The organism is Burkholderia sp. PU8-34, assembly GCF_053427725.1.
Genome location: NZ_JBSAXC010000001.1, coordinates 679,498 through 735,839, shown reverse-complemented (window position 1 = coordinate 735,839; position 56,342 = coordinate 679,498). Strand labels below are relative to the sequence as shown.

47 protein-coding genes and 4 pseudogenes (1 of these 51 running past the window's edge) are annotated in these 56,342 nt (G+C 66.7%); 30 read left to right on the top strand and 21 right to left on the bottom strand.

Annotated features, from left to right (window positions below; all coding sequences use genetic code 11):
- Positions 1 to 645: 645 nt before the first annotated feature.
- From ACV22Z_RS03350 to ACV22Z_RS03340, 3 genes are all read right to left on the bottom strand, one after another.
- Positions 646 to 1,140: an SRPBCC family protein gene (locus tag ACV22Z_RS03350; protein WP_448074878.1), complete on the bottom strand. Its 495-nt coding sequence runs from the start codon at positions 1,138 to 1,140 to the stop codon at positions 646 to 648.
- 111 nt (positions 1,141 to 1,251) lie between these two features.
- A complete protein-coding gene (locus ACV22Z_RS03345) occupies positions 1,252 to 1,551 on the bottom strand; it encodes a 2Fe-2S iron-sulfur cluster-binding protein (protein WP_448074877.1) in 300 nt (99 codons plus the stop codon).
- Positions 1,552 to 1,644: 93 nt separating this feature from the next.
- Positions 1,645 to 3,537 (bottom strand): sigma-54-dependent Fis family transcriptional regulator, encoded by a 1,893-nt coding sequence (locus ACV22Z_RS03340; RefSeq protein ID WP_448074876.1) that lies wholly within the window; start codon positions 3,535 to 3,537, stop codon positions 1,645 to 1,647.
- 203 nt (positions 3,538 to 3,740) lie between these two features.
- Here ACV22Z_RS03340 and ACV22Z_RS03335 point away from each other — a divergent pair.
- Positions 3,741 to 4,015: pseudogene (locus ACV22Z_RS03335) on the top strand (DUF2964 domain-containing protein).
- 242 nt (positions 4,016 to 4,257) lie between these two features.
- Positions 4,258 to 4,545, top strand: a complete 288-nt coding sequence (locus ACV22Z_RS03330; protein ID WP_448075158.1) for a DUF1488 domain-containing protein — start codon at positions 4,258 to 4,260, stop codon at positions 4,543 to 4,545.
- Positions 4,546 to 4,752: 207 nt separating this feature from the next.
- Here ACV22Z_RS03330 and ACV22Z_RS03325 read toward each other — a convergent pair whose 3' ends face one another.
- The 3 genes from ACV22Z_RS03325 to ACV22Z_RS03315 are packed head-to-tail and all read right to left on the bottom strand — an operon-like array spanning position 4,753 to position 6,515.
- On the bottom strand, positions 4,753 to 5,592 hold the full coding sequence (locus ACV22Z_RS03325) for an MBL fold metallo-hydrolase (protein ID WP_448074875.1): 840 nt from the start codon (positions 5,590 to 5,592) through the stop codon (positions 4,753 to 4,755).
- Positions 5,593 to 5,608: 16 nt separating this feature from the next.
- A complete protein-coding gene (locus tag ACV22Z_RS03320; RefSeq protein ID WP_448074874.1) occupies positions 5,609 to 5,935 on the bottom strand; it encodes a hypothetical protein in 327 nt (108 codons plus the stop codon).
- A gap of 13 nt (positions 5,936 to 5,948) precedes the next feature.
- Positions 5,949 to 6,515, bottom strand: a complete 567-nt coding sequence (locus ACV22Z_RS03315) for a sugar ABC transporter (protein ID WP_448075157.1) — start codon at positions 6,513 to 6,515, stop codon at positions 5,949 to 5,951.
- 165 nt (positions 6,516 to 6,680) lie between these two features.
- Between ACV22Z_RS03315 and ACV22Z_RS03310 the strand changes: the two genes are divergently transcribed.
- Positions 6,681 to 7,565, top strand: a complete 885-nt coding sequence (locus ACV22Z_RS03310; protein WP_448074873.1) for a LysR substrate-binding domain-containing protein — start codon at positions 6,681 to 6,683, stop codon at positions 7,563 to 7,565.
- Positions 7,566 to 7,701: 136 nt separating this feature from the next.
- Here the strand turns inward: ACV22Z_RS03310 and ACV22Z_RS03305 are convergent, their stop codons facing one another.
- Entirely contained in the window at positions 7,702 to 9,003 is a 1,302-nt protein-coding gene (locus tag ACV22Z_RS03305) for an NCS2 family permease (RefSeq protein WP_448074872.1), read from the bottom strand.
- A gap of 334 nt (positions 9,004 to 9,337) precedes the next feature.
- Here ACV22Z_RS03305 and ACV22Z_RS03300 point away from each other — a divergent pair, with 334 nt between their 5' ends.
- Positions 9,338 to 9,532, top strand: a complete 195-nt coding sequence (locus ACV22Z_RS03300; protein WP_448074871.1) for a hypothetical protein — start codon at positions 9,338 to 9,340, stop codon at positions 9,530 to 9,532.
- 213 nt (positions 9,533 to 9,745) lie between these two features.
- Positions 9,746 to 10,024, top strand: coding sequence for a hypothetical protein (locus ACV22Z_RS03295; protein WP_448074870.1), 279 nt, complete (start codon positions 9,746 to 9,748; stop codon positions 10,022 to 10,024).
- A gap of 164 nt (positions 10,025 to 10,188) precedes the next feature.
- Here the strand turns inward: ACV22Z_RS03295 and ACV22Z_RS03290 are convergent, their stop codons facing one another.
- From ACV22Z_RS03290 to ACV22Z_RS03270, 5 genes are all read right to left on the bottom strand, one after another.
- On the bottom strand, positions 10,189 to 10,563 hold the full coding sequence (locus tag ACV22Z_RS03290) for a DUF2917 domain-containing protein (RefSeq protein ID WP_448074869.1): 375 nt from the start codon (positions 10,561 to 10,563) through the stop codon (positions 10,189 to 10,191).
- 251 nt (positions 10,564 to 10,814) lie between these two features.
- Positions 10,815 to 11,102 (bottom strand): hypothetical protein, encoded by a 288-nt coding sequence (locus ACV22Z_RS03285; protein ID WP_448074868.1) that lies wholly within the window; start codon positions 11,100 to 11,102, stop codon positions 10,815 to 10,817.
- Positions 11,103 to 11,183: 81 nt separating this feature from the next.
- Complete coding sequence (locus ACV22Z_RS03280) at positions 11,184 to 12,089, bottom strand: metal-dependent hydrolase (protein ID WP_448074867.1); 906 nt, start codon at positions 12,087 to 12,089, stop codon at positions 11,184 to 11,186.
- Positions 12,090 to 12,170: 81 nt separating this feature from the next.
- Positions 12,171 to 13,958 (bottom strand): SDR family oxidoreductase, encoded by a 1,788-nt coding sequence (locus ACV22Z_RS03275; protein WP_448074866.1) that lies wholly within the window; start codon positions 13,956 to 13,958, stop codon positions 12,171 to 12,173.
- Positions 13,959 to 13,989: 31 nt separating this feature from the next.
- Positions 13,990 to 14,898 (bottom strand): M24 family metallopeptidase, encoded by a 909-nt coding sequence (locus ACV22Z_RS03270; protein WP_448074865.1) that lies wholly within the window; start codon positions 14,896 to 14,898, stop codon positions 13,990 to 13,992.
- Between the two features lie 489 nt (positions 14,899 to 15,387).
- Here ACV22Z_RS03270 and ACV22Z_RS03265 point away from each other — a divergent pair, with 489 nt between their 5' ends.
- A complete protein-coding gene (locus ACV22Z_RS03265) occupies positions 15,388 to 16,665 on the top strand; it encodes a haloacid dehalogenase-like hydrolase (protein WP_448074864.1) in 1,278 nt (425 codons plus the stop codon).
- Positions 16,666 to 16,803: 138 nt separating this feature from the next.
- Here the strand turns inward: ACV22Z_RS03265 and ACV22Z_RS03260 are convergent, their stop codons facing one another.
- The 3 genes from ACV22Z_RS03260 to ACV22Z_RS03250 form a co-directional block, all read right to left on the bottom strand.
- The gene (locus ACV22Z_RS03260; RefSeq protein ID WP_059996945.1) at positions 16,804 to 17,577 is read right to left on the bottom strand and encodes a slipin family protein; all 774 of its coding nucleotides are present in this window, start codon (positions 17,575 to 17,577) and stop codon (positions 16,804 to 16,806) included.
- Positions 17,574 to 19,214 (bottom strand): NfeD family protein, encoded by a 1,641-nt coding sequence (locus ACV22Z_RS03255; protein WP_448074863.1) that lies wholly within the window; start codon positions 19,212 to 19,214, stop codon positions 17,574 to 17,576. Before ACV22Z_RS03255 ends, ACV22Z_RS03260 begins: the two co-directional genes overlap by 4 nt.
- A gap of 204 nt (positions 19,215 to 19,418) precedes the next feature.
- Positions 19,419 to 20,453, bottom strand: coding sequence for an AraC family transcriptional regulator ligand-binding domain-containing protein (locus ACV22Z_RS03250; RefSeq protein WP_448074862.1), 1,035 nt, complete (start codon positions 20,451 to 20,453; stop codon positions 19,419 to 19,421).
- Positions 20,454 to 20,592: 139 nt separating this feature from the next.
- On the opposite strand from ACV22Z_RS03250, the gene ACV22Z_RS03245 reads away from it, so the two are divergent.
- The 7 genes and pseudogenes from ACV22Z_RS03245 to ACV22Z_RS03215 all read left to right on the top strand — a co-directional run.
- Positions 20,593 to 21,726 carry an acyl-CoA dehydrogenase family protein gene (locus ACV22Z_RS03245; RefSeq protein ID WP_448074861.1) on the top strand — a complete coding sequence of 378 codons (1,134 nt, stop codon included), beginning with the start codon at positions 20,593 to 20,595 and terminating at the stop codon, positions 21,724 to 21,726.
- A 308-nt stretch (positions 21,727 to 22,034) separates the two neighbouring features.
- A complete protein-coding gene (locus tag ACV22Z_RS03240; protein ID WP_448074860.1) occupies positions 22,035 to 23,741 on the top strand; it encodes an AMP-binding protein in 1,707 nt (568 codons plus the stop codon).
- A gap of 154 nt (positions 23,742 to 23,895) precedes the next feature.
- Entirely contained in the window at positions 23,896 to 25,425 is a 1,530-nt protein-coding gene (locus ACV22Z_RS03235) for a CoA-acylating methylmalonate-semialdehyde dehydrogenase (RefSeq protein WP_448074859.1), read from the top strand.
- A gap of 19 nt (positions 25,426 to 25,444) precedes the next feature.
- A complete protein-coding gene (gene mmsB / locus ACV22Z_RS03230) occupies positions 25,445 to 26,344 on the top strand; it encodes a 3-hydroxyisobutyrate dehydrogenase (protein WP_448074858.1) in 900 nt (299 codons plus the stop codon).
- Entirely contained in the window at positions 26,344 to 27,135 is a 792-nt protein-coding gene (locus ACV22Z_RS03225; protein WP_448075156.1) for an enoyl-CoA hydratase, read from the top strand. The genes mmsB and ACV22Z_RS03225 overlap by 1 nt, the downstream gene beginning before the upstream one ends.
- Positions 27,132 to 28,271: an enoyl-CoA hydratase/isomerase family protein gene (locus tag ACV22Z_RS03220; protein ID WP_448074857.1), complete on the top strand. Its 1,140-nt coding sequence runs from the start codon at positions 27,132 to 27,134 to the stop codon at positions 28,269 to 28,271. The genes ACV22Z_RS03225 and ACV22Z_RS03220 overlap by 4 nt, the downstream gene beginning before the upstream one ends.
- 256 nt (positions 28,272 to 28,527) lie before the next feature.
- Positions 28,528 to 28,662, top strand: a pseudogene (locus tag ACV22Z_RS03215) (ribonuclease T2); the annotation flags it as partial.
- Between the two features lie 37 nt (positions 28,663 to 28,699).
- On the opposite strand, the gene ACV22Z_RS03210 reads toward ACV22Z_RS03215, so the two are convergent.
- Positions 28,700 to 29,389, bottom strand: a complete 690-nt coding sequence (locus ACV22Z_RS03210) for a TetR/AcrR family transcriptional regulator (protein WP_448074856.1) — start codon at positions 29,387 to 29,389, stop codon at positions 28,700 to 28,702.
- Between the two features lie 62 nt (positions 29,390 to 29,451).
- On the opposite strand from ACV22Z_RS03210, the gene ACV22Z_RS03205 reads away from it, so the two are divergent.
- The 6 genes from ACV22Z_RS03205 (at position 29,452) to ACV22Z_RS03180 (ending at position 36,760) form a co-directional block, all read left to right on the top strand.
- Positions 29,452 to 31,596 carry an alpha/beta hydrolase fold domain-containing protein gene (locus ACV22Z_RS03205; RefSeq protein ID WP_448074855.1) on the top strand — a complete coding sequence of 715 codons (2,145 nt, stop codon included), beginning with the start codon at positions 29,452 to 29,454 and terminating at the stop codon, positions 31,594 to 31,596.
- Between the two features lie 163 nt (positions 31,597 to 31,759).
- Positions 31,760 to 33,436: a long-chain-fatty-acid--CoA ligase gene (locus ACV22Z_RS03200; RefSeq protein ID WP_448074854.1), complete on the top strand. Its 1,677-nt coding sequence runs from the start codon at positions 31,760 to 31,762 to the stop codon at positions 33,434 to 33,436.
- A gap of 383 nt (positions 33,437 to 33,819) precedes the next feature.
- Positions 33,820 to 34,950 carry a porin gene (locus ACV22Z_RS03195; protein WP_448075155.1) on the top strand — a complete coding sequence of 377 codons (1,131 nt, stop codon included), beginning with the start codon at positions 33,820 to 33,822 and terminating at the stop codon, positions 34,948 to 34,950.
- Between the two features lie 84 nt (positions 34,951 to 35,034).
- Positions 35,035 to 35,406 (top strand): hypothetical protein, encoded by a 372-nt coding sequence (locus ACV22Z_RS03190; RefSeq protein WP_448074853.1) that lies wholly within the window; start codon positions 35,035 to 35,037, stop codon positions 35,404 to 35,406.
- 7 nt (positions 35,407 to 35,413) lie between these two features.
- Positions 35,414 to 36,055 carry an alpha/beta fold hydrolase gene (locus ACV22Z_RS03185; protein ID WP_448074852.1) on the top strand — a complete coding sequence of 214 codons (642 nt, stop codon included), beginning with the start codon at positions 35,414 to 35,416 and terminating at the stop codon, positions 36,053 to 36,055.
- 222 nt (positions 36,056 to 36,277) lie between these two features.
- Positions 36,278 to 36,760: an NUDIX domain-containing protein gene (locus ACV22Z_RS03180; RefSeq protein WP_448074851.1), complete on the top strand. Its 483-nt coding sequence runs from the start codon at positions 36,278 to 36,280 to the stop codon at positions 36,758 to 36,760.
- A gap of 375 nt (positions 36,761 to 37,135) precedes the next feature.
- Here the strand turns inward: ACV22Z_RS03180 and ACV22Z_RS03175 are convergent, their stop codons facing one another.
- Positions 37,136 to 37,318, bottom strand: coding sequence for a hypothetical protein (locus ACV22Z_RS03175; RefSeq protein WP_448074850.1), 183 nt, complete (start codon positions 37,316 to 37,318; stop codon positions 37,136 to 37,138).
- On the opposite strand from ACV22Z_RS03175, the pseudogene ACV22Z_RS03170 reads away from it, so the two are divergent.
- Together ACV22Z_RS03170 and ACV22Z_RS03165 are read left to right on the top strand one after the other, a co-directional pair.
- Positions 37,299 to 37,409: pseudogene (locus tag ACV22Z_RS03170) on the top strand (ATP-binding protein); the annotation flags it as partial. The gene ACV22Z_RS03175 and the pseudogene ACV22Z_RS03170 overlap by 20 nt on opposite strands.
- 184 nt (positions 37,410 to 37,593) lie before the next feature.
- Positions 37,594 to 38,232, top strand: coding sequence for an SGNH/GDSL hydrolase family protein (locus tag ACV22Z_RS03165; protein ID WP_076885764.1), 639 nt, complete (start codon positions 37,594 to 37,596; stop codon positions 38,230 to 38,232).
- Positions 38,233 to 38,702: 470 nt separating this feature from the next.
- On the opposite strand, the gene ACV22Z_RS03160 is transcribed toward ACV22Z_RS03165, so the two are convergent.
- The 3 genes from ACV22Z_RS03160 to ACV22Z_RS03150 all read right to left on the bottom strand — a co-directional run bounded on the left by ACV22Z_RS03160 (position 38,703) and on the right by ACV22Z_RS03150 (position 41,840).
- Positions 38,703 to 39,626: a glutaminase gene (locus tag ACV22Z_RS03160; protein WP_448074849.1), complete on the bottom strand. Its 924-nt coding sequence runs from the start codon at positions 39,624 to 39,626 to the stop codon at positions 38,703 to 38,705.
- A gap of 257 nt (positions 39,627 to 39,883) precedes the next feature.
- Positions 39,884 to 40,672, bottom strand: a complete 789-nt coding sequence (locus ACV22Z_RS03155; protein ID WP_448074848.1) for an enoyl-CoA hydratase/isomerase family protein — start codon at positions 40,670 to 40,672, stop codon at positions 39,884 to 39,886.
- Between the two features lie 262 nt (positions 40,673 to 40,934).
- The gene (locus ACV22Z_RS03150; protein WP_448074847.1) at positions 40,935 to 41,840 is read right to left on the bottom strand and encodes a LysR family transcriptional regulator; all 906 of its coding nucleotides are present in this window, start codon (positions 41,838 to 41,840) and stop codon (positions 40,935 to 40,937) included.
- Positions 41,841 to 42,056: 216 nt separating this feature from the next.
- On the opposite strand from ACV22Z_RS03150, the gene ACV22Z_RS03145 reads away from it, so the two are divergent.
- The 7 genes from ACV22Z_RS03145 (at position 42,057) to ACV22Z_RS03115 (ending at position 48,273) form a co-directional block, all read left to right on the top strand.
- Positions 42,057 to 42,371 (top strand): hypothetical protein, encoded by a 315-nt coding sequence (locus tag ACV22Z_RS03145; protein ID WP_448074846.1) that lies wholly within the window; start codon positions 42,057 to 42,059, stop codon positions 42,369 to 42,371.
- Between the two features lie 24 nt (positions 42,372 to 42,395).
- Positions 42,396 to 42,734, top strand: coding sequence for a P-II family nitrogen regulator (locus ACV22Z_RS03140; protein WP_448074845.1), 339 nt, complete (start codon positions 42,396 to 42,398; stop codon positions 42,732 to 42,734).
- Positions 42,735 to 42,766: 32 nt separating this feature from the next.
- Positions 42,767 to 44,293 carry an ammonium transporter gene (locus ACV22Z_RS03135; protein ID WP_448074844.1) on the top strand — a complete coding sequence of 509 codons (1,527 nt, stop codon included), beginning with the start codon at positions 42,767 to 42,769 and terminating at the stop codon, positions 44,291 to 44,293.
- A gap of 418 nt (positions 44,294 to 44,711) precedes the next feature.
- Positions 44,712 to 45,011 (top strand): hypothetical protein, encoded by a 300-nt coding sequence (locus ACV22Z_RS03130; protein WP_448074843.1) that lies wholly within the window; start codon positions 44,712 to 44,714, stop codon positions 45,009 to 45,011.
- 104 nt (positions 45,012 to 45,115) lie between these two features.
- Positions 45,116 to 46,282: a porin gene (locus ACV22Z_RS03125; RefSeq protein ID WP_448074842.1), complete on the top strand. Its 1,167-nt coding sequence runs from the start codon at positions 45,116 to 45,118 to the stop codon at positions 46,280 to 46,282.
- Between the two features lie 178 nt (positions 46,283 to 46,460).
- Positions 46,461 to 47,171: a response regulator gene (locus ACV22Z_RS03120; RefSeq protein ID WP_448074841.1), complete on the top strand. Its 711-nt coding sequence runs from the start codon at positions 46,461 to 46,463 to the stop codon at positions 47,169 to 47,171.
- Positions 47,158 to 48,273, top strand: coding sequence for an ATP-binding protein (locus ACV22Z_RS03115; RefSeq protein WP_448074840.1), 1,116 nt, complete (start codon positions 47,158 to 47,160; stop codon positions 48,271 to 48,273). The genes ACV22Z_RS03120 and ACV22Z_RS03115 overlap by 14 nt, the downstream gene beginning before the upstream one ends.
- A 78-nt stretch (positions 48,274 to 48,351) precedes the next feature.
- Here ACV22Z_RS03115 and ACV22Z_RS03110 read toward each other — a convergent pair whose 3' ends face one another.
- On the bottom strand, positions 48,352 to 50,646 hold the full coding sequence (locus ACV22Z_RS03110; RefSeq protein ID WP_448075154.1) for a patatin-like phospholipase family protein: 2,295 nt from the start codon (positions 50,644 to 50,646) through the stop codon (positions 48,352 to 48,354).
- Positions 50,647 to 51,003: 357 nt separating this feature from the next.
- Between ACV22Z_RS03110 and mreB the strand changes: the two genes are divergently transcribed.
- Together mreB and ACV22Z_RS03100 are read left to right on the top strand one after the other, a co-directional pair.
- Entirely contained in the window at positions 51,004 to 52,038 is a 1,035-nt protein-coding gene (gene mreB / locus ACV22Z_RS03105) for a rod shape-determining protein MreB (protein WP_448074839.1), read from the top strand.
- 769 nt (positions 52,039 to 52,807) lie between these two features.
- Positions 52,808 to 56,342, top strand: a pseudogene (locus ACV22Z_RS03100) (autotransporter domain-containing protein); it runs 2,730 nt beyond the window's last position.

Sequence of the window (56,342 nt, the reverse complement as noted above, 5' to 3'; positions counted from 1 at the left end):
GACAGGAACCACTCGGCGAGCCCGCTACGGCGCGCCGGGTCCTGATGGGTTGCATGTAGTCGAAACGATACTCAGTACGAGTTCAACCGCTTGATCAAGTTCGCACGACGTGCGGACTTGCAGTGTCGGATGGCTGGCCATCCAGGTATCCGGCATGCGTTGATATGCAGAATGAAACATCGCCCAACTGCCGGATGCCGCCGGACGACCTGCAAAATTTACGGCAGGTGGCCTCGACGAATCAACCCGACTTGTTACGAAATGCAAAGAGGGTTACGAGCGAGAAATGGGGGCGGCGAAGGGACCGACCCGGACGGGGTTCCCGCGATCAGGAGTGCGGCGTAGTGTCGCCATTTCGATTGGGGCGCAGATCGACGAGCCGCTCCTTTTACATTTCCACGGAAAATGCTGAAGGGGTCGCAGGCGACAATGCACGTCGCGAAATTATCATATGTGGAATGGAGCAATTTCGGCTGATCAAAGGAGCATCGATTTTTCAGACGGAATGCCAACCGTATCTCGATGCGACGCGCGAACACCAACTCGGCCGGCTGCCAACGAAGCGAGCCTTGCCGTACGCGTCGCGATTTTGGATCGATATTTCCACGTCGGCGGGCGGCATGATGCCACGCCGCCGTCCGGATCTCACGCGTGCTTCGCCAGATACTTCCGGATCAGCATCATCTGCGCGGTCCACCCCTGGTCGTTCATTTCGTAAGCCTTCGCGCGGCGCTCGGCGAACAGCGCGTCGAAACCGGATTCGGTCAGCGTCAGCCGCGTTCCGTCCGGCTGTTCGTCGAGCGCGAACGTGACCAGCGTCATCGGCTCGCTCGAATAGTCGATGGATGGATTGATCGCGAACGGATGCCAGCGGAACGAGAACAGTCGTTTCGGCTCGACGCGGTCGATGACGATTTCGAATACCGCGCCGGCATACGGCTCTTGCGCCTTCGCGATGTCCGCATCGACGGTCGTCGGCGTGATCCGGCCGAACAGCCGCTGGCCGGCGACGAACGGCCCGTCGAACGTCACGCCGAACCACTTGCCGAACTCGCCGGCATTGCTGACGGCCTCCCAGACGCGGTCCAGCGGCGCGGGCAACAGGGTCTGCTTTTCGATGCGATCGGATTGCTGTGTCATGACGCCCTCCATGGGTGCGTTTATCCACTGCGATTGTGCGACGCGCGGCACAGCGGCGCGTTACCCTTCATGCCCGACAGGCCGATGCGGGACGGACAGGCGCGGCGCACATCAGAGCATGACCGCGTCCGGCACGTCGATCACGACGTCCGACGTCGCGACCGCGACGCACGGCAGCGTATAGCCGTCGGCCTTTTCCTCGCGGCTCAGCCCCGGCCATTCGATCGTATAGCGTACGCTGCCGCTGACGATCCGGCACAGGCACGTGCGGCACGTGCCGTTGCGGCACGAACGCGGCAGCGACACGTGTGCGAACGCGGCCGCTTCGAGCAGCGTCAGCGAGTCGGGCGCGTCGAAGCTCACGCCGAGCGGCTCGATGCGCACGAGAGGGGGGCGTTCGGAATCGGTCATGTGGGAAAAAACGGCGGATCGGTCACGGCAAGCCGCCAAGCATACCCGAACCGGTCCGCCGCGGCCCGCCGGCCGCGGCGGGCCCGAGGTCCGTCAGTGCCGGCGCAGATGCCGGTACACGGTGTTGCGCGCGAGCCCCAGCTCCCGCGCGGCCGCCGACACGTTGCCGCCGTGCCGCTCGAGCGCCGCGCCGATCACCGCCGCCTGATGATCGAGCAGCGTCGTTGCTTCGGCCGCCGCGTCGCTCGCGTGCGGCTCCGCGCTCGGCACGTCGCAATCGAGCCAGAAATCGTCGGGCAGGTGCGCGAGCGCGATCTCCGTCTCGTCCTCGGCCAGCATGCCCGCGGTGCGCAGCACGTTGGTCATCTGCCGCAAGTTGCCGGGCCAGCGGTGGCGCGCGAACGCGTCGAGTACGTCGGGCGCGACCCGGCGCGGCATCGGCTCGCTGCGCGCGAGCCGCTCGAGAATGCGTTCGACGAGCACCGGCAGGTCGGCGCGCGTCGCGAGCGGCGGCAGCGTCACCGCGAGCCCGTTGATCCGGTAGAACAGGTCCTCGCGGAACGTGCCGGCCGCGATCATCGCGCGCAGGTCGCGGTGCGTCGCGCAGACGACGCGCACGTCGACCGGCACCGCACGCGCTCCGCCGAGCGGCATCACCGCGCGCTCCTGCAGCACGCGCATCAGCCGCACCTGCTGCGCGAGCGGCATGTCGCCGATCTCGTCGAGAAACAGCGTGCCGCCGTCGGCCTGCGCAATCTTGCCGGGGCTGCCGCGCTTGCGCGCGCCGGTGAACGCGCCGTCCTCATAGCCGAACAGCTCGGCCTCGATCAGCGAATCGGGCAGCGCCGCGCAGTTGACCGCGACGAACGGGCCGTCCGCGCGCGGCGACGCGTGATGTAGCGCGCGGGCGAGCCATTCCTTGCCGGTGCCGGTCTGGCCGAGGATCAGCAACGGCAGGTCGCGCCCGCGGATCTTCGCGACCCGCTCGAGCACCGCGGCCATCCTCGCGTCGCCGGTGTCGAGCGTCTCGAACGTGATCGCGTCGGGATCGGCCGGGCGCGCGCGCGTGGCCGGCGCGGCGGGCGGCGTGACCGCGACCGCCGTTTTCTGCGCATCCGCGAATTCGCAGCGCGCGAGCACGCGCACGCCGCTCGACAGCGTGAGCCGGAACAGCGCACCGGGCGCGCGGGCGGCCTGCTGCGCGAGCATCGCGAAGCGCATCCCGAACAGCGCGTCGCAGCCTTGATGTTGCAGCGCGTCGAATGGCGCGCCGAGCTGGAATTGCGCGCTGCGGTTCGCGGCGATCAGCCCGCCGTCGGGCCCGAATGCCACCAGCCCCGCGAACAGCGAATCGACGCATTCCTCGTGCGCGTGAAAGCGCACGCGCAGCGCCTCCGCGCACTGGTTCGCGAACAGGTGGTTCTCGATCAGCTGCGCCGACATCCGCACGAGCGCGAGCGTATGCGGGCTGAAGCCGCGCGGATCGCCGCTCACGTCGAGCGTGCCGAGCGTGCGTCCGAACGGATCGACGATCGGTGCGCACGAGCAGGTCAGGATGTGGTTGGCGCGCAGGAAGTGTTCCGACGCATGCACGGCGAGGGCCTGGCCCGACGCGAGCGCGGTGCCGATCGCGTTGGTGCCGCGTGCGCCTTCGGCCCACGACACGCCCGGACACAGCGCGACGCGGTTGGCTTTCTCGATGAAATCCGCGTCGCCGATGCTGTGCAGGATTACGCCGTCCGAGTCGGTCAGCAACACGAGGCTTTGCGTGTCGGCGATCTGCGCGTGGAGGTCTTCCATCACCGGGCGCGCGTGTGCGAACAGCGCGTGATGGGTGTCGATCAGCTCGCGCAGCGCAACACGCGACAGCGGCGAGAAATCGGGCAGCTCGTCAGTGCGCAGCCCGACCGCTGTCGAACGGGCATGCGCCTGCGCGAGCAGGTCGATGCGGCCCGCGGTGGCGGGCAGCACGGAAGATTGAGGCATCACGTGTCTCCAGTCGGCCCGGGTTGGCGCTTCAGCGCTTGCTCGGGTCCCATGCAAATCCGAAGCCGTCGGCGGGGTGCGTTCCCCGCTCGCAACGCGCATCCGGTGCGCATCCGGCTGCGCAGGTACGCCTCATCATACAAGCGCGGCACGCGATGTGCGACCGGGGACAAATTCCGCTTGCTTTTGGGCAGGCGCCTGCAATGATGGAAATGGAGCACGCACGCGCCGTGTTCCGCATCGCAACACGCATGCGACGCGACATGCATCCGTTCGGAGACGGATCATGGTTCGTACGGAACTGAGGGTCGTACTGGCGGCAATCGCCACCTTCGTCATGTTGGGCGGCATCGCGGTCGCGATCCACGGCCTCCTCTTCGATCTGGACGACGCGCTGCGATACGGCGCTGCAGCGATCGCGCTGGGCATCACGACAACCGCGATCGCCCTCAACGTGTGGCCGCATGACCCGCATTGACGCCGGCCCGGCTCCGGTGCCGGATCACGCATTGTGCTGACCAAACCCGCGTCGGAATGACGCGCGCCGCAAAATTTGCCTCCTGCGCGAAACCGTCTAAAGTGAATGCAACCGGTGTGCATTGTCCGCGCCATATTTCCGCGGGCGTGCAAGGCCGGTCAGCCCGCGAACACAATCGTCCGGCCGGTGGCGGACGACGGACGCGGTCATTCATTTTCTACCGGACGGTTGAGGCGGCTCCCATGCAGATCAATTTCCCGAACGAGGCGCCCGAGTATTCGGGGCGTGAACTGACGCTCGCGTTTCCGGCGTTGGTCAATGGCGAGCGCGTTCAATGCCACATCACCGCCGAGGCGATGGAAGACCATTTCGGCGCGGCGTCGCCGCGCTTCGAGGATATGGTCGGCGCGTTCGACATGCACCGCGACCGCATCGAGGCAGCGGCGCGGCGCCTGCTGTCGGAAACACGCGCGCAATGCGTGACGCTGCGCAGCGGCTACGTGCGCTTTTACGAGGCGAACTGGCGTTGACCCGACTAGCCGGGCAGTGATCGAGCGGGCGCCATTGCAGTGCATGGCGCCCTCGTCGTATTGACGGTATCGATGGTATCGGCGGTATCGGCGCGGCCAGGGCATATGCGTGCGCGGAGAGCGATTGCCCCGCGGCCGCGACCGTGCGCCATGGCCGGCTGCGAGGCTGCGCCTGTTTTTCTGCTTGTTCCCTTGCCGGTTTCCCCTTCAAGGCGCGGCGACGATCGCGTAGGCGTCGTGCGTGCGCGTGATGCGTGCAAAGCCGGATGCGGCGAGGTGCATGCCCGCAATCAGCAGATTCCCGGCACTGGCTTCGGCGAACAGCGTCGCGCGCGTCGCCGACGCGCGCGACGGATCGTGGTCGAACGCGATCGATACGTGCGGCCGGGCCACCTGGATCGGCGCGAAGTGGACGACATCGCCCCAGATCAGCAGACGCTCTCCGCGCGACTCGACGAGATAACCCGTATGCCCGGGCGTATGTCCCGGCAGCGGCACGGCCGCAATGCCGGGCAGCACCTCGCCTGCGTCGACGGTGCGAAGGGCCGTGCGATACGCATCGAACACCTGCCGCGCGATCCGGAAATTGCCCTGCGCGCGCTCGCTGGCGCGCGCAAATGATTCGTCATCCTGCCAGAAGTCGATTTCCCGCTGGTGGACCACCAGTTCGGCATCGGGGAACGCCGCGCGGCCGAGCGTATCGATCAGCCCGCCGACATGGTCCGGATGCGCGTGCGTGAGCAGGATCGTGTCGATGTCGGTCGGCGCCACGCCGGCGAGCGGGAGCGCCGATTTCAGCCGGCCACCCCAGTTCCGGATGCCGCCCGCGCCGGCATCGACGAGGATCGTGCGGCCGTTGCCGCGGATCACGTAGCAGTTGATGTTCACGACGGACGGATCGGGCACGCCCGCGTCGCGCAGGATGCGGGCCGCGTCGGCCGGATCGATGTTCGAGAGCAGGTCGAGGCCGGCCGTGAGCATTCCGTCGCTGATCGACGTGACGGAGAATTCGCCGATCTGCCGGCTCGGGAAAGGGAAGGCGCACATGGGCAATCTCCGGGTATCAATGGCGCGCATGGATGTGTGGCGCGGGGTAGCCAAAACAGCGGATGCGGGCCGTGCATCCCGTGTGCTGCCGGATCGCGTCGTCCAGCGCGTCGAGGAACCGGTCCATCACGTCGGGCGTGCGGAACGCCTCGAGCCGATAGCGGATCTCGACGTAGACCGGGTGGCCGCGCCCGTGGCCGACGCCGACGTAGATCACATGGACGTTGTCGGGCGCGGCATGCAGCACGCGGGTACAGAGGTCGTTGCACGCGGCGGTGAGCCGCGAGCGCGCGTCGTTCGGCGGCATGCGTTCCGCCGCGATGAAGAACGTGACGTTGGGCATCGGCGTGCTCCGTTTATCGTGCGGCCGGGGTGGCAGGTGCGGCAGGTGCGGCAGGTGCGGCAGACGTCCGCACGAGCTGCGGGCCCATCGGCGCGTAGAGCCGGATTGCGCCGGACGCATCGGCGGCGCGATGCGCGGCGTCGCGCGCCAGTACGGCCAGCCATCGCTGCGCGGGACGCTTGTCGAGCGCGATGGCGTGCAGGCTCGACGGCGTGAGGCCCAGCCGCGCCAGCGGGGCGGGATCCGTATCGCAGACCGCGAGCAGCGCGGGTGCCGTTACCGCGGGCGCCGCGCCTGCGTGGTCGTATACGTTGCGCCGCCAGTCAGTGATGTGCGGCTGCCAGCGGGCGAAGTTGCCGCCGCCGTTGTCGCGATACTCGGCGGAGCCGAGCACGTCGGGCGCGTCGATCGTGTGCAGCGCCAGATAGCGCGGGCCTGTCCCGCCCAACGCGCTGAAACGCTGCGACGTGACGAAACCGGATACCGAGATGAGGGCCGGCAGCTTGACCCGGCTGTAGAAGTCATTCCATTCGGCCTCGGAGGCCGGATCGGCGAAACTGCATTCGACCGTGTAGATCATGGTGGTGTCCTCGTGGGGAAGCGGGGCAGCCAACGCGCTGCCACTCGACGGGTTGATGTTTTGTCATGATAATCACGTGAAAACGCACTGAAAAACGACGATTCGTCACCCTTCGATGACATTTGATCAAGCTGCCGCAGGCATCGTCCGGCGAGGAGAAGCGCGATGCGACGCAGGATTCCCAGCAATTCGGCCTTGATGGCGTTCGAGGCTGCCGCACGGCACGGCAGCTTTGCGCGCGCGGCCGACGAACTCGCGTTGACGGAAGGCGCGATCAGCCGGCAGATCGGCCGCCTTGAGGCGTTCCTCGGCATCGTGCTGTTCGAGCGTATCGGCAATCGCGTGCGGCTCGCGCCGAACGGCGCGCGTTACGCGGCACAGGTGCGCGACGTGCTCGATCGGCTGGAGCGCGAGTGCCAGTACATGATGGGTCAGCCCGGCGACGGCGGCAGTCTCGACATCGCGGTCACGCCGACGTTCGCGACGCGCTGGCTGATCCCCCGCCTGAAACGGTTTCACGACCGGCACCCGAACATCACGGTGCATTTCGCGGAGCGGGCCGACCCGTTCGTCCTGCCCGACAGCGGTTTCGACGCGGCAATTCATTTCGAGCATCCGGCGTGGGCGGGCATGCATACGCATCGGCTGCTCGAGGAGGTGCTGGTGCCGGTTTGCCATCCGTCGCTGCTCGCGGGCGCGCCGCCGGAGACGCTGCTGGATGCGTTGCCGCGCCTGCACAAGCGGCAGACGCCGGATGCGTGGTCGCAGTACGTGCAGGAGACCGGGTTGCCGATTGGCAATCCGGCGGCGGGCGCGCGCTACGATCTCCATTCGATGCTGATCGCCGCTGCGCTGGCGGGGCTCGGCGTGGCGCTGGTGCCGCGCCTGTACGTCGAAGCCGAGATCGCGCAGGGACTGCTCGCCGCGCCCTGGCCGGACAGCCGGCGCGTCGCGAAGCGCTTCTGCCTCGTATTGCCCGAGCCGCTGGATCTCGGCGACGGACCGTTGCAGACATTTGCGCGCTGGGTGCTCGGCGAGGCCGGGGTGTGACTGTCGTCTGCCCGTGCGCATGGCGCGATGCGCGGCGGCGGACGCTCGATGCCGCATGCGGGATGCTCGCGAACAAAAAAACGCCACCCGAAGGTGGCGTTTTTTGCATCATGCGGAGCGACGCGTCATGCCATGCTCATTCGCTGCCGAGATAGAAGAAGCGGAACAGAAACACCGCGGCGATGATCCACACGACCGGCTTGACCTGGCGTGCCTGGCCCGTCAGTAGCTTCAGGCCGGCGTACGAGATGAAGCCGAACGCGACACCGTTTGCGATCGAGTACGTGAACGGCATCAGCAGCGCGGTCAGCGCGGCCGGCACGGCTTCGGTCGCATCGTCCCACGGCACTTCGACCATCTCGCGCAGCATCAGGCACGACACGTACAGCAGCGCGGGCGCGGTCGCGTAGGCCGGCACGACGCCCGCGAGCGGCGCGATGAACAGGCACGCGAGGAACAGCACCGCGACGGTGAGTGCCGTCATCCCGGTGCGGCCGCCGGCCTGCACGCCCGACGCGCTCTCGATGTACGCGGTGGTCGACGACGTGCCCAGGACCGAGCCCGCGACGATCGCGGTGCTGTCGGCGAGCAGCGCCTTGTTCAGGCGGTCCATCTTGCCGTGGACGAGCAGGCCGGCGCGGTTCGCGACGCCCATCAGCGTGCCGGTCGCGTCGAACAGCTCGACGAGGAAGAACACGAGGATCACGTTGATGATGCCGGTCGACAGCGCGGCACCGATGTCGAGCTTGAACAGCGTCGCGTCGATCGACGGCGGCGCGGAGAACACGCCGTGGAACTGGTTGTCGCCGAAGAAGAACGACAGGATCGTGACACCGAGGATGCCGATCAGGATCGCGCCGCGCACGCGCAGGTGGTCGAGCGTGACGATCGTGAAGAAGCCGATGATCGCGAGGATCGTGTCGTGCTTGTGCAGGTCACCGAGCGTGACGAGCGTCGCCGGGTTGCCGACGATCACGCCCGACGTCTTCAGCGAGATGATGCCGAGGAACAGGCCGATGCCCGCGGTGATCGAGATGCGCAGCGATTTCGGAATGCCGTTGACGATCGCCTCGCGCACGCGGAACAGCGTGACGATCAGGAACAGGCAGCCGGAGATGAACACCGCGCCGAGCGCGGCCTGCCACGAGAAGCCGAGGCCTTTCACGACCGTATACGCGAAGTACGCGTTGAGGCCCATGCCGGGCGCGCACGCGATCGGGTAGTTCGCATACAGCCCCATGATCAGCGACGCGAGCGCTGCGACGAGGCAGGTCGCGACGAATACCGATTCCTTCGGCATGCCGGCGTCGCCGAGGATCGCGGGGTTCACGAAGATGATGTAAGCCATCGTCAGGAACGTGGTGACGCCCGCGAGTATTTCGGTGCGGAAGTCGGTGCCGGCTTCTTCGAAGCCGAAATACCGCTTGATGGATTCCATGTAGGCGTTTCTCCGGTCGGGTTGTCGTGTTGCTTGTCGAGTCGAGTTGTTGTATGCGCGGCCAACCATGCACGGCCGGCGTAATGTAACCAGCCACTAATGTCGGGCTATCGGCGGATTGTAATAGCCGGGATAGGTTGGACGATATAGTCGCGGGGCGCGATCGGCGGACGGCACGGCCAGATTGACTGCGGGGCCGCGCGGCGGCGCGCATTTTACCGGTTCGGGCGGGAATGGCGGCGAAAAGCAGGGGGAAGCGGGGGAAGCGTGGGGAATCGGTAGCAAGCGGCTGGCGACACATGCGCCGCGGCGTGTTGATCGCATCGACATGCGGATGAAACGCAACGCCCGCATGCTGCACAAAAGCCGTGCACGCATGCGGCGCAACATCACGCATGCAGCGCATGCGGGCGCGGACCGATGCATTCGTCAGTCCACCAAGGCGCGGGCATCGGGCTATGCTGCTCCGAAGCCGTTCCGCGCGCAACTGTCAAATCGTGCTGCAGTGCGGACTGTGGTTTCTGTGTAAAAGATTGCAAGACCGGATCGCGTTAACCGGCAACTCTTTCTAGGATAGATACACCGCGCACACACGTCGGGCCGATCGCTGCCGATGCGGGGGAATCGACGGCCCGTGCAGTGCCAAGGCGTGAAGTGTGGCGGCGGCCGTTGCGCGTACGGGCAAGCGCGCGGCCGATTGCGATTGCCCGATGCGGGTTTGTCCGTTTTTACGGAGGTCAGCATGCTGAACTGGATCAGCCGTTGGGCGATGCGGCACGCCCCTACGCCAGAAAAAACCGCTGCGTCGATGCTCGTCACTGCGCGCATGGAACTGTTCACTGCCGAGCAGCGCGTCATCGATGCGAAATTACAAGCGGATTACTGGCGCACGCGCGTGTCCTTTCTCGAGGAGGTGCAAAAGCAAGGCATCGATCCTTGGGTGAGCGCGCAGGCATCCCAACGTCCTGAGTTCGAAGCCAGTCCGCGCGGCACCGGCCCGCGTCTCGCCGCCAGCACCTGATGTCCGCGCGCGGCGCGCGATCGCTCGCGGCACGCGCCGGCGTGCCGCGTCATTCGCCGCGCACCTGCGATGCGATGCGTCGCAGGTGCGCGCATTTCGTCACGCCGTCACGCGCAGCGCGCTTGACGGCGTTCGTATCACGTCCGATCGTCAACGCCTGTCCGTCACGCCCGACTTCGCCAGATGCCGCACATCATGTGCTGCACTTGCGCGAGCGCGCGCCGTAATCGCATGCCGCGCTGCAGGTACGCGGTCGTGATCGACGCCTCGACCGGGCAGTCGGCATCCGTGCTCACCCAGATGCGTTCGCCGCGCGGGATGCGCAGCACGTCGCCGGGCCGCATCCAGTAATCGTCGACACTCGTCTGGCGCGTCAGCCACAGCGACGCATCGTGCACGCGGATCTCGGCATCGCTCGGCGCGCGCCACGTCAGCGTCTTGCGCGGCGCGACGGCGAAATGAATCACGACTCTCGGCAACGCGATCGCGTCGGCGCGGCGCAGATCGGGACGAACAAACAGCGGGCTGGCTTGGTCCATCGTCATCTCCATTCGTTGAGCCGGGCGGATGACGCGCACCAAAACAAAAAAGCCTCATCCGTTTCCGGTGAGGCCTTGTGTGACATGCGGTACTGCTGTCGATGCTAACGCACAAGCGCCCCCGGTGACTCGCCCCAATGGGCGTTCACTCGGCGATTAATCGCGATGGCGATGAGCTTGAACGTAGGCATGCGAACGAGTTTGTCGTGCAGGCGTGGCGTTGTCAACGAAAATTTCGAGATACGTGTGGATCACGCATCGCGTTGCGCGAGCGCGTTCACGAGCAGTTCGGACAGCAGGCCGGTCATCCCGTCCGGATGCGTCGCCGCGCGTACCTTCAACTGCTCGACCAGCTCCGCGTTGAGCTTGCAGGCGAACGGCACGAGCCCTTGCTCCTGGTCGAGCTTGCGCTGCGCGCGGCGGTCGAGCTTCGCCGCTTCTTCGGCGCCTTTGCCGAAACGCGCGGAGCTCGACTGCTTCATCGAGTGCGTCAGCTTGAGCGCTTTGTTTTTCTCGAGATCGGTTTTCTTCATGGCCATCGCGGCACCTCCGGGGAAATGAAGCCGCGATTGTACGCATTTCGCCGCGCGGTGCACGCGCAGCGCGTGCACGGACGTACGTCAAGCCTCCTTCGTGGCCCCCCAGTTGCCGCCATGCGCGGCCGCCTGGGCGGCCGGCGAGCGCGCGAGATACGCGAGCGCCTGTTCGGTCGACCCTTCGTGGTGCGGCGTGTAGCTCGGCTTGAAGTAGCGCAGCGCCGCGCCGATCACCTTCCAGAACGACGGCAGGTGCCCGCGCCGCGAGCCCTGCCACCACGACCGCACGAAACCCGGGTAGCGGCCCGCGTCCGGATCGCGCCTGTACATGAACTTCGCGCCCGTCGTGATGTAGTAGAGCAGCAGCACGATCACGAACGCCATGTGCAGGCAGCGCTCCGGATACGTGCCGCCCATGTGGCGATAGATGTCGAATGCGACGGTGCGATGCTCGACTTCCTCGGCGCCGTGCCAGCGCAGCAGGTCGACCATCGTCGGGTCCGCCTTGCCTTCGTCGAGCCCGTGCGCGTTGAGCACCCAGTTGCCGAGATAGCCGAAGAAGTGCTCGAGCGACGCGATCACCGCGAGCTGCTGGCGCAGCCAGAAGCGCGTATGGCCGATCTTCAGGCCGAACGGCGCCTCGCCGAGCACGCGCGTGAAGAGCCAGTTGAGCTTCTGCGTGAACGGCTTCGTGTCGATCCCGTGGCGGTCGTAGTAATGCTTGAGCACGCCGCCGTGCGAGCGCGAATGCACGGCCTCCTGACGCAGGAAGCCTTCGGCCTCGTCGCGCAGCTGCGCATCGGTGATATGCGGCAGCGCCTTGTTGTAGACGCGGCAGAACCACAGCTCGCCTTCCGGGAACAGCAGGTTCAGCGTGTTGATGATGTGCGTGCTGCCCGGATCGTTCGGCACCCAGGTGATCGGCGTGTCGCTGAAGTCGAACTTCACGTGACGGGCCTTGATCTTGTGGTAGTCGGCGGTTGCGGTCATCTGTGTCTCCGTGTGCGGCGTTGTTGCGGCCTGTCGCGGCTTGTTGCGGTTTATTGCGGCCTCTTGCAGCCTCATGCGCCGTCAATGCGATGCCATGCTGACGCGGGCGATCATCCGGCCGAGCCAGGGCATGAAGCGGCCGACGAAGCGCAGCGTGTGCGCCTCGGTGCCGACCGCGACGACCGGCCGGTTGCGCAGCACGCCGTCGACCATCGCCTGCGCGACGGTTTCAGGTTTCAGGCCGCGCATCTGGTAGAGCTTCGTCGCGCGTTTGCGCAGGCGCGCTTCGTCCTGCGCATTGGCGCCCGCGTAGTGCGTCGACGCCATGATTCCGGTTTCCGCGAAGCCGGGGCACACGGCCGTCACGCCGATGCCTTTGCCGGCCAGCTCCGCGCGCATGCATTCGCTCAGCATCAGCACCGCGGCCTTGGTCGTCGCGTAGGCCGGCAGGTCGCGCGACGGCCCGAATGCCGCCGCCGACGCGGTGTTGACGATGTGGCCGCCGCTGCCGCGCGCGGCCATCTGCTTCGCGAACAGGCGCGAGCCGTGGATCACGCCCCACAGGTTCACGTGCAGGATCCGCTCCCAGTGCGCGGCGCTCGTGTCGAGAATGCCGCCCGCCATCCCGATGCCCGCGTTGTTGATCACGACGTCCGCGCCGCCGAGTTCGGCACCTACCCAGGTGGCCAGCGCTTCCATCTCGTCGGCCGAGCCGACGTCGACGCGCTTCGCATGCGCGCGCGCGCCGATCAGCCGGACCAGCAGCGCGGTGCGCTCGGCGCTCGCCTGGTCGATGTCGGCCGCGACGATCGTCGCGCCTTCGCGCGCGAACGCGAGCGCCGCGCAGCGGCCGATCCCGCTGCCGGCGCCGGTGACGACCGCGACCTTGCCGCTGAAGCGTCCGCTCGTCGCGCGGCGGCGCGCGTTCGCGAGCGCGGGCGGCTCGTCGCCGCACTCGACCGCGTCGATCAGGTCCTGCGCGAGCCCTGCGAAGAGCGCGGGATCCGCGAGCGGCAGCCAGTGCCCGGCCGCGACTTCGCGCCGGTAGTACTGCGGCACCCAGCGCGACAGGTCTTCGGACAGCGCCGGGCTCACGTACTTGTCGCCGAGCGGCACGATCGTCTGCACGGGCGCGTGCGCGTAGCGCTCGCGCGGCGTGAAGAGGCAGCGGATGAAGTTCGCGCGATAGAGGCGCACGCCGCGCGCGCCGTCGTCGGCCTGCGTCGCGCGCGGCGCGACGGGCGTCTTTTCGACGCGGCGCAGCAGGCCCGGCCATGCGCGGCCGAGCCACAGCCGCCAGTTCAGCTCGGGGATGAACGGCAGATGGAACAGGTACACGTACCACGACCGCACGAGCTGGCCGCCGAGCCTGGCCAGCGAAGCGGGCGTCGGATGCAGCACGCGTTCGCGCATCCAGAAGCCGACGTGGTCGAGGCACGGGCCCGAGCATGACGTGTACGACGCGATGCGGCCTTCGAGCCGCGGCTCGGTGACGAACTCCCAGCCCTGGATCGAGCCCCAGTCGTGCGCGATCAGGTGGACTGGGCGGCCGGGGCAGAGCGCGTCGATCACCGCGATGAAATCGTCGGTCAGCTTCGCGAGATGGTAGTCGGACGTGCGCGCCGGCACGCCCGACAGGCCTGCGCCGCGCACGTCGTAGGCGATCACGTAGTGCTGTCGCGCGAGCAGCGGCGCGACGTCCTGCCAGACGCTGTTGTTGTCCGGATAGCCGTGCACGAGCACGACCGGCGTGCGGGCCGGGTCGCCCCAGGTGCGCACGGCGAGCGTCAGGCCGCCGGACGCGACGGCGGTTTCGGTGCATACCGAATCGAACAGGGCCAGCGGCGCTTCGTCGGAAAGAGGCTGCATCGTATGTCCGTTCAGAAGGAGAAGGGGCGTGTCAGGCTGCGGCCGGCACGGTCGCGACCGCGTTCGCGTTTGCGTTTGCGCGCTCGGCCTGGCGGCGTTGCCAGCGGCGCACGTGCGGCAGGTCGTCGTCGAGCCAGTACGCGTCGTCGTCGGTGATCACGAGCAGCTCCTCGAACTTCGCGCCGACGCCCGCGAAGCCCAGGTGCGGCTCCACGGCCCACAGGCCCGGCACCGGCGCGTGCTCGGAACGGCGGTCGATCGACCACAGCGGCGACCAGCCCTGCTGCCTGGCCGCGCGGCCCTGGTCGAGCAGCAGGTTGCGGGTCGCGTTCAGCCCGAAGCGGGCGACGAAGCGCGGCGTCGACAGCTTGTGGATCTTCGCGACGCGGTGCGCGAGCACCTTGAACGGATACGCCTTGTGGCGCGGCTCGACGCCCTGGTGGCGGCACAGCGCGTCGACTTCCTGCGCGACTTCGGCCATCGGCCGGCGTTCCCTGACGAGCCGCACGATCAGCTCGCGGTGGTCCATCAGGTCGTCCTGCAACTGCTCGAGGATCGGGTTCTCGCCGAGGCAGTGCGCGTAGCCGACGTCGGCGACGATGCCGTCGAGTACCGGCGCGACGTCGAGGATCACCGGCATGTCGGTTTCGAGCTGGCGGTTGCTCGGGAAGAACGCGAGGTTGAAGCCGGCCATGTGCTTGAGGCCGGAGAAGCCGTCGAACGCGGTGCGGTCGCCGAACCACGCGAACGGCTTGTGCAGCCAGTCGCGCACGCCGTGGTCCTGCAGCCATTCGGTCAGGAGCCGCGCGGCTTCCTTCTCGGTGATACCGGGGTACAGCATGCCGCCGACCGTTTCCACGCAGCGGTACGCGAGCCGCTGGACCGCGCGGAACTGCGGCAGCTCTTCGGTATGGATCTCCGGCAGCGGATGGTCGGCCATGATGCGTCGTCTCCTGTTTCGGATGTCGACCGAACCCGGCGCTTTCGCCGTGGGTTCGGTCCCATGCAAAGTTGTCGTTGCTGATCCGGAATGCACCCGCCAGGCGTTGCCGCCCCAGGGTTGTTCGATCAGCGCTTAATGTGCCATTGAGTAATGTAACAATAATAGACGGTTCAGTGAGACGCGTCAGTGGGCGGAGATGAGGGGTTTTCCTAATGAAGCGGGGAAATGGAGTCAAAGCTCTAGATTCCCGGCTGGCGCTCGTCCGGGGCGGCTCGGGATGTCGCGCTGTCGTTCCGGATCAATTTGGCGTCGCATCACGGCGTGACGCTGTCAAATTGCCGAAATAATTTCGTCAGATCATTCGCCGCCATTTCGGAGTCGCCCCGGCTTCGCAGCGCCGATGAACCGCTGGAGCGCTGCGATGCACGCCGCGCGTCACGCGAGGTAGCGACCGAAGCCAAATCGTCATATCCACGGAGAGAGACCATGCAGCGCCGCACCTTCATGAACACCCTTGCCGCGGCGACCGCCGCGACGTCGTTGATGCTCAAGGCCGGCACGGCCGACGCAAAGAACGCCGCTTCGCCGGACGCGCTCGACCCGGGCCGCTGGTCGCCATTCAACGCCGCGCGCCTGCAGGCGGTGCTCGACCAGCATGGTGTCGGGAGCCCGCGCTATGACGCGAAGCGCCGCCCGTACGCGGTATTCGACTGGGACAACACGTGCATCATGAACGACTGCGAAGAGGCGTTGCTGATGTACCAGATCGACCATCTGCAGTACAAGCTGACGCCGGACGAATTCGTCGGCGTGATGTGGAAGGACGTGCCGAAGGGTGCGTTCGTGAAGGATTACACGACGGTGGACGGCAAGCCGGTGACGATGGAGGACCTCGCCGCCGATGTGGAATCCGACTATCGCTGGCTCTACGCGAACTACAAGGGCTTCGGCGGCGACAAGAGCCTCGACGAGATTCGCGAGACCGACCAGTTCAAGGATTTCCGCGCGAAGCTGTACTTCATGTACGACGCGATCTGCGATACGCATCCGCTCGAGATCGGCTACAAGTGGATCATCTACTTCTACAGGAACATGACGACCGCCGAGCTGCAGGCGATGGCGGAAGCGTCGAACAACTACGCGATCGGCGACGCGCTGCGCAAGGTCCGCTACGAAAGCCCGAAGACGCTGCCGGGCATGGCCGGCGTGGTCGCCGACACGCACTTCCACGGCATCCGCATTCATGAGGAAATCCGCGCGGTGATGCACACGCTGCGCGCGAACGGCATCGACGTGTACGTGAGCACCGCATCGCTCGACGATGTCGTGCGCGTGTTCGCCGGCAATCCGAACTACGGCTACGGCGTGCCGCCGGAGAACGTGATCGGCCTGCGCCTCGACATGCAGGACGGCAAGTACGTCAGCCGCTACCCGGAAGGCTGGCACTTCAACTACGGCCCGGGCAAGACGGTCGGCATCCGCAACGTGCTCGTGTCGAAGAAGGGTTACGGTCCGCTGCTGGTGTTCGGCGACAGCGACGGTGACGCGTGGATGCTGCGCGACTTCAAGGACACCGCGGCCGGCGTGATCGTCAATCGGATGAAGAAGGGCGAGATCGGCGCGGACAGCAAGCTCGCGGCCGAGCAGATCGGTAACCCGAACGCGCGCTTCCTGCTGCAGGGCCGCGACGAGCACACGGGGCTGATGATTCCCGACGAGAAGTCGATCAAGTACGGCAAGACGGAGCGCAAGCTGCTGGCGTGATGCCTGATGCCTGATGCCTGATGCGTGATGCGTGACGCGTGACGGGTGACGGGTGACGGGTGACGGGTGCGGGGCCGCGCTGGCCCTCGCATCCGTCGGGATCAGCCGCCGCGTCGCGCGGGCCGGGAAACGTCAGGCTCACCGCTCGCGCGGCGGCCCGAAGCGCTCGAGCAAGGAACTCAGCAGCTCGACCGGCAGCGGAAACACGATCGTCGAGTTCTTGTCGGCTGCGATCGTCGTCAGCGTCTGCAGGTAGCGCAGCTGCATCGCCTGTGGCTGCAGCGCGAGCCGCTGCGCGGCCTGCAGCAGCTTCTCGGACGCCTGCAGCTCGCCTTCCGCGTGGATCACCTTCGCGCGCCGCTCGCGTTCGGCTTCCGCCTGCCGCGCGATCGCGCGGACCATCGTCTCGTTCAGGTCGACGTGCTTGATCTCGACCGTCGACACCTTGATGCCCCATGCGTCGGTCTGCGCGTCGAGCGTCTTCTGGATGTCGGCGTTCAACTGCTCGCGCTCGGCGAGCAGCGCGTCCAGCTCGTGCTTGCCGAGCACCGAACGCAGCGTCGTCTGCGCGAGCTGGCTCGTCGCGTCGAAGAAGCGCGCGACCTGGATCACGGCCTTCTCCGGATCGACGACGCGGAAATACACGACCGCATTCACCTTCACCGACACGTTGTCGCGCGTGATCACGTCCTGCGCGGGCACGTCGAACACGACGGTGCGCAGGTCGATCCGCACGACCTGCTGGACGATCGGGATGATCAGCACGAGCCCGGGTCCCTTGACCTTCCAGAAGCGGCCGAGCATGAACACGACGCCGCGCTCGTATTCGCGGAAGATGCGGATCGACGATGCAACAAGCAGCACCGCGAAAACGATCAGAAGGCTGCTGAAGCCGAACGTGTAGCCGATCATGGTTGTTCTCCTTTGTTGATCGGAGTGTGCGCATTAGCGCTTACGCCGGTCCTGCCCACGCGGGAGTCGACCGGAGCTGGCGCTTCAGCGCTTGTTGCGGTGCCGCGCTGAGCGGGCGGCTTGTCGTAGAGCGGCGCAACCGTGAGCATCAGCCCCTGGCGGCCCGTGACGCGCACCCGGCAGCCCGCCGCGAGCGGCGCGTTGCTGGCGACCCGCCAGCGCTCGCCGTGCACCCGCGCCCAGCCGGCGGCGGACGGCGCCGGACCGGCGGCGGTGTGCGGCTGGTCGGGCACGAGGCCGTCGTCGAGCACTTCGCCGATGCTGCCGACCATCGCTTCGCCGCCGGTGACGACCGGGCGGTGCCGCGCGCGCAGCGCGAGGCTCGATACGCCCGCGACGAGCAGGCCGCCGCCGAGCGCGAGGCCCGCGATCAGCGGCCACGGGATGCCGTAGCCGGGCACGTCGGTATCGATCAGCATTAGCGCGCCGATCGTGAACGACACGATGCCGCCGAAGCCGAGCACGCCAAAGGTCGGCAGGAACGCCTCGGCGACGAGGCACGCGAGCCCGAGCAGCACGAGCCCGAGGCCCGCGTAGTTGACCGGCAACAGTTGCATCGCGAACAGGCCGATCAGCAGGCAGATCGTGCCCACGAGGCCCGGCAGCACGAAGCCGGGGTTCGCGAATTCGAAGAAGAGGCCGTAGATGCCGAGCGTCAGCAGGATCAGCGCGACATTCGGATCCGCGATGATCGACAGGAAGCGGTTGCGCCAGTCGGGCTCGACGGCGACGAGCGGCGCATGCGCGGTCGCGAGTCGCTGCACGCCGGTGGACGTCGTCACGGTGCGTCCGTCGAGCTGGCGCGCGAGGTCGGCCGGGTCCTGCGCGATCAGGTCGACGACGTGCTGCGCGCGCGCTTCGGTTGCGGACAGGCTGACCGCCTCGCGCACCGCGCGCTCGCCCCATTCGGCGTTGCGGCCGCGCAGCTGCGCGAGGCCGCGGATGTACGCGGAGGCGTCCTGCATCGCCTTGCGGATCTCGGTCGATTGCGTGTCGGTCGGCAACGCGGCCGAGACGGCCGATGCACCCGACGCGCCCGACGCAGGCGACGCGCCGGTCGGCGACGGCGGGTTGCCCCCGGGCGCGCCGCCAATGCCGAACTGGACGGGCGACGCCGCGCCGAGATTGGTGCCCGGCGCCATCGCCGCGATGTGGCTCGCGTACACGATATAGGTGCCCGCGCTCGCCGCGCGCGCGCCGCTCGGCGCGACGAACGCGGCGACCGGCACCGGCGAGCCGAGGATCGCCTTGATGATCTGCCGCATCGACGTATCGAGGCCGCCGGGCGTGTCGAGCTGCAGGATCGCGAGCGGCGCACGTTCGCGCGCCGCGCGGCCGAGCCCGCGGACGATGAAATCGGCGCTGGCCGGCCCGATCGCGCCGTTGACCGACATCACGATGACGGGCGGATGGCCGGCCAGTGAGGTCGAGGCGGGCGGCGGCACGGCGACGGCCGCGCACACGACAAGCAGCGCCGCGAACAGCGCGGCGCGCGCGACCCGCGCCGACAGCGGGTGGGGAAGGTGGCGCCCCGACGCGTCATGCGTCGGCAGATGCCAATGATGTTGAAAGCGCATCGGGACGTCCGGGCGGCGCGCGGCCGCACGCCGTCCGGCCCGCAGGAAGGGCGCTGGCCCGATGTTTAAAGAGTAGGCGGTTTCTGCGGATTCTGCGGTTTCTGCAGAAGGCGCGATGGCGGGCGTTGCCGGGGCGGTGGCGTGGCCGATGTCAGCAAGGTCGCTGAAGCCACCAAAGCTGCCGAACCCGCCGAACCCGCCAAATCATCGCGCCCCTGCCGTGCGCCCCAGCGCCTCGTCGCGAAACTCGGCCGGGCTGCGTCCGCTCCACTTGCGAAACGCGCGGTAGAAAGCGCTCGGCTCCGCGAAGCCGGCCGCCGCGGCGACATCGGCGATCGTGCGCGACGGATCGGCGAGCGCCTCGAACGCGAGGTCACGCCGCAGTGCGTCCTTGATCGACTGGTACGCGTGGCCTTCCTGGTGCAGCTTGCGGCGCAGCGTCGCCTCGGCCACGTGCAGCCGCACGGCCATCTCCGACGCGCCCGGCCACGCGGCGGGCGGCATCCCGCGCAGCACCGCGCGCACGCGCTGCGCGAGCGCGTTCGGGTTGCGGTACTTGACGATGAAGCTGGCCGGCGCATTGCGCTGGAACGTCTTCAGCGTCTTCGCGTTCTGCACGACCGGCAGCGCCGCGAATTCGGGATCGAAATCGACATACGAATCGGGCTGGTTGAAGCGCATGTCGTCGCAGAACATCGACGGGTATTCGTGCTCGGCGGGCGGCGTGTCGCAGCGGAAACTCGCGTGCAGCAGCGGGATGCGCCGGCCGATCAGCCAGCAGGTGAGGCCGTACACGATGATGAAATAGGTCGCGTACGTGAACATCGCGGGCGCCGGGCCGTTGTTGCGGTGCACGAAGCGCAGCCGCACGCGCTGCGGATTCGCGTCGAGTTCCGCGTGCAGGTCGTCGAGCACGCAGTGCATGAAGTTCACCGCGCGCGCCATCGCATGCAGGCCGTCGCGTGCGGTGAGCGCCGCCTGGCTCATCGCGATGAAGCTGCCGCTTCGCATCGGGTGGCGGTCCTGGCCGAAGAACTCGTCGTCGAGCGTGCGCGCGATCGCGTTCCACAGCGCGCCGTACTGCTGCGCGGACACCCGCGCGCGCGGCTGGTCGAGCAGCGCCGGCGCGATGCCGGCCTGCGCGAGCAGCGGCTCGGCGGCGACGCCGCGCCGCGTCGCGAGCGCGACGCTGTACGCGACGAGGCTGATTGCGATGGTTCCCTTTTCTTCCTGCTTCATCGACGGCGCCGTTATGGCAAAAACGCTCAGTGTAATTGAGCGGGGCGAGCATCGAACAGTGGCGCACGCTTGCCTACACTTGTTTCATCCAAACACATTGCGGCCGGGCCACGCGCGGCCGCCGGGAGACAGCAGCGCCATGGACGAGCTTTACACCGAAGACCAGCGGATGATCCGCGACGCCGCGCGCGCTTTTGCCACTGACGTGCTGGCGCCGAATGCCGCGCAGTGGGACCGCGACGCGCACCTGCCGGACGAGGTCGTCGCGCAGCTCGGCGAGCTGGGGCTGCTCGGGATGATCGTGCCGCAGGAGCTCGGCGGTTCGTATACGGACTACGTCGCGTACGCGCTCGCGATGGAGGAGGTCGCCGCCGGCGACGCCGCGTGCGCGACGATGATGAGCGTGCACAACTCGGTCGGCTGCGGGCCGATACTCGGTTTCGGCACGCCCGCTCAGAAGGAGCGCTGGCTCGCCGACATGGCGGCCGGCCGCACGATCGGCGCGTTCTGCCTGACCGAGCCGCAGGCCGGCTCCGAAGCGCACAACCTGCGCACCCGCGCGGAACTGCGCGACGGCAAATGGGTGCTGAACGGCGCGAAGCAGTTCGTGACCAATGGCCAGCGCGCCGGCATCGCGATCGTTTTTGCCATCACGGATCCGGACGCCGGCAAGCGCGGCATCTCCGCGTTCCTCGTGCCGACCGACACGCCGGGCTTCATCGTCGGCAAGCCCGAGAAGAAGATGGGCATCAAGGCGTCCGACACGTGCCCGATCACGTTCGAGAACTGCGCGATTCCCGAGGAGAACCTGCTTGGCAACCGCGGCGAAGGGCTGAAGATCGCGCTGTCGAACCTCGAAGGCGGCCGGATCGGCATTGCCGCGCAGGCGCTCGGCATTGCGCGCGCCGCGTTCGACAAGGCGCGCCGCTATGCGGGCGAGCGCGTGCAGTTCGGCAAGCCGCTCGCCGAGCATCAGGCGATCCAGCAGAAGCTCGCGGACATGGCGACGCAGATCAACGCCGCGCGCCTGCTCGTGCATCACGCGGCGAAGCTGCGCACGGCCGGCCTGCCGTGCCTGTCGGAAGCGTCGCAGGCGAAGCTGTTCGCGTCGGAGATGGCGGAGCGCGTGTGCTCGGATGCGATCCAGATCCACGGCGGCTACGGCTATCTCGCCGATTACGAAGTCGAGCGTCATTACCGCGACGCGCGCATCACGCAGATCTACGAGGGAACCAGCGAAGTGCAACGGATGGTGATCGCGCGGCAGCTTTGAGCCGCGACGATCTTCACGACAGCGGCCGCCACGCCGGTCCGCAATGGCACGAGGGTATCGCGGTGAACGCGGCACGCAACGACGTGACCGTGCGCCGCGCGACGTGGGAGCGGAGCGGGCACTCGAGCGCCGAACGCTTTGCAAGGGGCCGAACCCGGGGCGGAAGCACCGGGTTCGGCCGACGGTCTTGCAACGCGCCGGCATGAGCGCCAAAGCATCCGCTCCGATCGAACGGAGACAGCGAAGCATGGGACCGGAGCAAGCGCTAAAGCGCTAACTCCGGTCGACAGGAGACAGGAGACGACACGATGACGGTACAGGCATTCCTGGACGCACGCGACTTTCTGCTGCGCCACCGCACCGACTACGAAACCGCATACCGCGATTTCCAGTGGCCGGTGCTCGACACGTTCAACTGGGCGCTCGATTACTTCGACGTGATGGCGCGCGGCAACGACAAGCCCGCGCTGTGGATCGTCGATGCGGCGACCGGCACGGGCGACCCGTATTCGTTTGCGCAGATGTCCGAGCGCTCGTCGCGGATCGCGAACTGGTTGCGCGGCATCGGCGTCACGCGCGGCGACCGGATCCTGCTGATGCTGCCGAACCGCGTCGAGCTGTGGGACGCGATGCTCGCCGCGATGAAGCTCGGCGCGGTCGTGCTGCCAGCGACGACGCAGCTGTCCGCCGACGACGTGCGCGACCGCGTGCAGATCGGCGGCGCGAAATACGCGATCGTCGACGACAACGAAACCGCGAAATTCGAGCAGCCGGACCTCGGCCTCGCGCAGAGGATCGTCGCCGGCGCGCCGCGCGACGGCTGGCTCGCGATGAACGACGGCTACGCGGCGCCGGCTGCATTCACGCCGGATGCCGTCACGCACGCGAGCGATCCGATGCTGCTGTACTTCACGTCCGGCACGACGTCGAAGCCGAAGCTCGTCGAGCATACGCATCGCACCTATCCCATCGGCAGCCTGTCGACGATGTACTGGGTCGGCCTGCAGCCGGGCGACATCCACTGGAACATCAGTTCGCCCGGCTGGGCAAAGCACGCGTGGAGCTGCTTCTACGCGCCGTGGAATGCGCAGGCGTGCGTGTTCGCGTTCAATTACGCGCGCTTCGAGCCGAAGGTCGTGCTCGACGCGATCGTCAAATACCAGGTGACGACGCTGTGCGCGCCGCCGACCGTGTGGCGGATGCTCGTGCAGCAGCCGCTCGCGTCGTTCGACGTGAAGCTGCGCGAGATCGTCGGCGCGGGCGAGCCGCTGAACCCCGAGATCATCGAGCGCGTGAAGAAGGCGTGGGGCATCACGATCCGCGACGGCTACGGCCAGACCGAGACGACCTGCCTGATCGGCAATTCGCCGGGCCAGCCGGTCGTGGCCGGGTCGATGGGCCGCCCGCTGCCCGGCTACACGATCGAACTGCTCGACCCGGACGGCACGCCAGTGAGCGAAGGCGAAGTCGCGCTGCCGGTCGGCCCGGACGTCACGCGTCCGGTCGGCCTGATGAAAGGCTATGCGAACAACCCCGAAGCAACCGCGCACGCGATGCGCGATGGCCACTACCGCACATCGGACATCGCGATGCGCCGCGACGACGGCTACTTCGTCTACATCGGCCGCGCGGACGACGTGTTCAAGTCGTCCGACTACCGGCTGAGCCCGTTCGAACTCGAAAGCGTGCTGATCGAGCATCCGGCGATCGCCGAGGCGGCCGTCGTGCCGAGCCCGGACCCCGTGCGGCTCGCGGTGCCGAAGACCTTCATCACGCTGCGCCAGGGCTACGAGGAGAGCCCGGCGCTCGCGCTCGAGATCTTCCGCTTCTCGCGCGAGAAGCTCGCGCCGTACAAGCGCATCCGTCGCCTGCAGTTCGCGGACCTGCCGAAGACGATCTCCGGCAAGATCCGCCGCGTCGAGTTGCGCCGGCGCGAGATCGAGCGCGGCGACGACACGAGCGCACGGATGCCCGGCGAATACTGGGAAGAGGATTTTGCTGCTGAACTGAAATGACCTGACCGCGGGCCGCGTGTGCCGTGCTGACACGGCGCAGCGCTCGCAACCGGTCGCGGACGACCGGCCGTCCGCGACCGGTCCTCCACAACTGCATCGAACCGGCCGCCTGCGCGCGACGTCGCGCGGCGGCACTCCCAAGGAGAGCAAAACGATGAACGCGAATCCGACGCCCCAGACGGGGCAAGACGCGCCGACGGTCAAGCTGCTGATCGACGGCGAATTTGTCGAATCGAAGACGCACGAGTGGCGCGCCATCATCAATCCGGCCACGCAGCAGGTACTCGCGCGCGTGCCGTTCGCGACCGTCGCCGAAGTCGACGCGGCCGTGCAGGCCGCGCAGGCGGCGTTTGCGTCGTGGAAGAACACGCCGATCGCCGCGCGCATGCGCATCATGCTGAAGTTCCAGGATCTCGTGCGCACGAACCTGCAGCGGATCGCGAAGACGCTGACCGCCGAGCAGGGCAAGACGCTGCCGGACGCCGAAGGCGACATCTTCCGCGGCCTCGAAGTCGTCGAGCATGCGTGCTCGGTCGGCACACTGCAGCTCGGCGAGTTCGCGGAGAACGTCGCGGGCGGCGTCGACACCTACACGCTGCGCCAGCCGCTCGGCGTGTGCGCGGGCATCACGCCGTTCAACTTCCCCGCGATGATTCCGCTGTGGATGTTCCCGATGGCGATCGTGTGCGGCAACACGTTCGTGCTGAAGCCGTCCGAGCAGGACCCGCTGTCGACGATGGAGCTCGTCGAGCTCGCGGTCGAGGCCGGCGTGCCGAAGGGCGTGCTGAACGTCGTGCACGGCGGCAAGGAAGTGGTCGACGCGATCTGCACGCATCCGCTCGTGAAGGCGATCTCGTTCGTCGGCTCGACCGCGGTCGGCACGCACGTGTACCAGCTCGGCAGCGCGAACGGCAAGCGCGTGCAGTCGATGATGGGCGCGAAGAACCACGCGGTGGTGCTGCCCGACGCGAACCGCGAGCAGACGATCAACGCACTCGTCGGCGCCGGCTTCGGCGCGGCAGGGCAGCGCTGCATGGCGACGTCGGTCGCGGTGCTGGTCGGCGACGCGCGCGACTGGCTGCCCGATCTCGTCGCGAAGGCGAAGCTGCTGAAGGTGAACGCAGGTGCGGAAGCCGGCACCGACGTCGGCCCGGTCGTGTCGAAGGCCGCGAAGGAACGCATCCTGTCGCTGATCGAATCGGGCGTGAAGGAAGGCGCGAAGCTCGAGCTCGACGGCCGCGGCGTGACGGTGCCCGGCTACGAGAGCGGCAACTTCGTCGGCCCGACGATCTTCTCGGGCGTGAAGACCGACATGTCGATCTACACGCATGAGATCTTCGGCCCGGTGCTCGTCGTGCTCGAAGCGGACTCGCTCGACGACGCGATCGCGCTCGTCAACGCGAACCCATTCGGCAATGGCGTGGGGCTGTTCACGCAGAGCGGCGCGGCCGCGCGCAAGTTCCAGAGCGAGATCGACGTTGGCCAGGTCGGCATCAACATCCCGATCCCGGTGCCGGTGCCGTTCTTCAGCTTCACGGGCTCGCGCGGTTCGAAGCTCGGCGATCTCGGCCCGTACGGCAAGCAGGTCGTGCAGTTCTACACGCAGACGAAGACGGTCACCGCGCGCTGGTTCGACGACGACGCGACGGTCGGCCATGTGAACACGACGATCCGTCTGCACTGACAGTGAAAGGGAGGCTGCGATGAAGATCGGATTTATCGGCCTGGGCCACATGGGCGCGCCGATGGCGCTGAACCTGCTGAAGGCCGGCCACGAAGTGCATGCATTCGACCTCAGCGCCGATGCGCTGCGTGCGCTGCAGGACGCGGGCGCGCAGGTGGCCGGCTCGCCGCGCGATGCGGCGGCCGGCGCGGAGTTCGTGATCACGATGCTGCCGGCCGCACCGCACGTGCGCTCGGTGCTGACCGGCGAGAACGGCGTGCTGGCCGGGCTCGGCGCGGGCGCGACGGTGATCGATTCGAGCACGATCGACCCGGCGAGCGCGCAGGCGTTCGGCGCGCTCGTGCGCGAGCACGGCGGCGCGTTCGTCGATGCGCCGGTGTCGGGCGGCACGGGCGGCGCGGCGGCGGGTACCTTGACCTTCATGGTCGGCGGCAGCGACGCGGATTTCGAGCGCGTGAAGCCGGTGCTCGCGGGGATGGGCAAGAACATCGTCCATTGCGGCGCGACCGGGATGGGGCAGGTCGCGAAGGTCTGCAACAACCTCGTGCTCGGCATCTCGATGGCGGCCGTGTCGGAAGCGATGTCGCTCGGCGTCGCCCTCGGCATCGACCCGAAGGTGCTGGCCGGCATCGTCAACACGTCGACGGGCCGCTGCTGGAGTTCCGACACTTACAACCCGTATCCGGGCGTGATCGAGACCGCGCCGTCGTCGCGCGGCTACACGGGCGGCTTCGGCACCGACCTGATGCTGAAGGATCTCGGCCTCGCGAACGACGCGGCAAAGCAGGCGCGTCAGCCCGTCTATCTCGGCGCGCTCGCGCAGCAGCTTTACCAGACGATGAGCAGCCGCGGCGACGGGCAGCTCGATTTCTCGGCGGTGATCCGCCTCTATCAACCGGCTACGAAGAAGGACGCGTGATGATCGAACTGGACTACGTCGACGACGGCGCGATCGCGTGCGCGACGCTCAAGCGTCCGCCCGCGAATGCATTCTCACCCGAAGGCCTGCAGCAGTTGCAGCGGACCATCGCCGAACTGGATGCCGACCCGCGCGTTCGGGCGCTCGTGATCACCGGCGACGGCCCGAAGTTCTTCAGCGCGGGCGCGGACCTGAACACGTTCGCCGACGGCGACCGCGCCGTCGCGCGCGAGATGGCGTCGCGTTTCGGCGCGGCGTTCGAGGCGCTGTCCGATTCGCGCTTCGTGACGATCGCGGCGATCAACGGCTATGCGATGGGCGGCGGGCTCGAATGCGCGCTCGCGTGCGACCTGCGGATCGCCGAGACGCATGCGCAGATGGCGCTGCCCGAGCCGTCGGTCGGCCTGCTGCCGTGCGGGCTCGGCACGCAGACGCTGCCGTGGCTCGTCGGCGAAGGCTGGGCGAAGAAGATCATCCTCGCCGGCACGCGCGTCGATGCGGCGACCGCGCTCAGGATCGGCCTCGTCGAGGACGTCGTCGAAAGCGGCGCGTCGCGCGACGCGGCGCTCGCACTTGCGCGCAACGTCGTGCGGCAGAGCCCGCACGCGGTCGCGTACAGCAAGGAGCTGATCGGCCTCGCGCGACACGGCGTGCCGCGCAGCGCGGCACTCGCGGTCGAGCGCGAGCGCTTCGTCGACCTGTTCGACACGAACGATCCGCGCGAAGGCGTCGCCGCGTTTCTCGGCAAGCGCGCACCGCAATGGCAACCCGATGGAGAGCAAGACCGATGAGCACGCCGATGACCACGCACGACGCATTTGCCGACGCCGCGCCCGAAGTGCTGTTTCGCGTGCTGAACCGCGTCGCGCTGATCACGCTGAACCGGCCGGCCGCGCTCAATGCGCTGTCGCACGGGATGGTGTGCGAGCTGGCCGTGCTGCTCGAACGCTGCCGCAATGACGACCAGATCGTCGCCGTCGTGCTGCGCGGCGCGGGCGAGAAGGGCTTCTGCGCGGGCGGCGACGTGCGCGCGCTGTACCGGATGGCGTCGCAGCGCGACACGTGGCTGCCGTTCTTCGTCGACGAATACCGGCTCGACTACGCGATCCATACGTTCCCGAAGCCGGTGGTCGCGCTGATGGACGGCGTGACGATGGGCGGCGGCATGGGGCTCGCGCAAGGCGCTGCGCTGCGCGTCGCGACCGAGCGGAGCAAGATCGCGATGCCGGAGACGCGCATCGGCCTGCTGCCGGACGTCGGCGCGACGCATTTCCTGTCGCGCATGCCGGTCGAGCTCGAGCTGTACGTCGGCCTGACGGGTGCGATGCTGTCCGGCGCCGATGCGCTCACCGCGAAGCTTGCGGATCTGTGCGTGCCGTCGTCGTGGCTCGACACGTTCGAGACGCGCATCGAGAACGTGAAATGGGACGGCGACGCATTGGCCGCGCTGCGCAAGGTGTTCGAGCCGCCGTGCAATGTGGTGCCGCATGCGGCGCTCGATACGCAGATGCCGTGGATCGTCCGGCACTTCGACAAGCGCTCGACGGTCGAGCGGATTGTCGCGACGCTCGCGCAGGATCTCGCGCGCGACGAGCTGTCGCGCGAGCATCGACAATGGCTGCAGGCGACGCTCGACGCATTGCGCGGCCATTCGCCGACGATGCTCGCGGTGACGCGCGAGGCGCTGCTGCGCGGGCGGCAGATGACGCTCGCCGAATCGTTCCGGATGGAGCTCGGGATCGTCGCACGCGCGATCGAAGAAGGCGACTTCCGCGAAGGCGTGCGCGCGCATCTCGTCGACAAGGATCGCAAGCCGCGCTGGGCGCCTGCGTCGCTCGTCGAGCTGCGTGCGGAGCGTGTGCGGTATTTCCTCACGTCGCCGTGGAAATTGTTTGCGCATCCGCTGGTCGAGCTGGGCGCGGCTTGACGCGGAAACACGCCGCGCACGCGCGCGGTGCGGCGATGCCGGTGCGTACGCGATGCGTCGCACCGGCATCGTTCATTCACCGTGGGTTTTGTCGCGGGACCTCTGAACGCGGCCATTGTCCGCGTGGCTGACTCCTCGGCCGTCATCGCCCGATCATCGGCGGAATCGCCTGCGCGAGCGCGTCGATCACGCAGCGCGGCATGCCGCGGCGCTTCGCGATCACGCGTCGTGTGCGTCAGCGGCGATCTGCTTTGTCGTGTCTGCGTCGGCGATTGCGTGGATCGCGGTGAAGACGAATGCGACAGCGCAGTTTCCGGGCGCAGCATCGCTCGTGACGGACGCGAATACGCAGGGGACGTGTCCGACGTTGGGCATGTATATCGCGAAGTAGCGACGAACCGACGTCGGCATAACCGGCGGCGAGACGCTTAGCGCACGCCGTCGGATTCTCCCAGCAGCGACCGCGTTTCCCCCGAGGGCTCCGCGCAAAGCACGCTCTCGAACGTATCGATCATGCTGGATATCGCATAGTGCGGCGACCACAGCCGATCCGCTTCGCCGTCGTCCCGGCTCGCCTCCCACGCCGCCAGCGCGCTGTTGCCGTAGATGCCGACGAGTGACAGCCGGTGATCCACGATGGCCGGCGGAAGTTGCGGCAGCAACGTTCGCAGGTGCGCATTGCAGCGCTGATAGCCGAGATTCCACTTGTTTTCCAGCGCGTCGCGCAGGAACGCCCGGTTGTTGAGCTGCAGATTGGCGATCATCCGGATGTAGGTCGCATGACCGGTGCGTTCCGCCAGATCGAGCATCGGAAAGATCAGCGCGCCCAGCACCGCTCGCATGGTGATCCCGCCCGCCGCCTCCAGTTTGTCGAGCCGCGCCTGCCGGTCTTCGTCGATCAGCCGTGCGCCGTCGACGACGAGCTCGCGCGCCAGTTCGAGCTTGTTCCCGAAGTAATAGCGCAGCGACGCGCTGTTCCGCTGCCCGGCAGCAGAAATGATGTCCTGCACGGACACGCCGTCCAATCCGCGTAGCGCGAAAAGTCGTTGGGCTTCCTCTTTCAGACGAGTTCGGGTCTCGGCCCCGTCCGACCGAAGGGTTTTCCCTGATGTGCTCATTACTTTACCGTGTCTGGTTAACTAACTACACTGAGATAACTAACTCAGTTGGAGAAACTAGCATGAAGGTGATCGTTGTCGGAGGCGGTATTGGTGGGCTCACGACGGCTCTGGCGCTGCTGCGCCACGGAATCGAGCCGATTGTACTGGAGCGTGCACCGCAGTTGACGGAGGTGGGGGCGGGCGTCCAGATCGCGGCGAACGGCACGATCGTGCTGCGCGAATTGGGGCTGGAACCCGCATTGGCGGCGATTGCGACTGTGCCTGAGCGTTTCGACTACCTCGAGTTGTCGACAGGGCGCCTGTTGTACGTGGCCCCGCTCGGCAAGGAGGCGGAGGCGCGTTACGGCGCGTTGCTCTACAACGTGCACCGCGCTGACCTGATCGACCTGCTCGCGAAGGCGTTGCCGCGCGATGTGGTGCGCCTCGGGGCCGAATGCGCGTCGATCTCGCAGGACGACGATGGCGCGACTGTCACGCTGCAGAATGGCGAGGTCATTCGCGGCGACGCCGTGATCGGCGCCGACGGCATTCATTCCGCCGTGCGGACGGCGCTCAGGGGGCCCGAGGAGAAGCAGTTCGCGAACATCCTGATGTGGCGCTCGCTGATTCCCGCAGACCGGCTCGACGGGCTGAAGCTGCCGGTAGCGGGGAACAACTGGTTCGGCGTCGGCCGGAATATCGTCTCGTATTGGGTTCGCAAGGACCTCTACAGCATTCTTGCGTCGGTGCCGGCAACCGAGGTGAGCCGCGAGTCGTGGACCCAGTCGGGGGACGTCGCGCAGCTGCGGCGCTCGTTCGACGGTTGCGAGCCGACCGTCCGGAAGTTGCTGGAAGCCGTGGACTCGGCGTTCATCACGGGCATGTATCACCGCGATCCGATCGCACAGTGGAGCACCGGACGGATCGCGCTCCTCGGCGACGCCGCGCATGCGATGGTGCCGTATCTTGCGCAAGGCGCCTGCCAGGCCATCGAAGATGCATGGGTCGTCGCCACCTGCCTGAAGCGTCACGGCCCGGCCGGCGTCCGGGATGCGCTGCTGGAATATGAACGGCGCCGCCAGCCGCGTACCACGCGCATTCAGGCGGGCGCGCGATTTGTCGTCGACTGGGCGCACGAACCCGACGAAGCGCGGGTACGCCAACGTAACGGACGCCTGAAGGGGCTCTCCCGTATCGATCCGCTGGCCGAGGCTTCGTGGTCGTTCGCGTGGGGGCACGATATCCTCGAGGCGGTCAAGTTGCCGCCCGGCGAAGTCGTGGGCCTGAGCGCGGCGCGCGAAGGGAAGCGTATGGCACGCCCCGAGAGCCAGCGCGCGTTCGATCTGTGGAAGGGCGTGTTTGCGCCCGATGACATCGCGCGTGGCGACCGCGGGCAACGCGCGGCTTACGAACGGTTCCTGCTGGAGCAGTTTCCGGTGGCGGCCGGCACCGACGTGACGGACGTCGACCTGTACGGGACGAGCGCGTTGCGGGTGGTGGCCGCTGGCGCGGGGCGCAATGCTACCGCCAAGGCCACCGTGCTGCACTTCCACGGCGGCGGCTATGTACTCGGCTCGGCGAAGAGTTCGGTCGAATACGCAAGCCGCCTGTCGCGTGCGCTGAATGGCCCGTGCTACACGGTCGACTATCGCCTTGCGCCCGAGCATCCGTATCCGGCGGCGTTCGATGACGCAGTCAGCGCGTATCGTGGCCTGCTCGCTTCGGGTGTCGATCCGTCGACGGTGTTTCTGAGCGGCGAATCGTCCGGGGGCGGCCTCGCGCTGGCGCTGGCTGCGGCGTTGCGTCGTGCGGGCTTGCCGTTGCCGCGCGGTGTCATCGCGATCTGCCCGCTCACCGACCTGACGCTCGGCGGCCCGTCCGTTACGGCGAATTCAGGCAATGACCCGGCCGCGAATCGCGAGACGCTTTCCAATCTTGTCGCGTCGTATTTCCAGGGCCACGAGCCGACGGATCCGATGGTGTCGCCGCTGTTCGCGGACCTTGCCGACCTTCCGCCGGTATTCCTGGCGGCTGTGCGCGGGGAAGTGCTGGAGAGCGACACGACGCGCTTTGCGGAGCGGGCGCAGGCAGCAGGCGTCGACGTGACGCTGAAGCGGGTGGACGACTCGGTGCACGTCTTCACGCTGTTCCCGTTCCTGCCGGAAACGGCCGAGACGCTTGAAGAAATCGGGCAGTGGAGCCGCCAGCTGCTTCAAGCGCATTGAACCGCGATTGCCTGGCGCTCGACGCGGCGGCCGCATGCGGCAACGCGTTTCGCCTGGATCGATCCTGTCTTCCGTCACGGCCGCGTTGTCCGCGACGGAAGCGATCGGCGTCGACGCGCCACGCGATCCCGCTGCATTTCATCGTCCTATGCCTGGAGTAGACATGACGCCAACCTCATCGCGTCAGGAAGTCGGCATGCCGCGCCATGTGTCCGTGCCGCCGACATCGCTGTACGCCAATCTCGACGTCTGCGCAAACCGCCATCCGGAAAAGCCGGCCATCCTTTACTACGGCAATGTCGTCAGCTATCGGCAATTGCGACAGGAAGTGGACGCGATGGCCGGCTTTTTGCAGCAGCACTGCGGCATCGCCCGGGGCGACCGCGTCGTCCTGTACATGCAGAACAGCCCGCAATTCGTCACGGCCTTCCATGCGATCCTGCGCGCCGACGCGGTCGTCGTGCCCGTCAATCCGATGAACCGGACTGCGGAACTGGAACACATACTGGAAGACAGCGGCGCCAGCGTCGCCTTTGTCGGCGACGAACTCATGGAACACGTCCGGCCGCTGACGGGCCGCCACCTGCACCATGTCATCCGCGCACGCTATGTCGACTATCTGCGCGAGCAGACCGATCTGCCGCTGCCTGACGTGCTGACTCGCGTCGCGCCGCATCGGCATGCGGCGTCGGGCGGCAGCCATGTGGCCGTCACCGACTGGCGCAACGCATTGACGCGCAAGTGCATGCCGCGTCCGCACGAATCCGGGCCCGAAGACCTGGCGGTCATTCCGTACACGTCCGGCACCACCGGGCGTCCCAAAGGGTGTATCCATACCCATCGAAGCGTGATGCACTCGACGGTTTCGTGCGCTGCATGGCCGAATCTTGCGAGCGACAGCGTGATGCTGTGCTCGGTGCCGCTGTTCCATGTCACCGGCATGCAGAACTGCATGAACATGCCGATCTTCATCGGCGCGACGATGGTGATCATGACCCGCTGGGATGCGAGATGCGCAGCACACCTGATCGAACGCCACCGGGTGAGCACGTGGGTCACGGTTCCCACGATGGTGATCGACCTGCTGAACCTGGCAGACATCGACGCATTCGACCTGCGTTCCATGACGTACCTGAGCGGGGGCGGCGCCGCGATGCCGCAGGCCGTTGCGCAGCGGATTCAGGCGCGCTGGGGCATCCCGTACGTAGAAGGGTACGGCCTCACCGAAACGATGGCGGCGACCCACATCAATCCGCCGCAGCACAGCAAGCCGCAGTGCATGGGTGTTCCCGTCTTCGACACGCAGTCGCTCGTCGTCGATCCGGATACGCTGTGGCCGCTCGACGAAGGACAAACGGGTGAAATCCTGGTGAGCGGGCCGCAAGTATTCGGCGGGTACTGGAATGCGCCGGAAGCGACGCGCGACGCATTCGTGTCGATTGACGGCAAGCGGTATTTGCGGACCGGAGATCTCGGTTATTTCGACCGGGACGGCTACTACTTCGTCGTCGACCGGCTGAAGCGCATGATCAACGCGTCCGGCTACAAGATATGGCCTGCGGAGGTCGAGTCGATGCTCTTCGAGCATCCTGCCGTCCAGGAGGCATGCGTGATTGCGACTCACGATCCGCGTAGAGGCGAGTCGGTCAAGGCTGTCATCGTGCTGCGCAACGGGGTGCATGCGACGGACGAGGAAATCGTGTCATGGGCGCGCGAGCGCATGGCGTCCTACAAGGTTCCGCGCGTGATCCGGTTCGCCGACAGCCTGCCCCGTACGGCAAGCGGGAAAATCCATTGGCGGCTGCTGCAGGAAGCCGAGACGCGGCATCGGGAGCCTTGAGCCGGAGGCGGGCACGTTCGCCCGCCGAGGTACCAGGCGGGCAGCGCCGCGACGCCATGTTCAGGCATCGCATCGCATCCGCCGCTGTCCGCCCGCCGCGAAGTGCAGATTCTTCAGCGGTTTCGCATAAGGAATGGTTCGGGAGCGTGTGCGGTAGAAAAGTGTAGATTGCAAACGTGAATTAGACGATTCGCAGTGCGACATAATCACAAGATCGGAGTCTGTGCATGAGGATGGTTCGGAGAGTGTTCAGCGGGTTCGTTCGGAGATGCGGAAGTCGGGGTGATGGAGCGGAAAATTGCCGCACGGCAATGCCTTGTCAGTCGGGACGGGCAGCGTCATTGCGGGCCCGCTTGCCTGACCGACGGCACGCCCGCGTGCGGGTGCCGCGCGTTTCGCGTTCGGGCAAGGCCGGGCTGTTGGCCGGCGTGATCTCCACGGCGGCGTTGTACGCCGTTTCGGCGGCAGCCCAGTCGTCGGTCACGCTCTACGGGCTGGTCGATGCAGGGATTCGCTATACGACGCATGCGAATCCGGCAGGCGATTCGCAGTTCCGGCTCACCAGCGGCGAGAGCGAGAGCCACTTCGGCATCAGGGGCGTCGAGGACATCGGAGGCGGCACGAAGGTTCTGTTCCAGCTGGAAGATCGCTTCTTTCCGAATTCGGGGGCCAACGATCCCGCCTATCCGTTCTTCAACACGGCATTCGTCGGCCTGCAGTCGAGCCGCTTCGGAACGCTGACATTGGGGCGGCAGTTCAATCCGCTTTCCGACGTGGTGATGCGCGCGTTCGTGACGAATTCCTGGCTGCCGACGTTTTACCAGTTCCGGCCGGAAGTGATGATGGCCCAGGGCGTATGGACGAGCAACATGGTCAAGTACGCGGCGCAATGGCAAGCCGTGACGGTCGAGGTGTCGTATGCGTTTGGCGGCAATGCCGGCGCATTTGGCGCAGGGAGCCAGATCGGGGCGTCGGTGCTGTATTTGCCGGACGCACCGTTGCGCGTTGGGGCCGCGTACCTCGACTCACGGGATGCCGTGAACGGTTCCGCACACTTCAAGTCCTGGGGCGCCGGCGGCTCATATACGTTCGACAGTACGACGCTCATTGCCGGCTGGGCAGTGAACCGGCAGGACGCCGGCTTCGTCGGCAACTTCCCCAACGGCCCGTTCAGTGCGCCGGAATTGACCGCAATCAAATTCAATACGTTCAGCTCCCGGCAGATGTTCTTCGGCGGGGTGACGCAGGCGGTAGGCCATGCTGCTCGTCTTTCTGCCAATGTGTGGCGCACGGTCCAGACCGGAAAGAACCGGCCGGCCGATGGCAACGCGACGCAATTTCAGCTGCTCGCGGACTACAACTGGTCGAAACGGACGGATACGTATCTCGAAGTCGATTACTCTCTCTACCGGGGCGGCCTGGTTGGCGCCCAGTTCCAGGGCGTGAATGCGCCGGGTTCGGCGTACGGTACGACTCAATTGGGTATCATGGCCGGCTTGCGGCATCTGTTCTAGGTTGCCGGCGGCGGGATCGTTCACGAGGGTGTGTACCGGCATGCCGCCCCGATCCGAATCCGTGCAACAGGAATCATCGTCGGCATGGTCGACGAGTATCCCGAGCAGGCGTTCGGCGGGGCGCAGGCCGGCACGCGCGCGGGCTGGGGCCGCGTGAGCGACCCCGAGGCGTTCGCGCTGCTCGACGAGATCACGGCGAGCGAGTTGATCCGCGATCTGGGCGGCATGCGGGGGGAGCGTGGCGCGCAATTCCGGCGTGCGGGAGTGCGCGTCGTGTCGCAGCGATCCGTTGATTCCGCAACCCTTTTCCGTCAATCGGCGAGCCTGGCAGAATGGTCGGCAACCGGGCTGCTGTCGTACCGTCGTGCGGGAGCCGCGAACAAGATCACACCGCAGGCAAATCAACACTATCCCAATGCCACTACCGCTGATTTTTCTGCCGGCCATGCCGTGTGACGGACGCATGTATGCCGATCAGGTCGAGAAGCTGAAGGATCTTGCTTCACCGACCGTACAGGTATTGGTGCATCCGACATTCGCCGATAGTGCCGACAGTCTCCTCGCGTCGATAAGTGGCGACTTCATCCTCGTCGGCACCGCGTATGGCGGATGCCTGGCGATGGAAGTGCTTGCCAGGGCGCCGGACCGCGTCCGCGGACTCTGGCTGATGAACTGTCAGCCGGGCGTTCATCCGAATCCGGACGCCGTTCGTGCGACCAGCCAACGAATTCGCTCGGGCGAGCATGAGCGCGTCATCGCGGAATTTGCCGAGAGCGCGATCCCTGCCCACGATGTCGTTTCAAGAGCTGCGTTCGTACACATGGCTCGCGATAGCGGGGCGGACATATTCGCCCGGCAATCTGACGCCACGTTGACTCGTTCGAATCATTGGCCGACGCTTGCGTCGAGCAAGGTTCCGACGCTGCTCGTATGGGGCGCTGCGGACCGCTTCGTTCCCGTCGATGTCGGCCGGCGCATCGCCGATCTGATGCCGCACGCTCGCTTTGAGTCAATCGAAGGCTGTGGCCACTTTCCGACCTTGCAGCGGCCGGCACTATGTACGGAGATTGCGCGTGAGTGGTTGATCGAGGCGGTGCTGTGCTGAATCCTGTATGAAATGATGGCCGCGCGGTCGATTGTATTGGGTGGCGTTCGGCAATGAGCGGTCAGTCGACATGGTTGTTGGCAAATCGTTATCCCGCGCGCGGACAGGCGCTGGTCAAACTATGGTTTCCAACGCAGTGGTGCGACTGACGCTAAATCACCTGAGCGACACGAACCCGTACGACCCGGAAGATCTTTGAACATGAAAGTAAGGAGAGACCTCATGCCGAGCCTTGAGCGAGCGCGATCGGCCATGCTTATCGACGCTGTCTGGCGAATGGTGCTTCGCATCGGATTCCGGCTCGCGCGCGCCTGGTGGACCCTTCGACGGCCTCGCCATGAGGGCGCGTTGGTCGCGATCTACGTCGGGCGCGCGTTGCTGCTGCTAAAGTCGTCGTACCGGGCCGAGTGGAATTTTCCTGGCGGTAGTATCCGGCCCGGTGAGACGCCTGTTGCAGCGGCACAGCGCGAAATGGAGGAGGAAATTGGTCTCTCGTCGCACCCATTAGTCCCTGCGGGCAGCGCCTGCGGCATCTGGGACGGGCGCAGAGACCAGGTGTATTTCTTCGAACTGCACCTCGATTGCGTACCCGAACTGCGGCTTGATAATCGCGAGATTATCGCGGCGCATCTGGCCTCGCCGGAGGAATTGGGCGGGCTCGCGCTGACAGGGGCGGTCGCTGCGTATCTCGGCAGAGATCGTTGAGGTTGGTTGGCACTTTTCCTTTCGCGACATTTCGGAGGCACCAGGCAGCCGGTCGGTTCTGGAGGGCCTCTGCGTTCCGGTTAGGCCCTGCATCCCCGAAGGGAGGGGGGGCATTCCATCTGGGCCGATTGCTGTCGAAGAACGAACTCTCCATTGAGCGCATCGACGCTTGCCGATATCAACCCGTCGCCGTTGCACCAGAAGCGTCACACCTGACTCCGCCGCATCAAAAGATCGAACGCCCCGAATACGTAGTCAACCATTCCAGCGCGAGCGTGCCGGGACTCCGGCAATATAAACTGACATGTAACCCCTCCGGCGCGGACTGCGCGGGCAAGTGCCCGCCGCCTTCGACGACCGAGTTCGGCGGCGGATTCAACCGGTCGATCGCGTCGGGCGGCAGGCGGCCAGTTCCGGTCGTTCGTCACCTGTGTCAAGATCATCGACAATCGTCGCTTCATCCATCAAACGAGCAACATCCTTTGATGTTGCGGCGTAACGGCGGGCTTGCGTGCCCTTCGCTCGGCTGAATGCCGTGCCGATCAGCTTATCGGCCATTCTTGATCGCCTCGTGCATCAGGCCCACAAGCTTCCGCTAAAGGGCGACTCGATGCGCCGAAAGAATAAGCCCGATGACGGCGTAGCCTGATCCCGAACACTCACGCTACAATCCATGCACCTCGCAGCACCGCCCTCCAGCTTGTTCGACTTCACCGAAACGAGCGTTCGCCTTCCCCGAAATCCGCAGTCATCCACTGTGGCCGGCGCGGTGGGGGCGATGGCTGCGGTGGTATTCGAGGGTCAGATTAGCCGGCCTGAGAAGGTGCCCAAGCATGCAACACATCCTCGTCTACGCAGACTCGCTGTCCTGGGGCATCGTGCCCGGCACGCGCCAGCGCCTGCCCTTCGACGCCCGCTGGCCCGGCGTGATGGAAGGCGCGCTGGCGGTGCAGGGCCTGCGCGTGCGCGTGACCGAGGACTGCCTGAACGGCCGCCGCACCGTCTGGGACGACCCCTTCAAGCCCGGCCGCAACGGCCTGGATGGGCTGGCGCAGCGCATCGAAGCCCAGTCGCCGCTGGCGCTGGTGCTGCTGATGCTGGGCACCAACGACTTCCAGGTCATGCACGCCAACAACGCCTGGTGCAGCGCCCAGGGCACCGCCGCGCTGATCCACGCCATCCGCACCGCGCCCATCGAGCCCGGCATGCCGGTGCCGCCCATCCTGGTGGTGGCGCCGCCCCCGGCGCAAGTGGCACGCGGGCCCATCGCGCCCAAGTTCGAAGGCTTGGAAAGCAAGTGCGCGGGCCTGGCCGACGCCCTGCGCGCCGTGTGCGAGGCGCAGGGCTGCGCCTTCTTCGATGCCGGCAGCGTCACGCCGACCAGCGCGGTCGATGGCGTGCACCTGGACGCGCCGCAGCACGCCGTGCTGGGACGGGCGCTGGCGGATGTGGTGGCGGGCTTGCTCGCCTGAAGACTAAAATTCTGGCCATTCTGTCCAGAAAAGGAGTCGATCATGTCCCACAACATCTAGACGAGGTAGATCAATGTCAGCATCGCGCAAACCCCCACGCCGATCTGGTTCGCCCGCTTCGCACAGCCCGTCCTATGCCGCGGCGTCGGATTCTATCGAGGCCGGCATGTCGCAGCGGGTGCAAGAGCTGTACGGCAGCAATGCGCCTATGGCCGTCGCGTACGGCGGACTTGCCGCCTGGTGCGAGAATGACAAGGAAGAATTCGAGCTATGAGTGCGGGTTTTTAAGCGCCTGTGCAACTAAGCCCCTCCAGCTCGAGGCTGACATTGAAGCCTGGTCGGGCGGGGAGGGGAAAGTCCGTTGTGGGTCGATTGCTGCCGATGGCCGAATTCCCCATTGAGCGCGCCGGCGCGCGTCGATATGAATCTGCCGCCGTTGCGCCAGATGAGGCACGCTTAACTTCGGAGCTTCAAAAGATCGACCGCCCCGAATACGTCGTCAACCATTCGAGCGCCAACGTACCCGCCAGCGAGTTGCCGTTCGCATCGAGTCCCGGCGACCACACGCACACGGCCATCTCGCCGGGCAGCACCGCGATGATGCCGCCGCCGACGCCGCTCTTCGCGGGCAGGCCGACGCGATACACGAAGTCGCCGGCCGCGTCGTAGGTGCCGCAGGTCAGCATCAGCGCGGACAGCCGTTTCGCGGAACTCGAATCGACGATGCGCTCGCCGGTGACGGGTGCGACGCCGCCGTTCGCGAGGAACAGCGCGGCGCGCGCGAGCTCGACGCAGTTCATCGTGATCGCGCACTGGCGGCAATACGCGTCGACGACGGTTTCCGGCGGCATCTGCATGTTGCCGAAGCTCGCCATGAAATGCGCCATCGCGCGATTGCGCTCGGCGTGCTGCAGCTCGGACGCCGCGACGCGCGAATCGTAGTCGATGTCGTTCGTGCCGATCAGCCGCCGCACGAATTCGACGAGCGCAGTCTCGGCCTTCACGAAGCGGCGGGACAGCACGTCGGTCACGACGAGCGCGCCGGCATTGATGAACGGATTGCGCGGCTTGCCGCGTTCGCTTTCGAGCTGCACGAGCGAATTGAACGCGGTGCCGGACGGCTCGCGTCCGACCCGTTCCCACAGCGCGTCGCCGAGCAGCTGGAACGCGAGCGTGCACGCGAACAGCTTCGAGATGCTCTGGATAGAGAAGCGCTCATGCGCATCGCCGACTGTGTAAACGTTGCCGTCGAGCGTCACGACCGCCATGCCAAAGCGCTCGGCGGGCACTTTGGCAAGTTCGGGGATGTAGTCCGCGACGCGGCCGGTGGTGCGCCACGGTTCGATATCGCGATGAATGCGTTCGAGGAGTTCCTGATAGTTTGGATCGATCATTGACGGGTGCGTCCGAGAGCCCTTGAGCACGGCCGCGATGATACCGCAGCCCGTCACTCACCGATACGCGTGCCGTAATCGACGGCTACGTGAAGTTCGATACCGCGACGATCGGTGCGGGTTTCCTTCACCGAATCAGCCACGGGGCGCAGACGCCGACCCTTTTCGACGCGACCAGCCATTACCGGTGGATCGTCGGAACTTATCTCCCCATTCCGGTCATTGCCGTTGACGCCAGGTTCGGCCACATCAGCGAATCAGCGTCCGACGAATACAACGGGCTCTGGCTGGACCCCACGCTTGATGGCGTCGACGCGTGCGGTTCGACCCTTGCGCGCGTCTTCCGTACCGTGCAGCCCCATTGTGATGTCCAGCAGAACAGCGTCGGCCGCGGGCACGCCGCCCCCCGCCCACGCCTTCAGCAGTGCGCGGATGGCTGCATACGAGCGGGTCGGCCCATTGGACAGCCGGGTGGCCAGCGATGCCGCGGTGGCCTCGACGTCCGAATCGGGACAAACGAAAGCCGCCACGCCGAGTTCGCCGGCCGTCTTGCCGGTCATCGGTTCGCTCAGCATCGTGAAGCGAGCGGCCATAGCGCGGCCGGCGCGTTCTGCCAGGCGCTGAACGCCGCCTGCCACCGGCGCAGAACCGACGGAAGCCTCGAAGTGCTGAAAGACCGCGTTATCGGCAGCGACAATGAAGTCGCAGGCCAGCGCAAGCTCGAATGCTCCACCGAAGCACGCACCGCGAACGGCTGCGACGGTCGGAATCTGTAGCGCCTCGATAGCGCGGTAAGCCTGGTTCATCTCACTGATGAAGGTGCGCCAGTCGTTGAAGTCCTTGTCGATGAAATCAAGGACATCTCCTCCATGACTGAAATTCGCCCCTTCGGCGCGCACCAGCAGAGCGCGAATCCCGGAGTTGCTGGCTTCGTGTACGGCATTCGTAAGTGCTTCGCAGAACCGGTTGTTGATCAGGTTCAACGGGGCATCGGCCATCACGATGTGTCCAACGTTGTCATCGCGTTCGAAGCGGATAACCGACATGTTAAGTCTCCTAAAAGTTTTGGGATGCCGCTCGGAACGAATCTCGAGTCAATACGGCGGAGCAAGCATGACTCGACGTGCGCTGTATGGGGGTAGGCAGAGATACGCGCCGGTTTTGCTCCGGGCGAACTTGCTTGAGGAGCAGGTGCGAAGAGTGTCGCGCCAAGGCGAACATTCGACAAGCCGATCTCACGAATAACGCTCTTCCACAAGGCGGATAACCTGCGTCCGGGCCCCATGGAGGCTGTCGATCAGGCCTCAATCAGGCCCCGTGCACGAATAGTTCGTGCACGAGACCTCGCATCCAGCGGTTACCGGGATCGTCATGCTGCGAGCGGTGCCAGTGCTGCTTGACGTCAAAGTGCGGCAACCTGTACGGAGGTTCCAGAAGCGCGAGATCGGCGATGCGCGCAAAGATCTCGGCGACATCGCTGGAAACCGTGACTACCAGATCCGTCATCGCGATGGTCATCGGGATGCTCAAAAAATGCGGTGTATGGAGAAGCACCCTGCGCTGGATACCGTGTCCTTTAAGGAACTGTTCAACGATTTCCTGACGGCGGCCCTCTGCCTGAACCACCGCATGGGGCAATTCGCAGTAGAGCTTCCTGGTCAGCCGTCCCTGTACCGCCGGATGATTCTTCCTGACAAGGCACACGAACGAATGCCGAACCAGACGTTGCTGAAAGACATCTACACCATCGAGATCCGGAAAATATCCGATCGCAAGATCGACTTCGCTTCGCTGAAGTGCGGACAGCAGCTGTTTGGGAGCCAGGGACACCGTCGTCACATTGACGCCAGGAGCGAGGCTGGTAACCCGCTGCAGCAATCTCGGCAGGGACACCATCTCACCGACGTCTGACATCGCAATGTTGAACGTGCGTCGAGCCTTGTCTGGCTCGAAAGTCGGCGCCGTCAGCACGCGTTCACGAATATCGGCGAGTACCGACTGAACCACGGGCGCCAACTGCATTGCGCGTGGCGTCGGTTGCATGCCGGATCGGGTTTTGACGAAGAGTGCGTCGCCAAGCTCTTCACGCAGACGCTTCAACGCATAGGACGTGGCTGGCTGACTCAGATTCAGTTCCACGGCCGCTTTGCCTAGATGTCCGTGACGCTGTAACGCGTCAAAAACACGCAAAAGGTTGAGATCGAAGTTATCCATTTGACGAATCGACCGGGCGGAGGAGATCTGTTTGACAAATCATGCTCCGTTTCCGGCGTGCTTTCTATCTTCCCCGGCGGTGGCGGTGGCGGTGGCGGTGGCGCGGGCACGTGCCCGCACGGGCGCATCCGGAATCCCTCGGGGCTCGCCGGATCCGTCATCGGTATAGCGGGAAGCCGACCCGATCAAATTGAAACGTAGGGCATGGAAAGGTGGATGTCGATGAAATGTAATTTTCATCGGTGGCGCACGACGAAACCGAGCACGGATGCACGTTATTGGGTCGGCGGAAACAGGGCTTGCTTGATGGTGGTGCATGCATTCCCACCGGCAATCAATACGGAATCCAAATCAATAATTGAAAACCGGGAGTGCGGGCGACTCTCCGGGATCGCAGTTCCACTGCCGCTTCGTGGCCAGTCCGGGAGCGCGAACGCGGGCAGCTGCAAGATCGTTTTTGCGAAAACCGTCAGTGTTGGCACGGCAGTTGCTCAGTCACTCGTCGAGTTGGATCGCGGCATCGACGTTTGACAGGAAAACGAAAGAGGAGCCCACATGAAATTGATCAGCGCAGTCATCAAGCCGTTCAAGCTCGATGAGACGCGGGAGGCGATTACCGCCCTCGGCGTGTCGGGCGTCACGGTGACGGAAGTGAAGGGGTTCGGGCGCCAGAAAGGGCACACCGAGCTGTACCGGGGCGCCGAATACGTGGTCGATTTCCAGCCGAAGGTGAAGATCGAGGTGGCCGTGTCCGACGACCTCGTCGACCAGGCGGTGGAAGCGATCCAGCAGGCTGCGCGCACCGGCAAGATCGGCGACGGCAAGATCTTCGTCACGCCGATCGAGCAGGTGATCCGGATTCGCACCGGGGAGACGGGCGCGGACGCGCTGTAACAGACAAGACGAGTGACAAGAGGAAACCCAAGATGCGCAAACTTCTGATGTCCCTGCTGATGGCTGGCTCGCTGATCGCGGCCGGCGTTGGCTCCGCGTTTGCGGACGACGCGGCGTCGGCCGCGGCTGCGTCCGCGCCTGCCGCCTCGGCGCCTGCCGACGCATCGGCCGCTGCCGCTGCCGCCGCGCCGGCCGCTTCGGCGCCGGCTGCGTCCGAGGCTGCCGCTTCTGCCGCCGCTTCGGCGCCGGCTTCGGGCGCCCCCGACGCATCGGCTGCCGCCGCCGCGTCGGCCCCGGCCGCGCCTGCCGCCCCGACCGCGCCGTTCTCGGTCGATTCGTCGAAGATCAACTCGGGCGACACCGCGTGGATGCTGACCTCCACCGCGCTCGTGCTGTTCATGACGATTCCCGGCCTCGCGCTGTTCTATGGCGGCATGGTCCGCAAGAAGAACGTGCTCGCGACGGTGATGCAGAGCTTCGCGATCACCGCGCTGATCACGGTGCTGTGGACGGTGGTCGGCTACAGCCTCGCGTTCACGCCGGGCAACGGCTTCATCGGCGGCCTGTCGCGCGCGTTCCTGTCGGGGATGAACTACATCCACGGCGACAAGGCGACGACGCTGACCGTCAGCCACCTCGCGCCGACGATCCCCGAGACGGTGTACTTCGTCTACCAGATGACGTTCGCGATCATCACGCCGGCGCTGATCTGCGGCGCGTTCGCCGACCGGATGAAGTTCTCGGCGATGCTCGTGTTCATGACGCTCTGGTCGCTGATCGTCTATGTGCCGATCGCGCACATGGTGTGGGAGCCGACCGGCTGGCTGTCGGCCGACGGCGTGCTCGACTTCGCGGGCGGCACGGTGGTGCACATCAACGCCGGTATCGCGGGCCTGATGTCGTGCCTCGTGCTGGGCAAGCGGGTCGGCTACGGCCGCGAGGCGATGGCGCCGCACAACCTGGTGCTGACGTTGATCGGCGGCTCGATGCTGTGGGTCGGCTGGTTCGGCTTCAACGCGGGCTCGGCGGTCGCCGCCGATGGCCGTGCCGGTTTCGCGATGCTGACGACGCAAGTCGCGACGGCCTGCGCGGCGCTCGGCTGGATGTTTGCGGAATGGGTCGCGAAGGGCAAGCCGTCGGTGCTCGGCATCGTGTCGGGCGCGGTCGCGGGTCTCGTCGCGATCACGCCGGCCGCCGGCTTCGTCGGCGTGACGGGCGCCCTCGTGATCGGCATCGCGGCCGGCGTGATCTGCTTCTGGTCGGCGACGTGGCTCAAGTCGAAGCTCGGCTACGACGACTCGCTCGACGCGTTCGGCGTGCACGGCGTGGGCGGGATTCTCGGCGCGCTGCTGACGGGCGTGTTCGCGGTCAAGGACATCGGCGGCGCGGACGGCAACGTGATGCTCCAGCTCAAGGGCGTCGTGATCACGCTGGTGTACAGCGGCGTGCTGAGCTTCATCCTGCTGAAGCTGATCGACCTGACGATCGGCCTGCGCGTGACGGAAGAGGAAGAGCGCGAGGGCCTCGACGTGATCCTCCATGGCGAGGCGATCGAGTAACTGCAACGGGGCATCGATCTTTCGGTGAGCACCCGCGCCATCGCCCACGCTTGTTGAAACGGGCAGGCGATACCGGCCGGCTGATGCTGGCCGGTCGGCGAGTGCGCACGCGGAATCGCGGCGGGGGCTCCGCGATTCCGGCAAACCCCATGGCATGCAAGCCGGGACGCAAGCGCTGCGAGCGGTCAATCGTGCAAACCGGACGACGGGGCAGGGTTGCGTTCCGGCCGCAGTGTGTCCGTCGTGACGCCGCCTTTCGCTAACCGCCGACCTCGATTGCCTGCCCCGACACGCAACAGGAAACAGGCGGCCGAAACGGCGGCTGGCGGCAGCGAATCGAAATGCGGCGCACGATGCGTGCGGCCGGAAACATGCCCGCTACACCACCGGATGAACCGGACATCGCGAGAGCGGGTTCATGAAAGACAACGATCGGTGTCATCCCGCCGTATGGGTCGTACTCGCTTCGCAGCTTGCCTGTCTGACGATATTCGCATTCGCCGAGGGTTTCGTGATGAAGAACAAATGGATGGGCGCGTGGTTCGGATTCAGCTTTCTGTTCGGCCTGATCCTGACGCGCGGCTACATCGGCATGTGGCGCAATCGCAGCGATGAAACAAGCATTGTCGGCTTCTTCCTGGACCACCCCACTTATCTGGCGATCGTCGCCGCGACGCTCGGCCAGGCGATAGCGATCCTGGTCGGCCATCCCGGTTGACGGCACCGGCATGCCGCGCAGCCGTCGGCACAGTGGCGAGCGCGCATCCGGTCACGCATCAGGCATTCGTATTCATTGTGTCAATCAATCGTGGAGCCTTGAACATGAAAAAATCCTTGCTGGCACTCGCACTATCCGGCGCGTTTGCCGTACCGGCATACGCGCAAAGTAGCGTCACCCTGTACGGCCTGATCGACACGGGCATCGTCTACACGAACAACCAGACCGGCCACAGCGCGTGGCAGATGGGCACGAGCTCGACGCAGAACACGGTGTTCGGGCTCAAGGGCACCGAAGACCTCGGCGGCGGCCTGCACACCGTCTTCAAGCTGGAACAAGGCTTCAACCTGAACAACGGCACGCAGGCGTTCCCCGGCGACGGCTTCGGCTCGCAGGCCTGGGTCGGCCTGCAAAGCGATCCGTACGGCACCGTGACGTTCGGCCGGCAGTTCGACGTGCTGAACGACCTGCTCGGGCCGCTCTCGGCCGAAAGCAACACCTGGGGCGGCAACCTCGCCGCGCATCCGTTCGAGAACGACAACCTGGCGGCCGACTCGGTGGTCGTCAACAACACGGTCAAGTACGTCAGCCCGACCTTCTACGGCGTCACCGTCGAAGGGATGTATTCGTTCAGCAACAAGGCCGGCGGCTTTGCCAACAATCGCGCGTACGGGTTCAGCGCCGGGTTCTCGCAGGGCCCGGTGAACCTCGCGGCCGGTTATCTGCAGTTCAACAGCGCCGGCGGTGGCGTGGCCGGCAGCAACCTGAACGGCGCCATTTCGCAGGGCGACGGCAGCGCGAACTTCATTGCGGAGCGCCAGCGCATCTGGGGCGCGGGCGGCAACTACACGTTCGGCCCGGCCACCGTCGGCCTCGTCTGGAGCCACACGCAGATCGACAACATGGCCAGCGTGATCTCCCTCGGCAGCGGCAGCTACATGCCGCTCGGCGGCACGCTGCGCGTCGACAACTACGAAGTCAACGCCAAGTACGCGATTACGCCCGCGTGGGCCGTGTCGGCCGCCTACACGTTCACCGACGGCGCCTACTCGAACGGCGCGACGAACGCGTCGCCGGCATGGAACACGGTGATGCTCCAGACCGATTACTCGCTGAGCAAGCGGACCGACCTCTATCTCGAGGGCGTGTATCAGCACGTGCATGGCGCGCCGGCCGGTTCCGTGCTCGCCAGCGCGATGATCAACACGCTGTCGCCATCGTCGACGGGCACGCAGGTCGCGGTGACGGCCGGCATGCGTCACGCGTTCTGACCGCCCGGTCCGGATCGCGGTCGACATGACGGACGCGCCTGCCATCGCACCCTCATTTTAGAGATAAGAAGGTCGGCAATCGGCAGGCGCAGTATCATGCGGTACGTTTCGGTTGACGAGGTTGCTCCGGCGCACGCCGGCTTCGTCGCCGCGTCCCGTATGAATCGACCGTTTGCCCATGTCTTTCCGCATCCTGCTCGTCGAAGACGACACCCGCTTATCCACGCTGATCGCCGGCTACCTGCGCAAGAACGACTACGAAGTCGACACCGTGCTGCATGGGGACGCCGCCGTGCCGGCGATCCTGTCCACCCGTCCGGATCTCGTCATTCTCGACGTGAACCTGCCGGGCAAGGACGGCTTCGAGATCTGCCGCGAGGCGCGCAGGCAGTATGACGGCGTGATCATCATGGTGACGGCGCGCGACGAGCCGTTCGACGAACTGCTCGGCCTCGAGATCGGCGCCGACGATTACGTGCGCAAGCCGGTCGAGCCGCGCCTCCTGCTCGCGCGGATCAAGGCGCAGTTGCGCCGCACGCCGGCGCGCGCCGCCGACGCCGCGGCCGCGCAGCCCGAGCGCTTCACGTTCGGCAAGTTCACGATCGACCGCACCGACCGCACGGTCGTGCTGCCGGACGGCCACGTGCCGGACCTGACGTCGGCCGAGTTCGACCTGCTGTGGGCGCTCGTCTGTCACGCGGGCGAAGTGGTCAGCCGCGACGACCTGATGCTGCAACTGCGCGGCGTCGAGTTCGACGGGCTCGACCGCACGATCGACGGCCGCATCTCGAAGCTGCGCCGCAAGCTGCGCGACGACGCGAGCAACCCGCAGCGGATCAAGACGATCCGCAGCAAGGGCTACCAGTTCAGCAAGCATGCGTGGGAATGACGCCACCCCTCTGTCGCCGCTGCGCTACGTCAAGTGGCGCTGGCTGCACTTCCGCCGCGCGTGGACGGACACGCGTGCCGACCGCATTCCGAGCTGGTCGCGCCTCTATTTGCGCACCTACCTGCACCTGCTCGGCCTCGTGCTGCTGACGGCGCTCGTGCCGGCGCTCGCGCTCGGCGTCGTGCTGTCGCCGCAGGTGGTGTGGCATGCATTCGATGCGTTACCGGGCGACATCTGGATCGTTCTCGCATTCGTGCTGGCCGCCCCGGCGCTCGCGGCGTATCGCTGGATGCGGCCCGTGTGGTCGGATCTGGTGATGGTGCGCGAGCGTGCGATCGATTTCACCGGCGGACGTTTCAACACGCGCGCGCGCGAATCGCACAGCGTGATCATCGGGCCGCTCGCGCGCACGCTGAACGCGCTCGCGATGCGCATGGAGCGCCTGATCGCCGCGCAGCGCGATCTCACGAACGGCATCTCGCACGAACTGCGCACGCCGCTCGCGCGCGTGCGCTTCGCGCTCGAGATCCTGCGCGAACCCGGTTCCGCGGCCGAATACGAAGCCGCGCTCGACGGCATCGCGCAGGACGTGACCGAACTCGACGAGCTGATCGACATGAGCCTCACGTATGCGCGGCTCGAGTACAGCTCGCTGCAGTCGAAGCTCGAGCCGACCGGGCTCGCCGCGTGGTTCGAGCATCAGGTCAACGATGCCGCGCTGCTGTATCCGGAGAAATCGATCGATACCCGCATCGCGATCGCGTCCGATGTGCGCGTGAAGATGGACCGGCGGCTGATGTCGTACGCGATGCGCAACCTGCTGCGCAACGCGACCAGGTACGCGCGCGCGCAGATCGCGGTCGGCATCGCGATCGGGCACGGCAACATCTGCATCTACGTCGAGGACGACGGCCCCGGCGTGCCCGAGCCCGAGCGCGAGCGGATCTTCGACGCGTTCGTGCGGCTCGACCGCCGCACGGGCGGCTATGGGCTCGGCCTCGCGATCACGCGCCAGGTGCTGCACGCGCACAATGGCCGGATCGCGGCCGTCGATCCGGTCGAACTCGGCGGCGCGCGCTTCGAGATCAGCTGGCCCGTATAGGGCCAGCGCAAGCCCGTTATTGGCGTGAACAGGCCCGGAGGCGGTTCGCAGCGACGCGCCGGCCGCTCCGGGCCCCGCTCAATACGTGCGGCCGAGCTGGAGATAGATGTTGCGCCGCCCGCCCGGCGCGAGCGCGACGCCGACGTACAGCGGCCCGAACGACGTCGTCAGGCTCGTGAAGAACGAATAGCTCTGCTTCAGCGGCCCTGAGCTGAACGAATCGTCGAAGGTCCAGACGTTGCCCAGTTCCGCGCTCGCGCCGACGAACAGCGCCTTGACCGGCGACGCGTTGAAGGTCATCAGCTGGTTCATGTAGGTCACCTGGCCGTAGACGAGCGCGTTGCCGTTCAGCTGGTCGGCCGCATAGGCCGCCAGGTGCTGGAAGCCGCCGAGCGTGAAGTCGAGCAGGTTGACCGGACTCACGCCGCCGAAGCTCTTGCCCGCCTCGATGCCGGCGCTGACGCTGTGCCGCCCGAACTGCTGCGCGACCAACGTCTTGCCGAAGACTTCCGTGTACTGCCGGCCCCCGCTCGACACGATCGACCGCTCGGCGCGCAGCTCGCCGAAATAGCCCTTGCGCGGGAACAGCGGATCGTCGAGCTGGTCGATCACGAGCCGCGCCCGCGCGCTGAGCTGCCGGCCGCGCAGGCTGTCGAACAGGAAGTCGGTCGGTTGGCCGTTCGGCCCGAACGCGATCGGGAGGTTGTAGTTCGGCGATGCATAGCCGTGTGCGTACGCAAGGCCGATGCGGAAATCGCCGAGCCGCCGGATCGGCACGCCGAAGTCGAAGCCGACGCGCTCGGTCTGCAGCCGGAACTGGGTCAGCTTGATGTCGTTGTCGTAGAAGTTCGCGTAGCGCCGCTCGTATTCGGCGTAGGGCGCGACGTACAGGCCGGTGCCCGACGACAGCGGCTGCCGCAGCTCGGTGCGCACCGATTGCAGGTCGCTGCCGAGCGTCGTGTCGGCACGGAATTCGAGGCCGGAATCGGTCAGCCACGGCCGCCGGTAACCGAGGTGCAGCCGGAAGCCGCCTTCGTCGGCGGAACTGCTCGACAGGCCGAGCCCGAACAGCAGGAAGTTCGGCCCCCAATACTTCTCGCGCGCATCGATCACGAGGCGGTTCTCGTCGCCGTGGCTCACGACCTGCTGCGTGACGCTCTCGAAATTGCCGCTCGTCGACAGCCCAAGCAGGTCCTGGCTCACCGCCTTCGGATCGTAGAAATCGCCGGGCTTCACGTGCAGCGCGTCGACGACGACCCGCTTCGGCACGCCGCCGTTCGTGCGGACGTCGATGCCGGTGATCCGGATCGGCGGCGGCAGCGGTTGCGTGTGCCCGGAACGGTACGCCGCGTACTGCTCGGGCGTGAGCGCATAGCGCTTCAGCCGCGGCAGCGCCGCGTTCGCGGCGGCCTCGCCGGCGGCGATCGCCTGCTTCGCGTTCTGGAAATCGGTAAACGACAGCGAGCCGAGTTCAGGCGTGAGCAGCACGTCCTGCGCGCTGACCTGCTGGCGCTGCGACGCGACGTTCTGGCGAATCAGGATGCCGACCATCTGCTGCATCACGTCGGCCGGCGATGCGAGCGCGTCGAGCGGGCGCAGCGGCGAGCCGATGTCGACCGCGATCACGACGTTCGCGCCCATCTCCCGCGCGGTGTCGACCGGCAGGTTGCTGACGAGGCCGCCGTCCACCAGCGCGCGGCCGTTGATCTCGGCGGGCGCGAACAGGCCCGGCATCGCCATGCTCGCGCGGATCGCGAGCGGCAGGGAGCCGCGGTCGAGCACCACCATCTGCCCGGTCTGCAGGTCGGTCGCGATCGCGCGGTACGGAATCGGCAGCCGGTCGAACGGCTGGTTGGTCGGCACGGCGGCCGTCCAGTCGGCGAGCAGCGCCTGCAGCCGGTTGCCCTGCACGAGGCCCGCCGGCGCCTTCACGCCCTTTGCGCCGAAGCCGAGCGTCAGGCTGTTCACGTACAGGCGCTCGTCCTCGCGGCGGCTCTGCGGGAGGTCGGAACGCTCGGTCACGTCGAACGCGACGTCGGCGAGATTGACTTGCGACAGGCGCTTCTGCATGTCGTCGGCGGGCATCCCGCTCGCATACAGGCCGCCGACCACGGCGCCCATGCTGGTGCCGGCGATGCAGTCGACCGGGATGCGGTTTTCCTCGAGTACCTTCAGCACGCCAAGGTGCGCGTAGCCGCGCGCGCCGCCGCCGGACAGCACGAGGCCGATCGCCGGCCGGCCGGGTGGGCCGCCGTCGGGTGTGCAGGCGTGCGAAGCAAGCGCGGGCGCGGCAGTCGGGGCGGAGGCGTCGGCGGCCGCCCCGGGCGGTGCGGATTGCGCGGCGGCGGTGCAGCACCAGACGGCGACGAGCATCGGACAGAGGCGGCGCAACCGCTGCCAGCGGAGAGAATCGGGCGCTGTCGTCGTGCTCATTGTGTGGCGTGTCGTGGCGGTTACCTGGTGGTGTCGGGCGTCGGCTGCCTGCCCGGAGCAGGCAAAACCGAGAGATTAACGTGTTTTGCGCAGGCGGCGCGAGACGCGGGCGCGCGTCTGGGGCGGAATCGCGGCGTTTTCGGCAATTTCGTCGCGAAAAAAACATAAGAGATCCCTAAAGTATCGGCATCAATTGCCGCTATGCCGGGATACACCGGCACACACCGTGCGCAGCCGGATCGGACGCGCAGGGCGGCGCCGGCGGCGTTCCGCCCGTTCGTTCGTAAAGGCCTGACCATGTCGACACCGCTGTTCGGAAAGTTGTTTGCGCGACCCGTTGCGATCGACCCTGGCACGGCGAGCACGCGCATCTACACGCCCGAGCGCGGGGTGGTGCTGAACCAGCCGTCGGTCATCTGCTTCCGCAAGCAGGGCGGCGCCGCAGCGCGTCCGACGCTCGAGGCGGTCGGCGAGCTTGCGAAGGCGCTGCTCGGCCGCGAGCCCGGGCATCTCGAGGCGGTGCGGCCGCTGCAGCACGGCGTGATCGCCGATGCGCACGCGGCCGAGCAGATGATTCGCCAGTTCATCGACATGTCGGACACGCGCGCGTGGTTCCGCCGGCGCGTCGAGGTCACGCTGTGCGTGCCGTCGGGGGCGACCGCGGTCGAGCGCCGCGCGATCCGCGACGCGGCTCATGCGGCCGGCGCGTCGAAGGTCGAGCTGATCGAGGAGTCGCTGGCGGCCGGGCTCGGCGCGGGCCTGCCCGTGACCGAAGCGGTCGGCTCGCTCGTCATCGACATCGGCGGCGGGACGACGGAAGTCGCCGTGATCGCGCTCGGCGGGATCGTCTATCGCGAAGCGATCCGTGTCGGCGGCGACCAGTTCGATGCGGCGATCGTCAATTACGTGCGCAACGTGTACGGCGTGCTGCTCGGCGACCAGACCGCCGAGCACGTGAAGAAGACGATCGGCTCGGCAACGGGCGCGGTGCCGCGCGAGTCGATGCGCGCGGTCGGGCGCGGCGTCGGCGACGGGCTGCCGCGCACGGTCGAGCTGTCCAATCACGACGTGGCCGATGCGCTGGCCGGCCCGCTCAAGCAGGTGACCGGGGCGGTCAAGTCGGTGCTCGAGAACGCGCCGGCCGAACTCGTGACCGACATCGCGCACCGCGGCGCGGTGCTGACGGGCGGCGGCGCGCTGCTCGCGCATCTCGCGCGCCTGCTGTTCGACGAAACCGGGCTCGCGGTGCGGATCGCCGACGAGCCGGCGACCTGCGCGGTGCGCGGGGCAGGCGAAGCGATGGGGCGGCTCGCGATCTGCGGGGCCGATTGACGGATGCGCGGCCCACGGCGGTCGCGCAGTGCAGCACGTCCCGACGCATCGCCTGTCCCTGTCCCGTTGGGCGGCGAACTGCAACGCTCATTCGCAAGCCCGCCATTCGCGCGACCCGCGCGTCGCCTGATCCCGCCGCATCGACCTCCTTCCGCGCGACCTGCTGGCGTTACGCGCCGCACGGCCCGTCTCGTTCCGGCGGATGCCCTATCCGGGGCGGCTGTTTTCCTGAGCGCCGTTTTGTCCGGTCTGCACGATTTCAAGCGCTATTCGACCGGCGATTTACTGCGGTGCAGTAATTTTCGAGAATGATGTTATTTTGACTTTCCGGTTGTGTGATTAAGTGACATAACCGGATCGCCGTTTTAAGTGCTTAATACGGATCAGTATCTGTGTGCGATATTCTTTCAATTCCATACAATTCCAATACGATTCTGTAATGGCTGAAAGCCTTGTCGTCATTGAATGCGCCGGCCGAAATTTTTTTACCCAATAGCGACATATCGTTTGGCAATCGTGATGGCTTTGATATAGCCTTGTCTGACAAAACGCAGGGCAGTAATTAAATCAACCAGAATGTCGCTGCAAAAGAGGGGTAACGGCCATGTCATTCGACTAGTCTCGCATTCGCCAATCACGGCCGATTCCAGCATTCATCCATGAAAGACCGGCGTCGTTTCAACGAATGCCGGCGGGGGCGTTTTTGCCCGCGATTTTCCGCTGTTTCCGATCCGATGTTTCGCCGTCTTGCCTGAACCCTGGGGGAAGCATGAGCCGCGCACGTTCGAGAAGAGCCCGAGAGACCTTTCCGCGAATCCTGTTGCCGACGGGCGTGTGCATTGCGCTGGCCGGCGCGGGCATCATCCCCGCGCATGCGACTTGCAGCACGGCGGGAACCACCGTCACCTGCTCGGGCGTCGCCAACCCGCTCCAGCCGAGCTACGCGAACAGCGCGAACAACATCAACGCGACCGTCAACCCCGGTGCGAGCGTCGGCGTGCTGCTCGGCGTCGGCGGCACCGCAATGTCGCTGACGGGCAACGGCGTCACGCTGACCAACAACGGCACGATCGACCCGTCGGCGCTCGGCTCGGGGCTCGGCGTGCTGTCGAGCGGCGCGGTCGTTGGCAATGCGTCGGCGAGCATCACCACGGTCATCAACAACGGCACGATGAACGGTTCGACCGGGGTGGCGATCAGCGGCGTGACGGGCATGGCGCTGTCGGTCCAAAACGGCACCGGCGGAACGTCGAACATCACCAACACCGGCACGATTGGCTCGAACCCGCTGGTCGGCGCGACCCTCGTCGGTGCGGATGCGCCCGTGGTCGCCGCGTACGGCGGTGGTACGGTCAACATGACGAACAGCGGCACGATCAACGGCCGCGTGTCGTTCGGCTCGAACGGCACGCCCGGGCAGGGCAACACGTTCGTCAACTCGGGCACGATCAACGGCGGCGTGTCGATGGGCGCGAACAGCAACAACACGTTCACCGCGGTCACCGGCTCGTCGGTCAACGCGGCGGGCGGCACCGGCGGCGCGTTCAACATCACGGTCGGCCCGAACACGCTCAACGTGGCGGCGACCGGCATCGTCGACGGCGGCGCGGGCGGCAACAACACCCTCGTGCTCCAGCAGGGAACGTCGGCGAACGGCACGATCGCGGTCAACAACTACATCAACTTCAATCACCTCAACGTCAACGCCGGCAACTGGACGATCAACGGCGCGTCCACCGCGCAGGACGCGACGCTGGCGGGCGGCGTCGCGATCATCAACAACAACGCATCGCTTGGCACCGGCATCATCACGGCCACCGGCGGCGCGCTGCAGGCCGGCACAGCGGGGCTCAACGTCGCCAACGACGTGAACCTCGGCACGGGCGGGCTGACGGTGCAGGGCGCGACCGGAATCACGCTGTCGGGTACGGTGTCGGGCGGCGGCGCGCTGACGAAGAACGACGGCGGCACGCTGACGCTGTCGGGTGCGAACACGTACAACGGCGGCACGAACCTGAACGGCGGCGGCCTGGTGGTCGGCAACAACGCATCGCTCGGCACCGGCGCGCTGAACGTCAATGCGTCGGCGTCGCTCGACACGAGCACGAACGTCACGCTCGGCAACATGGTCAATCTGAACAACAGCTCGACGCTGACGATCGGCGGCAGCAACAATCTCGGGCTGTCCGGCACGATCAGCGGAAACGGCGGCCTCGTGAAGAACGGCTCGACGACGACGACGCTGTCGGGCGTGAACACCTACACGGGCGACACGACAATCAATGCCGGCACGCTCGCGCTGAGCGGAGCCGGCAGTCTGGCGACGACCGGCACGGTCAACCTGACCGGTGCAGGCGCGACGTTCGACCTGAGCAACGCGTCGGGCGCGCGGACGATCGGCGCGCTGGCGGGCGCGGCCGGCACGAACGTGACGCTCGGCGGCAATTCGCTGACGCTCGACGGCAGCGTCAATGCGACGTACGCCGGCACGATCAGCGGCACGGGCAGCGTGACGCTGTCAGGTTCCGGCACGCAATCGCTGACCGGCACGAACACGTTCTCGGGCGGCACGAACCTGAACGGCGGCAGTCTCGTCGTCGGCAGCAGTACGTCGCTCGGCACCGGCGCGGTGAACGTGAACGGCTCGTCGACACTCGACGCGAGCACCAGCGTGTCGCTTGCGAACGGCATCAACATCGCGACGGGCACGACGCTGACGCTCGGCGGCAGCACCGCGCTCGGCCTGGGTGGCGTGATCTCCGGGGGGGGGCGGGCTCGTGAAGAACGGCGCGGCGACGGCCACGCTGACGGGCGCGAACACCTACACGGGCGGCACGACGATCAACGCCGGCACGCTGGCGATCGGCGCGGGCGGCAGCCTGGCGGCGGGCAGTGCGGTGAACCTGGCCGGCGCCGGCGCTGCGCTCGACCTGAGCAACGCGACGAGCGCTCAGACACTCGGCGCGCTGTCGGGCGTCGCTGGGACGAACGTCAATCTCGGCGGCCACGCGCTGACGCTGGACGGGACGGCCAGCGGCACGTTCAGCGGCGTGATCGCCGGCACCGGCAGCCTGACGCTGGCCGGCACCGGCACCGAGACGCTGAACGGCGCGAACACTTATTCGGGCGGCACGAACCTGAACAGCGGCGGCCTGGTGCTCGGCAACAGCGCGGCGATCGGCAACGGCGCGCTGAATGTCGGTGGCGCGGCGACGCTCGACACGAACACGAGCCTCACGCTCGGCAACGCTGTGAATCTCGTCACGGGCGCGGCGCTGACGCTTGGCGGCAGCAACGCGCTGGACCTGAGCGGCGTGATCGGCGGCAGCGGCAGCCTCGTGAAGACCGGTGCGGCGACGGCGACACTGACGGGCGCGAATACATACACGGGCGGCACGACGATCAACAGCGGCACGCTGGCGATCGGCGCGGGCGGCAGCCTCGCCGCGACGGGTACGGTGAACGTGAACGGCGCGGGCGCAACGCTCGACCTCAGTGGCGCGTCGGGGGCTCAGACGATTGGCGGATTGTCGGGCGTGGCCGGGTCGAACGTGAACCTCGGCGCGAATGCGCTGACGCTGAACAACACCGTCAGCAACACGTTCGGCGGCACGATCGGTGGCACGGGCGGTGTCACGCTCACGGGCAGCGGGACGGAGACGTTGACGGGGGCGAACACGTACACGGGCGGTACGACGATCAACAGCGGCACGCTGGCGCTCGGCGCAGGCGGCAGCCTCGTGTCGAACGGTGCGGTGACGCTCGGCGGCGCGGGTGCGACGTTCGATCTCAGCGGCGCAACGGGCGCGCAGGCGATCGGCGCACTGTCGGGCGTGGCCGGGTCGAACGTGAGTCTCGGCGCGAACGCGCTGACGCTGAACAACAGCGGCAGCAACACGTTCGGCGGGTCGATCGGCGGCACGGGTAGCGTCACGCTCGCGGGCACCGGCACGGAGACATTGACGGGTGCGAACACGTACACGGGCGGCACGACGATCGGCGGCGGCACGCTCGCGCTCGGCGCGGGCGGCAGTCTCGCATCGACGGGCACCGTGACGCTCGGTGGTGCGGGCGCAACGCTCGACCTCAGTGGCGCGTCGGGGGCTCAGACGATTGGCGGATTGTCGGGCGTGGCCGGGTCGAACGTGAACCTCGGCGCGAATGCGCTGACGTTGAACAACACCGTCAGCAACACGTTCGGCGGCGTGATCGGCGGCACGGGCAGCGTCACGCTCACCGGCACGGGTACGGCGACACTGACGGGCGCGAATACATACACGGGCGGCACGACGATCAACAGCGGC

What these genes read in the sequence shown, in the direction of transcription:
- ACV22Z_RS03330 (WP_448075158.1), top strand. Translation starts at nt 4,258, where the DNA reads ATGCAGATCAATTTCCCGAACGAGGCGCCCGAGTATTCGGGGCGTGAA.
- ACV22Z_RS03115 (WP_448074840.1), top strand. Translation starts at nt 47,158, where the DNA reads ATGCGTGGGAATGACGCCACCCCTCTGTCGCCGCTGCGCTACGTCAAG.
- ACV22Z_RS03220 (WP_448074857.1), top strand. Translation starts at nt 27,132, where the DNA reads ATGAGCACGCCGATGACCACGCACGACGCATTTGCCGACGCCGCGCCC.
- mreB (WP_448074839.1), top strand. Translation starts at nt 51,004, where the DNA reads ATGTCGACACCGCTGTTCGGAAAGTTGTTTGCGCGACCCGTTGCGATC.
- ACV22Z_RS03265 (WP_448074864.1), top strand. Translation starts at nt 15,388, where the DNA reads ATGCAGCGCCGCACCTTCATGAACACCCTTGCCGCGGCGACCGCCGCG.
- ACV22Z_RS03300 (WP_448074871.1), top strand. Translation starts at nt 9,338, where the DNA reads ATGAAACGCAACGCCCGCATGCTGCACAAAAGCCGTGCACGCATGCGG.
- ACV22Z_RS03270 (WP_448074865.1), bottom strand. Translation starts at nt 14,898, where the DNA reads ATGGCCGACCATCCGCTGCCGGAGATCCATACCGAAGAGCTGCCGCAG.
- ACV22Z_RS03155 (WP_448074848.1), bottom strand. Translation starts at nt 40,672, where the DNA reads ATGTCGGTTATCCGCTTCGAACGCGATGACAACGTTGGACACATCGTG.
- mmsB (WP_448074858.1), top strand. Translation starts at nt 25,445, where the DNA reads ATGAAGATCGGATTTATCGGCCTGGGCCACATGGGCGCGCCGATGGCG.
- ACV22Z_RS03310 (WP_448074873.1), top strand. Translation starts at nt 6,681, where the DNA reads ATGCGACGCAGGATTCCCAGCAATTCGGCCTTGATGGCGTTCGAGGCT.
- ACV22Z_RS03185 (WP_448074852.1), top strand. Translation starts at nt 35,414, where the DNA reads ATGTATGCCGATCAGGTCGAGAAGCTGAAGGATCTTGCTTCACCGACC.
- ACV22Z_RS03350 (WP_448074878.1), bottom strand. Translation starts at nt 1,140, where the DNA reads ATGACACAGCAATCCGATCGCATCGAAAAGCAGACCCTGTTGCCCGCG.
- ACV22Z_RS03325 (WP_448074875.1), bottom strand. Translation starts at nt 5,592, where the DNA reads ATGTGCGCCTTCCCTTTCCCGAGCCGGCAGATCGGCGAATTCTCCGTC.
- ACV22Z_RS03305 (WP_448074872.1), bottom strand. Translation starts at nt 9,003, where the DNA reads ATGGAATCCATCAAGCGGTATTTCGGCTTCGAAGAAGCCGGCACCGAC.
- ACV22Z_RS03165 (WP_076885764.1), top strand. Translation starts at nt 37,594, where the DNA reads ATGCAACACATCCTCGTCTACGCAGACTCGCTGTCCTGGGGCATCGTG.
- ACV22Z_RS03150 (WP_448074847.1), bottom strand. Translation starts at nt 41,840, where the DNA reads ATGGATAACTTCGATCTCAACCTTTTGCGTGTTTTTGACGCGTTACAG.
- ACV22Z_RS03190 (WP_448074853.1), top strand. Translation starts at nt 35,035, where the DNA reads ATGGTCGACGAGTATCCCGAGCAGGCGTTCGGCGGGGCGCAGGCCGGC.
- ACV22Z_RS03285 (WP_448074868.1), bottom strand. Translation starts at nt 11,102, where the DNA reads ATGGCCATGAAGAAAACCGATCTCGAGAAAAACAAAGCGCTCAAGCTG.
- ACV22Z_RS03345 (WP_448074877.1), bottom strand. Translation starts at nt 1,551, where the DNA reads ATGACCGATTCCGAACGCCCCCCTCTCGTGCGCATCGAGCCGCTCGGC.
- ACV22Z_RS03240 (WP_448074860.1), top strand. Translation starts at nt 22,035, where the DNA reads ATGACGGTACAGGCATTCCTGGACGCACGCGACTTTCTGCTGCGCCAC.
- ACV22Z_RS03200 (WP_448074854.1), top strand. Translation starts at nt 31,760, where the DNA reads ATGACGCCAACCTCATCGCGTCAGGAAGTCGGCATGCCGCGCCATGTG.
- ACV22Z_RS03320 (WP_448074874.1), bottom strand. Translation starts at nt 5,935, where the DNA reads ATGCCCAACGTCACGTTCTTCATCGCGGCGGAACGCATGCCGCCGAAC.
- ACV22Z_RS03110 (WP_448075154.1), bottom strand. Translation starts at nt 50,646, where the DNA reads ATGCTCGTCGCCGTCTGGTGCTGCACCGCCGCCGCGCAATCCGCACCG.
- ACV22Z_RS03315 (WP_448075157.1), bottom strand. Translation starts at nt 6,515, where the DNA reads ATGATCTACACGGTCGAATGCAGTTTCGCCGATCCGGCCTCCGAGGCC.
- ACV22Z_RS03340 (WP_448074876.1), bottom strand. Translation starts at nt 3,537, where the DNA reads ATGCCTCAATCTTCCGTGCTGCCCGCCACCGCGGGCCGCATCGACCTG.
- ACV22Z_RS03250 (WP_448074862.1), bottom strand. Translation starts at nt 20,453, where the DNA reads ATGAAGCAGGAAGAAAAGGGAACCATCGCAATCAGCCTCGTCGCGTAC.
- ACV22Z_RS03260 (WP_059996945.1), bottom strand. Translation starts at nt 17,577, where the DNA reads ATGATCGGCTACACGTTCGGCTTCAGCAGCCTTCTGATCGTTTTCGCG.
- ACV22Z_RS03205 (WP_448074855.1), top strand. Translation starts at nt 29,452, where the DNA reads ATGAAGGTGATCGTTGTCGGAGGCGGTATTGGTGGGCTCACGACGGCT.
- ACV22Z_RS03290 (WP_448074869.1), bottom strand. Translation starts at nt 10,563, where the DNA reads ATGGACCAAGCCAGCCCGCTGTTTGTTCGTCCCGATCTGCGCCGCGCC.
- ACV22Z_RS03245 (WP_448074861.1), top strand. Translation starts at nt 20,593, where the DNA reads ATGGACGAGCTTTACACCGAAGACCAGCGGATGATCCGCGACGCCGCG.
- ACV22Z_RS03235 (WP_448074859.1), top strand. Translation starts at nt 23,896, where the DNA reads ATGAACGCGAATCCGACGCCCCAGACGGGGCAAGACGCGCCGACGGTC.
- ACV22Z_RS03130 (WP_448074843.1), top strand. Translation starts at nt 44,712, where the DNA reads ATGAAAGACAACGATCGGTGTCATCCCGCCGTATGGGTCGTACTCGCT.
- ACV22Z_RS03140 (WP_448074845.1), top strand. Translation starts at nt 42,396, where the DNA reads ATGAAATTGATCAGCGCAGTCATCAAGCCGTTCAAGCTCGATGAGACG.
- ACV22Z_RS03145 (WP_448074846.1), top strand. Translation starts at nt 42,057, where the DNA reads ATGTCGATGAAATGTAATTTTCATCGGTGGCGCACGACGAAACCGAGC.
- ACV22Z_RS03210 (WP_448074856.1), bottom strand. Translation starts at nt 29,389, where the DNA reads ATGAGCACATCAGGGAAAACCCTTCGGTCGGACGGGGCCGAGACCCGA.
- ACV22Z_RS03135 (WP_448074844.1), top strand. Translation starts at nt 42,767, where the DNA reads ATGCGCAAACTTCTGATGTCCCTGCTGATGGCTGGCTCGCTGATCGCG.
- ACV22Z_RS03180 (WP_448074851.1), top strand. Translation starts at nt 36,278, where the DNA reads ATGCCGAGCCTTGAGCGAGCGCGATCGGCCATGCTTATCGACGCTGTC.
- ACV22Z_RS03280 (WP_448074867.1), bottom strand. Translation starts at nt 12,089, where the DNA reads ATGACCGCAACCGCCGACTACCACAAGATCAAGGCCCGTCACGTGAAG.
- ACV22Z_RS03225 (WP_448075156.1), top strand. Translation starts at nt 26,344, where the DNA reads ATGATCGAACTGGACTACGTCGACGACGGCGCGATCGCGTGCGCGACG.
- ACV22Z_RS03125 (WP_448074842.1), top strand. Translation starts at nt 45,116, where the DNA reads ATGAAAAAATCCTTGCTGGCACTCGCACTATCCGGCGCGTTTGCCGTA.
- ACV22Z_RS03120 (WP_448074841.1), top strand. Translation starts at nt 46,461, where the DNA reads ATGTCTTTCCGCATCCTGCTCGTCGAAGACGACACCCGCTTATCCACG.
- ACV22Z_RS03255 (WP_448074863.1), bottom strand. Translation starts at nt 19,214, where the DNA reads ATGCGCTTTCAACATCATTGGCATCTGCCGACGCATGACGCGTCGGGG.
- ACV22Z_RS03275 (WP_448074866.1), bottom strand. Translation starts at nt 13,958, where the DNA reads ATGCAGCCTCTTTCCGACGAAGCGCCGCTGGCCCTGTTCGATTCGGTA.
- ACV22Z_RS03160 (WP_448074849.1), bottom strand. Translation starts at nt 39,626, where the DNA reads ATGATCGATCCAAACTATCAGGAACTCCTCGAACGCATTCATCGCGAT.
- ACV22Z_RS03175 (WP_448074850.1), bottom strand. Translation starts at nt 37,318, where the DNA reads ATGGCCGATAAGCTGATCGGCACGGCATTCAGCCGAGCGAAGGGCACG.
- ACV22Z_RS03295 (WP_448074870.1), top strand. Translation starts at nt 9,746, where the DNA reads ATGCTGAACTGGATCAGCCGTTGGGCGATGCGGCACGCCCCTACGCCA.